This is a genomic window from Pseudomonas sp. BC42 (assembly GCF_021560055.1).
Classification (GTDB): Bacteria; Pseudomonadota; Gammaproteobacteria; order Pseudomonadales; family Pseudomonadaceae; genus Aquipseudomonas.
On record NZ_CP091067.1, the window covers coordinates 112,962 to 170,410 of the forward strand.

Below are 57,449 nucleotides of genomic sequence, written 5' to 3' on the forward strand. Positions count from 1 at the left end.
TCGATCGCGCGACCTTCGAGCGGTTCGAGCAGGACCTGCCCGCCGCGCTGGCATTTGTCACCCGCGCCAGACGGCGCGAGCTGGATCAGCTGCTGATCATCCAGCCGGGCAAGAATCGCGGCACGGCCTGATCTGCCCCGGCACTCCGGCAATTGCTCAGCTCAGCGCTGCCAGGAGTTGCTTGTTGAACGACGCTTTCAGTTCCTGGTTGTTGGTGTAGCCCAGGGTCTGCTCGCTCAGAATCTTCGCCAGCGTTGCGTCGTCCGGTTGGATTGCGTTGGTTTTCAAGGCGATAACAATCAGCGGGACTGGATAGGCGTAATACTTTGGCCTCTCGATGACATCGCTCACCAGTGCGGGGCTGACATTGAGGAGGTTGTACAGGATAGGCAGGTGAACATCCTGGAGCCGGCGCAGCATCACCTGGCAGGTATTTTCAATGCCTTGTTCGGTCACGGGCAGCAGTGGACAGCCGTCTTTTTCGCTGACCGTCGACATGCAGTAGAGCAATTTCGGATTGGCCAGGTTGGACCGGTAGGGCGGGCTTATCCGCTCGATCTCCGCCTGCAGGGCCGGGTGTTCGACGAAGATGATGATTTCGTAGGCGCGGGTGTTAGCCAGGTACTCGAAATGCAAGGTCGCCACGGCGCCCGATTCTTTATGTGCAATCACCACTTTGTTCCTGGTGACTTTGACTCCGGGATAAGCCGAGAGCTCGCTCTTCAAGAAAAGCTGGAGTGCCTTTTCGAAGTGGCTGCGCAATTGATGGGTGCCTGCTTTCATTTCTTAATGGGTCCTTCAATCATGAAACGGCGGTACGACGATCCGCCACGACCGTCGTTGAGCCCGATGTACAGGCCTCTGCTCACTTGCCGAACGCGGCATTGATCTCCTTGAGGCTATGGCTGTAGTGCTTTTTCTTCGGATGGAAGTAGACCTCTTTCAGGCTCTTGGAGGTCAGCAGCGGGCTCATGTCGCCGTCTTTCAGGTCCCAGAATTGCAGTGAGCTCAGGCGCTCCATTGCCGGGGCGAACGACACCGAGTCGAGCTCGGAAATGAACACCTCCTCAACGGTCTTGTTTTCCGACAGGAATCCGTAGTCCCGTAACTGGCTGCATTTTTCGATGTGCAGGGTCTTCAGGTTCTTGAGCGCGTTGATGGCGCTGATATCGAGCATCTTCGGGCTGTGCTGGATCTGAATCGATGCCAGCTCGTCCAGCGTCTCGATGCCGGCCAGTCGCTCGATGTTGCCGCCGCTGATTCGCAGCTCCTGCAGTGCGTTGAGCTTCGAGAGAAACCCGCAATCCTGATTCTTCACCGCCACCAGCAGCAGGTGCTTGAGCCGTGGCAGCTCCAGGGGTTCCAGCGCCTCATCGGCGCCGGTTATGTAGAGCGTCTCCAGGCTGGGCAGTCGCGAGAAGTCGATACGTTCCTTGAGGTAGGGGATCGACAGCAGCTTCAGCTGCGGCAACGCGTACAGCGGGCTCAAATCCACCTGCTTCAGGTCGAGGTCGTCCGACAGGTCCAGCGCTTGCACGCCGCTGTGCCCATTCAGCGCACTCAGGTCCAGCGGCGCACCCTTGGCCGCTTTGGCAGAGCCCATGACCCGGAGGTTGGCGTAGCCCTTCTTGCTGGCGTATTCGATACCTGCGGCGAACTGCTGGGCCGGTATTTCCAGGGCGTTTATGTCCTCGTTGTAGCTGAATTGCTTCATGACTTGCTCCCACATGATCCGGATTTCTTGAAGTGGTTGCCCAACTTCGAGCGGTTCAAGCAGGACCTGCCCGCCGCGCTGGCATTGGTCACCCGCGCCAGAAGGCGCGATCTGGATCGGTTGCTGATCATCCAGCCGGGCAAGAATCGCGGCTCGGCGATCTGATCGGATGCCCCCAGGCGCTCAGGCATTGTTCCGATAAGGCACGAAACGCCGTTCGGCGCTGTACAGCCCCAGTCCCTTGTCACCCTTGAAGCCAGTGTCGATCAAGCGGTCGGCCAGGGTTGCGCTGATCAACAAGTCGCCGGACTCCGGCTCCCGGGCGATCTGGCCCATGCCTGGGGCGCTTTCGAGAAACCAGGTCTTGTTGAAGTAGAGCAGGGTGCCGTCATCGTCGCGCTCCGCTTCGGAGCGCGCGTGGTCGATGGCCTTGACGGCCTGGATGGCGTTGACGATGTAGTACGGCTGGCTGACCTCCTGGTGGTCGGCCACCAGGCGCAAGGGCTGGATCAGCTCGACATCGGCCGGCGCCTGCTGGCGGAGAAAGTCCGCCAGGCGCGCCGACACCAGGGGAATGCCCCCCAGCAGCCACAGGCAATCATGCTCCAGCAGCTTCTTGGCCTTGCACTGGAAAAACACCGGCGGCGTGTCCATTGCCTTTGGATACGGCTGCCCGGCGAGCAGGGCCAGGTAATCGAAACTGGAGCCCGGGGTTTGATAGGCACCGCTCTCGACGTCGTAGGAGCCGATCAACTTCGGGTTGTATTGGATCGGAGGTTTCCAGCTCAAGATCATCATCTGTTCCTACTGGTAATAGACTCCCGGCCAGCCTTGAACCCTGTCAGCTGCCGCGCTGCCAATGCAGGTGCTCACCGATCATGACCGTCGACAGGTTCTGATCCGGGTCATAGCCGAGGTCATAGTCGAGCTGCTTGAACCAACTGGTGGCGAAGGTCGAGGCCCTGGCGACACGCCCGGCTTGCAACTGGTCGACGCGGACGTACCAGTTGTTGGGTGGCGTGACGGACAGGTAGTGGTTCAGGTTGTCGGCGCTAAAGGTCCAGCACAGGGACAGCAGGCGCGACTCCGCCGGTCGTGCTTCATAAATGTGCGCGCTGACGATCAGGGCCTTGCCATCGAACAGATGGCGATAGCGGACGTTTTCACCGTAGGTGGTCACGTCCTTGTCAAAGCGGCTGATGCTCAGGATCAGTTGTCCGTCGGCATCGAAACCATAGGCCTGCAGATTCTTCGATTCACGGCTGGCCTTGCTCAGCGACGCCAGGGGTTTTCCCTCCTTGCTGACGCTGGGTATCAAGCGTTCAAAGGGGATGAGCTCCAGGGTCGGGCCTAGGGAATACTCCCAGCGGACCACGGCTTGCCTGATCGCCTGATAGTGCTGGTGAACTTGCGGCTCATAACGCTTGAACAGCTCGCCGAGGGTGTTGCGCCGGCTTTCAAGCTCCGGGTTGTGCATGACATTCATTGGGTTATTTCCCCCCGCAGGCGTTGAAGGATTTTTTCCACGAGCCGTTTTCCATTCTTCCCGTGATGTTGGCAAGCACGTTTCTCATGTTCAGATTCTTGCGCTTGGCGGATTTGAGGATCTTGTACAGCAGCTTGTCGTTTTCCTTGCCGTGAATATGGGTTCCACCGTGATAGTTGCCTGCCGCCTTCGCCGCGTCCTTGCCTGGGTGCCCAGGCTGGGCCAGTTGGTTGGGGTGCGTGCCCCAGAGCCTTGCACCGTTCTCTGGGATATCCGGGTGCAGCTTGGCGTCTTCGAGGATCTTGCGTGAGTTCTTGGCGTAGATATTGGTCGCATTCTCCTTGATCGCATGGTGCGGGGTTTGTCCCGGTGCCAGCGGTCGCCCGGCATTGGCCATGTTCTTGCCGAGTTCCTCGGCGGTCAGGCCCAGGGGATCAATCCAGATGGCCGTGTTAGGCCCATAGAGATAGAGGTTGAACCCACCTTCCAGGCCAATCGGGTCAGGTGTGGTAAAGCGACCAATATCCGGGTCATAGAAACGCAAGGTGTTGTAGTGCAACCCGGTTTCCCGATCCAGGTACTGTCCCTGGAATCTCAGGTTCTGCTCTTCGAGGAAATGGGCTTCGCGCTGTTCTTCGAGACAGTTGCCCCAGACCTGATAGCGAGCCTGCCACAGCACCTGCCCATCGACTTCCGTCAACTGCTCGGGTAGGCCGTTGAGGTCATTGTGGTAATAGCGGACCTTTTGTTGTGCGCCGACACCATCGACTCGCGCCAGCACTTCATAGCCCTCGTCGGCATACAGATAGAGGCTGCTCAGGCCGTTTTTCTGCTCCTGCAGCAGGCGTAATCCGTTCCAGGTGAAACGGGTTTCGTTCAGTACCTGACCCTGAGGGTCGAGTTCGATCTTTTCGGTCCGCCGCCCCAGTGGGTCATAGCCCATGCGCACCAGGGTTTCCCGGGCGCCATCCTGGGTACGTACTTCCACCAGTCGATGTTCCGCGTCATAGCGCAGGTGCTGGATGCGTCGGCTGCCGCTGCGCTTTTCCACTACCCGGCCAAAGGCGTCGTAGCGATAGCGTTTGTCCTGGTAGGTCAGCAGCTTGTTGTGGACCACCAGCCCGGCCCCGGCTTGCGGTCCGTCCAGCAGGTTGGCCGCGGCATCGTAGGCAAAAGTTTCGCTGGTGCCTTGTGGGCTGTCTTGGCTGGCCATGATGCGGCCAGTGGCATCGTAGTGCAGCAACTGCCGGTGCTCGCCCTGGGGGAGGCGATCGACGCGCCCCACCAGCTGATTGGCGGGATCGTAAGCGAACTGCCGTTCCCGGGAGGCCGACAATAGTTGCTGCTGGCCCGTGGGGCGCCGCATGCGCGAGCGCAAGCGGCCGGTGCGGTCGTATTCGCTGTGGGTGCTGATCCGCCCCTGGGTGCGCAGGACTTCGCGGTGCAAGCGATCACGCTCGAAGTCGCTGATGAGCTGGCCGTCGAGGTTGATCTGATGCAGATGACCGCTGCCGTAATACAGCCGGTTGATCCAGCGCCCATCGGCCAGTTGGGTCTGGGTCAAGTTGCCCAGTTCGTCGTAATGGTGGCGCAACTCACCCGCTGCGCTTTGCTCCGTCAGAAGCTGGCCCAGGGCATCGTAGGTAAAGCCCAATGAGCGGCTCTGGCCATGCTGGTCGGTGAAGGTGGCGCCGAGTAGTTGATTCAGCGGGTCGTAGAGGTACTCGCTGCGGCCATCGTCGGTGACCTTGGCGACCATGCGCCCAACCGCATCGCGTTCGAACAGGTGGACGATAGGGGGGCTGGGGGGTGAGGCTGAATCACCGTCCTGGGGCGCTGGGGCGAACTCCATCCTGACGGCGTTATCCAGGGGGTCGTAGGCAAAACGCCGAGCACTGCCGTCGAGGTCGCGCTGCTCCAGCAGTCGATCGGCGGCGTCCCAGGTGAAGCGGTAGCTCTCGGCGTTCTCGTTGGTCAGCGTCTGCAGGCGCCCGTAAGTGTCGTAGGTGAAGTGGACGCGCCGGCCATGGGCATCGATGCGCACCTGGAGCTTGCCGCGCCGATCGTATTCGTAGCGGCTGCTGTGTCCCGCCGGATCGGTGTAGCAAAGCAATTGACCGGCGGTGTTGCGCTGGTACTGCTCGATGCGGCCGTCGGCCAGTTGAATGCTTAGCAGGCGCCCCTGTGGGTCGTGTTCGAAGGTCTGGCGCTCACCGAGGGCATCGGTCGCCACCTGAAGATAGCCGTGGCGGTCATAACTGAAACGTGTGGGGTAGCCCGAGCAGTCGACGTATTTGAGTAACTGGCCCAGGTCATTCCAGGTCAGTTGCTTGCGCTTGCCACTGGCATCGATGATTTCCACCACCCGCCCATGATGGTCGTAGCGATAGCGGGTGCTATTGCCCAGCGGGTCGGTTTCGCCAATGCAATTGCCACGCTTGTCGTACTGGTAGCTCCAGCTGTTGCCGGCGGCATCGGTTTCTGTCAGCGGCAGCGACCAATGCTCAAGCCACAGGGTCGATTCGTTGCGGCCCAGGGGATCGATATGGCTACACAGGTTGCCGGTTTCGTCGTAGCCGTATTGGTACTGGCCGCCTTGCGGGTCCGTGGCGCCGAGTAACTGGCGCTCTTCGTTCCACTGGAACCGCCAGACCTGGCCAAGCTTGTCCTGGTATTCGGTGATCTGGTGCTGAGGGTTCCATTTGCGCAGGCTCTGACGCTGCAGACCATCGGTGATGCGGGTAATACCGGCTTGCAGGTCGTAGTCGAAATGGTACTCGTCACCGGCGTCGGTCCAGTGCCGGACTACGCGCCATTCGCGCTCATCGACCCGGGCCCAGGCATAAAAACAACGCAAGCCGGTGGGCAGTTGATGCTCCACCATGCGCCGCTGCGGGTCATAGGCAAAGCGTCGGCTGACTTGGCCACTGGTATCGCGCACCTGGACGAGATTGCCCTGGGTATCGTAGTCATAACTGGCCAGGACCTCGCGCTGCTGGTCGGCGTGCAGCCGCTCGATCCGCGCCAGCCGTCCTGGCCATTGGTTGCTGGGAATCAGCTCCACCTGGAGCAGGTCGAAACTGTCCCGCAGGCGGGTGATGCGTCCACTCGGGTCGTATTCGAGATGGATCCGGTTGTCGTTGCGATCCCCCAGCAGGCTCAGGCGCAGTCGCAACGGGTTGCCGGGGCTGGGCTCGAACAGCCGATACACGCCATCGCTGCTTTCGATCAGCAAGCGGCCATCGGTATTGCGCCTTACGCTCAGGCCGGTTCCGGGGCTGAACATGGCGCCACCCGGAGCAATCGAGCCCATGTCGATCTGGCGTCCCTGCTCATCGGTGTAAAGCAGCCGTTCGCCTCCCTCGGGATGCGTCTCGATCTGTACGCTGACTTCGAAGGGCACGCTCCAGCCGGTCCCGAACAGGCCGTCCTGGCGTTCATCGCGACTGTTGTAGAAGCGCTGCCAGGTGATCGGCAGCATGCCGGGGAGGACGAAGTCCAGGTCATCCTCGCCACCCAGCACCTTGGCCCCGGTCGCGGCATGCACCGGATTCGGCGAGCCGGCGATAGCCTGGGTCAGCGCATTGGTCGCCTGGCTGACGACAAACGAATTGACCCCGGCCATCAGCATGCACGGCAGGTTGCTGAGGAACTTGCCCTTGCCGCCCTTGAGCATCATCAGCGCGCTCACCGCCAGGCCAACCCCCGGGGTCTTGCCGCTGCGGATCTCGCGCACCACCACCGAGCCGCCACCGATGGTCACGTCGGGGGAGATCGGTCCGGCGGATACCACCTTGGCGTCGCAGGTGCTGCGGTCACCGCTGCGCACCGCCGGCTGGCCGTCGATGCTGACCTTTTCCGAGCCTTCGGCCAGGTACTGCAGGGGCATCGGCGGGTGCTTGGTGCAGGTCACCAGGTCCAGTTCCTTGGTCTGCGAGCCGGGCGCCGGGGAGGCCACGGTGGGCCGCCACATCTGCGAGAAGAATTCCTTGGCCATGTCGAGAAAGCCCGGGCCTTCCTCCGGGGTGGCCGAAGGGGTGTCGGTGGCTTCGCCTTCTTCGGCGCCGTCGCCGTTGATATGCGACGGCGGGGCGATACCGGCTGCGCGGGCCGCCGGTTTGTTGTTGGTCAGGACCTTTTTCGAACCGCTGGCGATGGTGGCCTGGATCGAGGGCGGGAACAGGGCATTGGCGATGCCCTCGCATAAATTGCTCAGGCCCTTGTCGGCGCCGGTCTTGCTCATGACCACGCCGACCACCACGCCCACCACCAGCCCCAGTACGCAGGCACCGAGGCCGCCGGTGGCCACGGTGATGCCCGCCGCCGCGGCCACCGCCATGGTCGCCAGGGCGCCGATGGCGACGTTGGCCGCCACCTCCAGCACACCGCCGAGGATGTCGGCCATCATCGAGGTGTGTTCCAGCCCGTCGCCCAGTCGGGCGGCCCACAGCGCGTCAGACATGCCCCGGTCTCAGCCCAGCACCAGGCTGTGCTTGATCTGCGCCCAATGCGCGGCTTCGGCGTCGCCGAGTTTCTGCGCCTTGACGTAGCTCATGGCGAGCATCTGCCGGGTGCCCGGCAGCACCAGGGCCAGCTGGAACTGGAACACCTTTTCGCTGCCCTTGCTGAACTGGCTGCGCAGCTCCAGGCCCGGAATGTCCTGGGCCGGGCCCAGCAGCACCGGTTGCGGACCCTTGACCCGCAGTTCCTGCACTTGCTGTTCCAGCCGCTGCAGCTGGCTGGCCAGGCTGCTCTCCAGGGTTTCGCCGTCGCCCAGCAGGCTGCGGCTGACGATCAGCGAAGTGCCCAGGGCCGGGAACTTGAGGATGTTGATCGAGGCGTCCTGCAGTTCGCCGGCAGGGGGCTGGAACTGCAATTCATTGAGGCGATAGGTCATGGCATGGGCATCCGTTCGTTAGCCTTTGGGGGCGGAAAAGGGGGCTTTGGCCTTGGCGCTGATGGCGCCCTGCACACCCTGGCCCTCGGTGGTGGTGCCCGGGCCGCCGCCGTTGTTCAGGTGCAGCACGCCACCGGTATTGATCTCGGCATCGGCCGAGGCATGCACGCTGATGTTGACCCCGCACAGGTTGATCTGGCCGCTGGCATTGAGCTCCAGGATGCTGGCCCCGCACACCAGGCGCAGGCGTTCGCCGACCTCGATCACGTAGCTCTGGCCGATGCTGTCGAGCTTCTTCTCGCCCACCGTCAGCTCATCCACGTGCTGGACGATGCGCGTGCGCTTGTTGCCGATGGTCACGTACTCGTCGTGGCCGATGCTCTTGTTGCGGTTGTTGCCCACCGAGTGGCTTTCGTTGACCTCGACCACGATGTCCTGGTTGCGCTCGGCGTGGATGTACAGCTGCTCGGCGCCCTTTTTGTCTTCCATGCGGATTTCGTTGAAGTTGGCCGGGCTGCCGCCCTTGCTCGACCGGCTCTTCATGCCGCTCTGGGTGGCGTTGGCCGGCAGGTCGTAGGGCACGGTCTGCTCGGCGTTGTACACCCGGCCGGTGATGATCGGGCGGTCGGGGTCGCCTTCGAGGAAGCTGACGATCACTTCCTGGCCGATGCGCGGGATCTGCATCGAGCCCCAGTTCTTCCCGGCCCAGGCCTGGGACACGCGAATCCAGCACGAGCTGTTTTCGTTGGACTGGTCGTGGCGGTCCCAGTGGAAGTGCACCTTGACCCGGCCGTACTGGTCGGTCCAGATCTCCTCCCCGGCCGGGCCCACCACCCGCGCGGTCTGCGGGCCCTGGACCATCGGCTTGTGGGTGCTGGCCAGGGGCCGGAAGCTCTGCTGGGCATCGATGCAGGTCAGGTGGCTTTCGAACTGCGCCGAGCCGCCGCCACCGCCGGTTTCCAGGCTCTCCTGGACCACGTAGTAGCGGATGCCGACGATCAGGTATTCGCGGTTCTGGTCCTGGCGGCTGAAACCGCTGAGGGTGAACAGGTTGCCCACGCCCAGGCCCCGCGCGTTGCCGCTGAGCTCGATGCGCTCGTGCAGGCTCTGCAGGGCTTCGATGCGGGTCTGCGCGTAGTGCTCGCCGTCGCTGCTTTGCACGTAGGTGCCCGGGTAGTCATACAGCGGGTAGTCGCCGGCGGCGTGGGGCCGGGGCATGGCCGAGCGCACGTCGATGCGCGCGCTGGGGCGCTGGAAATCGTAGTCGTTGAGTTCCAGCGAGCCCGGCTGCACCTCCTGGGCCAGGTGCCAGTCGAACATGTGGTCGCGCTCGCGCTGCTGCTCGTCCCGTGGGTAGTAGGGCACGGTGGCATAGCCGGGCACGCTGCTATGGGCGCCATAGGCGTCGGCCAGCACCAGCACGTGGCGGTCCTTCTCGTGGCGGAAGAAGTAGTAGATGCCTTCCTGCTCCATCAGCCGGCTGACGAAATCGAAGCTGGTTTCGCGGTACTGCACGCAGTACTCCCACTCCCGGTAGGGGCGGCTGAGGGCGTCTTCGAAATCGGAAAAGCCCAGGTCGCGGAACACCTGCTTGATGATCTGCGGGATGCTCAGGTGCTGGAAAATCCGGCAATCGGAGGTGCGGCTGAGCAGCCACAGCCAGGGCCGCAGGGTGACCTGGTAGCTGGCGAACTGGCCGCTGTCGATGTTCTGGCTGCAGCGCGCGACGATGCCGTGGAAGTGCCGCTGGCCACCGCCGTCCAGCTGCACGCTGAGGCCCATGGGCTTGCCCAGCAACTGGTTGAGGTCGATGTTGGCGTCACTGGAGGTCAGTTGCAGCTGGTAGTCGAACAGCCGCCCCAGCTCCTCGCCGCCGCCCATGCTCTTGAGCAGCAGGACGTCCGGTCCCAGGGGGCAGTTGACCTGTGCCAGTCGTGTGGATTGCTGAAATAACATCGTCAGTCTCGGTGGAGGATAAAAGCAGCTGCAAGCTGCAAGTGGCTAGCTACAAGCTTGGAGCTTGGAGCTTGGAGCTTGCAGCTGACCCCTAGTTTGTTTCGCTGAAGTCGTAGTGCAGTTCGTTGTCGCGCTGGCTGATGCGCACCCCGGCCAGTGCCTTGCCTTCGAGCATGCGGGTGAGGAACTCGCGGCTCATGTCCGGCAACAGGCTGTTGGTCAGGATGGCGTCGATCATCCGCCCGCCGCTTTCGGTCTCGGTGCAACGGGAGACGATCAGGTCGATGACCGCGTCGTCGAAGTCGAAATCCACCTTGTGGGTGCTTTCCACGCGCTTCTTGATCCGCCCCAGTTGCAGGCGGGTGATCGCCTTGAGCATCTCGTCGCTGAGCGGGTAGTAGGGGATGGTCACCAGGCGTCCCAGCAGCGCCGGCGGGAAGATCTCCAGCAACGGCTGGCGCAGGGCCTTGGCGATTTCCTCGGGCTCGGGCACCGCCTGCGGGTTCTTGCAGACGTTGGCGATCAGCTCGGTGCCGGCGTTGGTGGTGAGCAGGATCAGGGTGTTCTTGAAGTCGATCATGCGGCCTTCGCCGTCTTCCATGACGCCCTTGTCGAACACCTGGAAGAAGATCTCGTGCACGTCCGGGTGGGCCTTTTCCACCTCGTCCAGCAGCACCACGCTGTAGGGCTTGCGTCGCACCGCTTCGGTGAGCACGCCGCCTTCGCCGTAGCCGACGTAGCCTGGCGGGGCGCCCTTGAGGGTGGACACGGTGTGGGCTTCCTGGAACTCGCTCATGTTGATGGTGATGACGTTCTGCTCGCCGCCGTACATGGCTTCGGCCAGGGCCAGGGCGGTTTCGGTCTTGCCCACCCCGGAGGTGCCCGCCAGCATGAACACGCCAATCGGCTTGTTCGGGTTGTCGAGGCCGGCGCGGGAGGTCTGGATGCGCTTGGCGATCATCTGCAGGGCGTGGTCCTGGCCGATGATGCGCTTCTTCAGGTGCTGGTCGAGGTTGAGCACGGTTTCCAGCTCGTTGCGGGCCATGCGCCCCACCGGAATCCCGGTCCAGTCGGCGACCACCGAGGCCACCGCCTGATAATCCACGGTCGGCAGGATCAACGGGGTTTCGCCCTGCAGGGCGCTCAGGCGCTGCTGCAGGTCCACCAGCTTCTCGCGCAGGCCGTGGCTGTCGTCGCCGACGTCGCTGTCCACCAGGCCGACGTTCTCGCGCAGTTGGGCGCGGGTCGCCAGCAGTTCGTCGACCAGGGTCTTCTCTTGCGCCCAGCGGCTTTCCAGCTCGGCCAGGCGCTCGCGCTCGGCGGCCAGGAGGTTCTCGCTGTTGACCTGACGGTTGCCGATGGCCACGCCGATCGCCTGTTCCCGGGCGATGATCTGCAGCTCGGTTTCCAGGGCCTCGATGCGCCGGCGGCTGTCGTCCACTTCGGCCGGCACCGCGTGCAGGCTGATGGCGACGCGGGCGCAGGCGGTGTCCAGCAGGCTCACGGATTTGTCCGGCAGCTGGCGCGCCGGAATGTAGCGGTGGGACAGCTTGACCGAGGCTTCCAGGGCTTCGTCGAGGATCTGCACCTGATGGTGCTGTTCCATGGTCGAGGCCACGCCGCGCATCATCAGCAGCGCCTTGTCTTCCGAAGGCTCGGCCACTTGCACCACCTGGAAGCGCCGGGTCAGGGCCGGGTCTTTCTCGATGTGCTTCTTGTACTCGGCCCAGGTGGTGGCGGCCACGGTGCGCAGGGTGCCGCGGGCCAGGGCGGGTTTGAGCAGGTTGGCCGCGTCGCCGGTGCCGGCGGCGCCACCGGCGCCCACCAGGGTGTGGGCTTCGTCGATGAACAGGATGATCGGCTTGGGCGAGGCCTGGACGTCTTCGATGACCTGGCGCAGGCGCTGTTCGAACTCGCCCTTCATGCTGGCGCCGGCCTGCAGCAGGCCGACGTCGAGGCTGCGCAGCTCGACATCCTTGAGCGCGGGCGGCACGTCGCCGGCGACGATGCGCAGGGCGAAGCCTTCCACCACCGCGGTCTTGCCGACCCCGGCCTCGCCGGTGAGGATCGGGTTGTTCTGCCGGCGGCGCATGAGGATGTCCACCAGTTGGCGGATCTCTTCGTCACGGCCGACGATCGGGTCGAGCTTGCCGCTGCGGGCCTGCTCGGTGAGGTCGACGGTGAAGCGCTTCAAGGCTTCCTGCTTGCCCAGGGCGCTGGGGGCCATGGCGCCGCTGGCTTCGCCGGGCACCGCCCCGGCATTGAAGCCGTCGCTGGCGCCGAGGGCGTTTTCCGGCGAGTCGCCGATGTATTCGTCAAAGCGCTCGCACAGGGTTTCGACCTTGATCTTGTCGAACTCCCGGGACAGCCCCAGCAGCGCGTGGCGCAGGCTCGGGGTCTTGAGGATGCCGATCACCAGATAGCCGGTGCGCACCTGGCTTTCGCCGAACATCAGGCTGCCGTAGACCCAGCCGCGCTCCACGGCTTCCTCGACGTGGGACGACAGGTCGGTGATCGAGGTCGAGCCCCGTGGCAGGCGGTCCAGGGCTTCGGTCAGGTCCTTGGCCAGGCGCGCCGGCTCCAGGTTGAACTGGCGGATGATGCGGTGCAGGTCCGAGTCCGCAAGTTGCAGCAACTGGTGCAGCCAGTGGGCCAGTTCCACATAGGGGTTGCCCCGCAGTTTGCAGAAGACCGTGGCGGCTTCGATGGCTTTGTAGGCAACGCTGTTGAGTTTGCCGAACAGCGCCGCGCGACTGATTTCACCCATGCTCTGTGCTCCTTGGTGTACGTGAGGTAGTGGCCTGATCGGCGTAGTGCCGGGCCAGAATGAGGTCCTTGGCATCACTGCCGGGTTGACCGAGCCAGGTGTTGAAACCCAGGCGCTGGCGGCCGTTGAGTTGCAGCTTGGGCACTTCGTCCTTGAGCAGGACCAGGTTCAGGTCCCAGTCCAGTTCATGCCCCAGGTATTCGGCGACCCAGGCCACCAGTTCCTTGAACTGCTGGCCGTCGGGCAGCATCCCCAGGTACTCGTCGAGCTTGAGCGGACCCAGGCGGATGCGGAATTTGTGCTGGCGGTCCCAGACGTGGCTGCCCAGGCAGAAGTCCACCCCCAGCTGGTGGGACTGCACCCCGAGTCGGCTGCGCTCGGGCAGCTCCAGCCACTGGCCGACGTATTCCTCGATCGCCACCGGCAGGCCGAAGTACTCGCCGATGATCGCCCGCAGGCCGTCGGGGTAGCGGGTCTGGGCCGCCAGGTGGCCGCTGTAGTGCAGCTTGGCGGTGTCGGGGATCAACCCCTGCTTGAGCAGGCTGGGCATGCCCCGGCCACTCAGGGCGGCGAGGCGCGCGGACCAGTAGTCGTCGTCCGGGCGGTCATGGCTCACCGTTGGCCGGGCTTCGGCCCAGGCCCGGTAGAACAGGCTCAGCAGGCGATGGTGGAACACATCGAGAAAGCGCTTGCTGGTGCTGTCGGCGTTGTTGCGCTGGCGCTCGCGCACGTACTCGGTGATGTGCAGCGGCAAGGGGCCGTTGGGCCCGCCGAGGCCGAAGAAGAACTGCTCCAGGCGCGTGGTCGCGCCGTCGCTGCCGGGGGTCACCGAAGCCAGGGTCGAGGGGGCGAAGGTGCAGTCGGCCTGCTGGCCCAGGCGCAGAGGATCGTCCGCCAGGCGCAGGGAGTGACCGAAGCGCGGCAGTTGCGGCGACAGGCATTCGATACGCCGCAGGGCCTGGAAGAAGTCGTACTCCCAGGGCTCGGCGTGCATCGCCGTCAGCGTATTCAAAGAGTCGGACGCCGTCCGGGCTTGGCTTTCCATCGCATGATCTCGCCGCGTTCGGTGGTACGGATCACCGTCTCGGTAAAACTGTTGATCGACACGTAACGTGCCAGGAAGCGCTCGAAGACCGCACCGAGCAGGAACACCCCGGTGCCGCGAAACGCGTTTTCATCGAATTCCAGGGTGATCTCCAGGCCCCGGCCAAAGACGATCGGCCCGGGCATCGGCAGGCGCCGGGTCACCGCCTTGCTGCTGACGTCCCGCAGGCCCTCGATCTGCAGTTGCAGGGCCGCGTCGTTGCTGTCGCCGTACAAGCGCAGCAGCTCGCGCAGGGCGGCCGCGCCCTGGCCCTGTTCGCTCAGGGACAGGTAGTTCAGCGACAGCTGGCTGATCAGGCGCCAGGCCTTGCCGTCGTGGGCGTGGCTGGGCCGGGGCCGGCTCGGTCCCGCCAGGCAGCGGATGGCCTGCACCGGGGCGCTGTCGGCCAGGGTGAAATCGGTCTTGCCACTGCCCACGTTCATGAACAGCGGCAGATCGCGGTTGGTGCACAGGGCACTGACCCCGAGCTGGCGCAGGTCGTGGCGGTAGGGCGCCTGCCGGCTGTCCACCAGGCTGACGAACGACTCGCTGCCGATGTAGGTCGAGCGTGGACCGTTGCGGCGCTGGTCGCTGGACAGCACCCGCGGCTCGCGGCGGACGATGTAGTAGGCCTGGTCGCGGCCGTAGCGGGACGGGTCGCGCACCGCGTAGAACGGCAGGAACGGCTGTTCCGGCCCGGTGCCGTGGCCGCTGATGGCGCTCAGCGAGTGCACTTCGAAATCCATCGGCCGGGTCCGGTCGGCGATCACATGGTGCTCGTTGACCCGATCGGACAGGTGGATGCGGTCCAGGCGCTTGGGAAACAGGTTGATCGCCGGGGTGCAGAAGGGCACGAACTGGGCGGCGCCGACGCTGCCTTCCAGGCTCTGCTCGAAGCGCTCGAAGAGCACGATCAGCTCCAGTTCCTGGCCGGCGCAACGTTGCACCGCGCGGCCCAGTTGGGCGAACTCGACGAACAGGAAGCGGTTGGGCAGGGCGAAGTATTCCTGCAGCAGGCGGTAGCCCTGGAACGCCTGGGGCACCACCGGCAGCGCCGCGTCGCGGTCATCGAACCCCCGTGAGCGCAGGGCGTCCTGGGGCAGGCGCTCGACCCAGTCGCCACCCGGAGCCCGGGCGAACACCGCGCAGGCGTTGCCCAGGAGTTGCTCGTAGAGACGGAACGGCAATTCGTCGCTGCCGTTGAGGTACAGCGGCAACTGTTCCAGGGCCAGGCTGTTGAACGGCAGTTCGGCGCCGGTGCGCAGGGTCAGGCGCAGCCCGGCCTTGGCCTTGGGCTCGCTGGCGGCCAGGCGTCCGAGCACCGCCACCGGGTTGCCGAAGTACTCGGCCTGGGTGACTTGCAGCGGCCACAGGGTCACCGGGTGCGCGGTGCGGTATTCGCAGCAGGTCTGGGTGTCGCGACCCAGGGCGGCGCGCAGGCTGGTGTTGCGCTCCAGGGTGAAGCCGCTGCTCAGGGAGCCTTCGTCGGGATCGGCCTGCAATTGCACCACGGTCATCGACGGGGTCGGTGCCAGGTAGTGCGGGTAGGCGATCTCCAGCAGGTTGTGGGTGAAGGTCGGGTACTCGGCATCGAGTTTGAGCTGCACCCGTGCCGTCAGATAGGCGAAGCCCTCCAGCAGGCGCTCGACATAAGGGTCGGCGCAGTCCATGCCCGACAGGGTCAGGCGGCTGGCGATCTTCGGGTATTCCTTGGCGAACTCCGCGGCGCTTTCGCGCACGTGGTGCAGTTCCTGGTTGTACAGCTCCAACAGGCGCGGATTCATGGGCGCCTCCGGGAATCGGCATGCACCACCCGTACATGGCCGGATTCCAGGTCCATGTCGGTTTGCAGCAGCAGGCGCAGGGGCATCGGCTGGGCCCACAGATCGCCCTCGATCTCGAAGCTCAGGGCGTTGTGGTTCATCTCGCCAGGGGCGGTGCGCGCGCGTACCCGCAGGGTGCTGCGCAGGATGCGTGGTTCGAAGGTGGCGATGGCCTGGTGGATCAGGGTCTCCAGGGCCGGGATATCGATGCTCGACGCGCTGTACCCGGCCAGGGCCGGCAGGCCGTAGTTGACCACCGACGTACCGGCGGGGGTGTGCAGGGTGGCGTCGGCTTCCAGCAGCGACGTGGTATTGAGCAGCCATGCCAGATCGCGCAGTACCGAGGCCTTGAGTTGGCTCAGGGACAGCACGCGTTTGTCCGGGCTTTCTTTCAGGTTGCCGGGTTCATCGTCGGTCAGACGATCCAGCAAAGAGGGTTGCAAGCGATCGCGGGCGGCGATGTCGGTTACCAAAGGGTTCGCTCCAGGATCGGATGGCGCAGGCATGACGTCACGAAAAGGGGCATAACCAAAGACTCACGAGGACCTGGTCCTCGCCAGCCGTCCCCGCCTCGTGCCGGGCACGAAGGGCGGGGCGGGTCGGTCGCGGCCCGCAGGCCGCGACCGCAGCGGATCAGCGCTTGGTGTTCGAGCGGATGTTCCAGCCGTACTTGATCGGGCCGCCGTCCTTGGTGCCGTCGGCTTTCTGTGGCTGGTACTCGACCATCACCTGAGCGAAGTTCAGGGTGATGTTTTCGGTCAGGCGATCATCGCTGCCCGAACCGCCGGTGCTCAGCGAGGTGATCAGCACTTCTTCCAGGTCGATGATCATGTACTCGACCTGGCTTTCGCCGCCGGCCTTGCGCACGGTCAGGCGCACCTTGTCGATGTGCTTGCCGCTGGAGCAATGCATCATCAGGTTCGGCGATGCCTTGTCGACGTACTTGGTCAGCGACAGGTCCTGGATGTTCACCTTGCCCGCGCCACCGCCACCGCCGACGTGCATGTTGCCGGACTGGGACATGCCCCAGCTCCAGTTCAGCACGTCGATCTCGTCCTTGTGGGCTTTGTCCATGGACTCGCCCTTGATGTCACCGATCTTGATGAAAATATCAACAGCCATGTTTTCTCCCTGTGTGGCACTTGCCACGATGTTGATTCAGCTTCTGTCGCCGCAGCGCAGGGCCCTTTGGGCCTTGCGCGCCCTGGGGCCGCGACGCCAGGTTTGAGTCGGTTATGGGTCAGGCGCCCTTGGCGGACGGCAGTTTGGATACCAGGCGCAACGACACGGTCAGCCCTTCGAGCTGGTAGTGCGGGCGCAGGAAGAACTTGGAGTTGTAGTAGCCCGGGTTGCCTTCGACTTCCTCGACCACCACTTCCGCCGCGGCCAGCGGGTGCTGGGCCTTGGTGGTTTCGGTGGAGTGCGCCGGGTCACCGTCGACGTAGTTGAGGATCCAGTCCTGCAGCCAGCGCTGCATCTCGTCCTTCTCTTTGAACGAGCCGATCTTGTCGCGCACGATGCACTTCAGGTAATGGGCGAAGCGGCAGGTGGCGAACAGGTACGGCAGGCGCGCGGCCAGGTTGGCGTTGGCGGTGGCGTCCGGGTCGTCGTACTCGGCGGGCTTCTGCAGCGACTGGGCGCCGATGAAGGCAGCGAAGTCGGTGTTCTTCTTGTGCAGCAGCGGCATGAAACCGTTCTTCGCCAGTTCCGCTTCACGGCGGTCGGAGATGGCGATCTCGGTCGGGCACTTCATGTCCACGCCACCGTCGTCGGTGGGGAAGGTGTGGGCCGGGAGGTTTTCCACCTCGCCACCGGATTCCACGCCGCGGATCCGCGAGCACCAGCCGAAATGCTTGAACGAACGGTTGATGTTCACCGCCATGGCGTAGGCGGCGTTGGCCCAGGTGTACTTGGAGCTGTCGGCGCCGTCGGTGTTCTCTTCGAAGGCGAAGGCTTCCACCGGGTCGGTCTTGGCGCCATACGGCAGGCGCGCCAGGAAGCGCGGCATGGTCAGGCCGATGTAGCGCGAGTCTTCCGATTCACGCAGCGAGCGCCAGCCGGCGTATTCCGGGGTGGTGAAGATCTTGGTCAGGTCGCGTGGGTTGGACAGTTCCTGCCACGAACCCATGCCCATCACGGTCGGCGAAGCCGCTGCGATGAACGGTGCGTGCATGGCCGCGCAGACCTTGGACAGCTCGCCCAGCAGTTCCACGTCCGGTGGCGACTGGTCGAAGTAGTAGTCGCCCACCAGGCAGCCGTAAGGCTCGCCGCCGAACTGGCCGTATTCCTCTTCGTACATCTTCTTGAAGATCGGGCTCTGGTCCCAGGCCGTGCCCTTGAACTTCTTCAGGGTCTTGTGCAGCTCCGGCTTGGAAATGTTGAGCACGCGGATCTTCAGCTGCTCGTCGGTCTCGGTGTTGTTGACCAGGTAATGCAGGCCACGCCAGGCGCTTTCCAGTTTCTGGAATTCCGGGTGATGGATCACCTGGTTGACCTGGGCGGTGAGCTTGGCGTCGATGGCGGCGATGATCGATTCGATCGACTTGATGGCGTCGTTGGACACCAGGTCGGTCTGCGCCAGGGCCTGCTCGGCCAGGGTCCGCACGGCGGTTTCCACGGCTTCGCGAGCGCGCTCGGTCTTGGGCTTGAATTCCTGCAGCAGCAGCGAAGCGAATTCGCTGGCCTGCTCGGTGGCGCCGGGTTGGGCCTGATTGTCACGCATCAATTCGGTCATGATCGTTGGTCCTGAGTTACGCGTTCGGCTCGGAGTCAGCAGGCTTTGGCGCACTGGCCAGGGCCTGGAGCAACGCCGGATCCTTGATGGCTTTCATGATGATTTCTTCGGCGCCGGTCTTGCCGTCCATGTAGGTCAGCAGGTTGGCCAGCTGAGTGCGGGCCTCCAGCAGCTGGTTCAGCGAGTCGACCTTGCGCGCCACCGCGGCAGGGCTGAAGTCGTCCATGCTCTCGAAGGTGATGTCCAGGCTCAGGTTGCCTTCGCCGGTCAGCTCGTTGGGCACGTGGAAGGCCACCCGGGGCTGCATCGCCTTGAGGCGCGAGTCGAAGTTGTCGACGTCGATTTCCAGGAACTTGCGATCGGCCACGGCCGCCAGGGGTTCGGCGGGCTTGCCGGCCAGGTCAGCCATCACGCCCATGACGAAGGGCAGCTGGACCTTTTTCTCGGCGCCGTAGAGTTCGACGTCGTACTCGATCTGCACCCGGGGCGCGCGGTTGCGCGCGATGAACTTTTGAGAACTTTGCTTCGCCACGTTGTGCTCCTGGTCGCTGCTGCGACGGTGTTGGCGTCGGTCGGTGGTTGCCGCTGACGATACTGTTCGGCCGCTTCGGGGTTAGTCGGATTCGGGGCCGCGCAGGTTTTCAAATTGGGACATGCCATCGGGAATCAGGTTGCGCACGATGGCCGCGAAATCGGCGTTGACCAGGTTTTTGGCCCGGTTGAGCAACACCGGCAACGGGCTCGATGGCTCATGCCGGCTGTAGTAGGCCAGCAGCCGGTCGAGGCTGCGCAGCACGTCGTCGCGGCTGTTGATCTCGCCGGACATTCGCGTTGCGGCCGGCGCCGCGGGCGCGTTGCCGGCTTCGCTGGCAGGGGCGTCGGCGGGTTCATCGGCCGGGCTGTCGCTGGTTTGCGGGGCATGCAGGCTTAGCACCTGCAGCGCCAGGCGCAGCGGTTGCTTGAGGGCGCTGAGGTCCACGCCACTGGCGGAACCCACTTGTTCGCTGACCTGCTTTTCGATGGCTTCGACGGCCGAGCGAGCGTTGCTCAAGGCGGTGCGAATGGCCTCCAGGTGTTCGGGGTCGCTGTCTTGCAGGGCGCCGGCCAGGTGGTCGGAACCCAGGCTTTCACCGGAGAAATGCTGCAGGCCGGCGGCGTTCAGCGCGGCGCGCACGGTCACCGGGCCGAAGGTCCGGGAACGGGTCAGCTGGGCTTCGCGCAGCAGGCCGATGGTGGTGTCGCCGGCCAGGCCGGCCAGGGCGTTGATGCGCACCGTGGGGTCGTTGTCGTCATCGGCGTCCAGGCGCGGGTGCAGGTCCGCCCAGTAATCGCGGAGCAGGCCGTTGATCAGTTCGAGGCAGGTGGCCAGGCCCGGCAGGCCTTCGAGGGCCAGGGTGCTCTGCACGAGAAAATGGGTGATGCGCAGGTCTTTGCTGCGGGCCAGCAAGTCCAGGCTCTGCTGCTGGATGCTGCGCCAGTCCGGCGGCTCGGCCGGGAGGATCGAGTCGCCCATGCTGCGCTCGGGCTGACCTTGTGCGGCCCGCTCCAAGTGCAAGAAATCCGCGTCATATTCCAGGTCTTCGCCACAAGGCGAAGTTGCTGAAATCGCGGCGAGCAACATCGGTACATCCACCTGGTTCGATCTCCCTATCAGCCTGCAGGACAGTCAGGCAATTAATGCACTAGTTGTTTGTGAACTCGCGCACATTTCTTGGTAAACATGGACTCATTGATATTAGTGAGCCATCATCCGTGTTCAAGAAGTTGTGCATTTTTGGTGTAGTAGTTGTGGCTTGTCAAGGTAAGCTATTCGCCCCGCGTGACACTGTTATGTCGACTTACTTAGTTCCCTGACCGGCGAGTCAGATTGAGGCGGGGCGCAGGGCTTTTGTCATCTGTGCGGTTTAAGTTAAGCGATCATGCTGTGAACGGTGCTGTTTAAAGGATTTTTTGCGGACTTTTCATTTTTTTACGGAACTTTTTTCCCGGCACCGGTTCGCACGCGGAAGTACAGCAAGGAGGCGAGATGTCGCTGTGTTTGACTATCACTAGTTATCACAAGATCACCCCTGGTCAATGCCCTGAGAAACTAATGGATCAGGGAGTGATGGCAATTGGCCGCAGTTCCGATAATGACTGGGTACTTCCCGATCCCGAGCGCTTAGTTTCGGCGCGACATTGTGTCATCCAATACAAGGATGGCCGTTATTACTTGACCGATAACAGTACTAACGGTGTGGAGTTAGTCCGTGCCGGTATTCGCATGCGCCGGGGTAACAGCGAGCCGCTGGAAGATGGCGAGGTTATTCGCATTGGCGATTATGAGATCAGCGCGCGGATCGATTTCAGTCTCAATCGCGCTCAGGCTGAAGCCTTTTCCGGGGACAGCTCCAACAGTTTCGAAGCGCTGATGGGCCGACAAGCGGTAGCCCCGACACCCATCGAGCCGATCGCCATGGCGCCGGTGGCGCATTTTCAGGGCGCATCGGCCCAGGACACCTTCCCCGACCTGTTCGATTTCCTGGCCCCGAGCGCCACGCCTCCGGCCACCCAGCCGGATCATGTGCCCGCCGAGCAGCACGATTTCCGCCCGCCAACGCCCACCGCCGTGCCCCAGCCCGTGCAACCGCCCCAGCCCCTAGCGCCCCAGGGCGGGGCGCTGATTCCGGAAGATTGGGACCTGTTCGGCGACACGCCGGCGCGCCCGATTCCGCCCCCGGCCCCGCTGTCCGTGCCAGAGGTGGCGCCGCTGGCCGCGCCTGTCGCGCCGGACCCGTTTGCCGGCATCGGCCTGTTCGCTGCAGAACCGCCACAGCCACAGCCACAGCCACAGCCACAGCCACAGCCGCAACCGGTCGAGGTCGCGGCGCCGCCGGTTCCTCCTGCTCCGGTCGCTCCGCCGCCCACGGCACAGGCACCGCAGCCGCCGGTCGCGGCACCCGCCCCGGCACCGGTCGCGCCGCAGTCCGACCTGCTGCAAGCCTTCCTGCGCGGCGCCGGGCTGGATCAGCTGCGCATCGATCCGCAGCAGGCCCAGGCGCAGATGGAAAGCCTCGGGCGCAGCTACCGGCTGATGGTCGAGGGCCTGATCGACGTGTTGCGGGCCCGCAGCAGCCTCAAGGGCGAGTTCCGCATGCAGCAGACCATGATCCGCCCGGTGGAGAACAACCCGCTGAAATTCGCCCCCAACGTCGACGAGGCCATGCTCCTGCTGCTGCGCCACAGCAACCAGGCGTTCATGGCCCCGGACCAGGCGGTGCAGGACAGCTTCGATGACCTGCGGGCCCACCAGCTGGCGGTCATGGCCGGCGTGGAAGCGGCCATCAAGCACTTGCTGGGGCGTTTCGAACCCGCCGAGCTGGAAGCGCGCATGGCCCGTCCCGGTGGCCTGGGCAACCTGTTCAGCGGTTCGCGTCAGGCGCAGAACTGGCAGCAGTTCACCGCGCTCTACAAGCAGATTTCCCAAGAGGCCCAGGACGATTTCCAGGACCTCTTCGGTCGCGAGTTCAGTCGCGCCTACGAAGAACACACCCAGCGCCTGCGCCGTTCCTGAGCGCACCTGGAACCCCCGAACCCACGGATACACGGACAGCTGATACGTCATTGAGGACGCAGGATGATTCAACGATTGCTGACATTGGTCGCCATGCTGGTACTGGCGGCCTGTGCCAAGGACGCCCCGGCACCTGCCGAGCCGACCCAGGAAACCCAGCCGGGCGCCACCACCGTGGAGCTGCATTTCCAGGCCGTGGCCGGCCTCAACCCCGGCCCTGACGGCCAGGGCACGCCGGTGCGGGTGCGGATCTTCGAACTGAAGAACCCGGCGACCTTCATGCGCGCCGACTACTTCGCCCTGGCGGAGCGGGCCCCGGCCACCCTCGGCCCGGACCTGATCGACCAGGACGAAGTGCTGGTCAAGCCCGGCGACCAGTTCAGCCTCAAGCGCACCCTGGATCCAGCCACCCGTCAGGTCGGCCTGCTGGTGGGCTATCGCGAAGTGGATCAGGCCCTGTGGCGGGTCAGCGTCAATACCGCCGCGCACCTGAACAACAGCTATCAGATCGGCCTCGATGTCCGCGCAGTCAGCGCCGAGCTCGCGGCGTCCCCATCCAGCCCTGCCCAATAGGCAATCGGAGCAACCATGTCCTGGAACAATCGCGTGGTCTGGTCGGAAGGCATGTTCATTGGAACCCAGCACTTCCAGCAGCATGACCGTTACCTGGAAAACCTCATCGACGCCCGCAGCCGTCCGTTGTCGGCGGGGGCCTGGGGCTTTTCCGAACTGCGGATCGATCAGGGGCTGCTGGCCCAGGGCAAGCTGGCCATCGTCAGCGCCCGCGGCCTGCTGCCCGACGGTACGCCGTTCAACATTCCCCATGACGATCTGGCGCCCAGCCCGCTGAGCATCGACGACAACCTGCGCGACGGCCTGGTGTACCTGGCGCTGCCGCTCAAGCGCGCCGGTGCCCGGGATACCGTGGACGAAGGCGAGGAACTGGGCGGCGCCCGCTACCTGAGCCAGGTGCGCGAAGTGCGCGACGACAACGCCCCCTTCGAAAACCGTGCACCGGTGGCCGTGGGCTCCCGCGCCTTGCGCCTGCTCACGGCCGCGGACGGCCTGAGCGACTACGCCGCCATCGGCGTGGTGCTGATCAAGGAAAAGCGCGCCGACCGCGCCCTGGTGCTGGATGACAGCTACATCCCGCCGCTGCTGGATGTGGCCGCGTCCAAGCCCTTGAGTGCCTTTCGCAGCGAACTGCTGGGCCTGCTGCACCAGCGCGGCGAGGCCCTGGCCGGCCGGGTGGTGGCATCGGGGGCCGGTGGCGCCTCGGAAATCGCCGACTTCATGCTGCTGCAACTGGTCAACCGCGCCCAGCCGCTGATCAGCCATCTGAACCAGATCAGTCCGTTGCACCCCGAGCGGCTGTACAGCGAGCTGGTGAGCCTGGCCGGTGAGTTCTCGACCTTCTCCAGCAGCGCCCGGCGTCCGGCGCAATACCCGCAGTACCAGCATGACGAGCTGGCCCTGAGCTTCGCCCCGGTGATGCAGGCCCTGCGCGAAGCGCTGTCGATGCTGATCGACAGCAAGGCGACGCCGATCCCGATCGTCGAGAAAGCCTACGGCGTGCACGTGGCGATGCTGGCCGACCGCACCCTGCTGGAGAGCGCCAGCTTCATCCTGGTGGTGCGCGCCGACGTGCCCGGGGAAACCCTGCGCGGGCGTTTTGCCCAGCAGAGCAAGGTCGGTTCGGTGGAGCACATCCGCGACCTGGTCAACCTGCAACTGCCGGGCATCGGCCTGTTGCCGCTGCCGGTGGCGCCACGGCAGTTGCCGTATCACGCCGGCTCGACCTACTACGAGCTCGACCGTGGCAGCGAGCACTGGAAACAACTGGTTCATTCCGGCGGCTTCGCGTTCCACGTCGCCGGGGAATTCCCGGGCTTGAACCTGGCCTTCTGGGCCATTCGAGGATAAGTCGCGATGCATCCTTTCGACGATTCGGCAGGGCAGCCGTCCCCGGCCAATGACCGCACCCAATTCATGCCGCGCCCCGGTGGCCGCGCGCCCGAGCCCGGCCGCCCGGCGGCCGCAGCGTCGCCGTCATTGGCGATGCCGGCAGCGCCATTGCCGGCCGGCCAGGCCCGGGGCCTGAACCCCCTGGAAAGCGCCGCCGGCCCGTTGCTGGCCTTGCTCACGAGGCTGCGCAGCACCCTGGCGCACCCGGCGCCGGCCAGCCTGCGGGCGCAGTTGCTGGCCTACCTGCGCCAGTTCGAAGAGCGTGCGGAAGCCGCCGGCGTGCCGCGCAACGACGTGCTGCTGGCGCGCTATGCGCTGTGTACCGCCCTGGATGAAGCGGTGCTCAGCACCCCCTGGGGCAGCACCAGCGACTGGGGCAAGCAGAGCCTGCTGATCACCGTGCACAACGAAGCCTGGGGCGGCGAGAAGGTCTTCCAGTTGCTGGAGCACTGCCTGCAGAGCCCCCGCGAGCGCCTGTACCTGCTGGAGCTGTTGTACCTGTGCATGTGCCTGGGTTTCGAGGGCCGCTACCGGGTGATGATCGATGGCCGCAGCCAGCTCGAAGCCTTGCGCGAGCGCACCGCGGCGACCATCCGCAGCGCCCGTGGCGAGCACGAGCGCGAGCTGTCGCCGCATTGGCGCGGGGTCAGCGTGGCCCGTGACCGGCTGGCCCAGTTCATGCCGCCCTGGGTCGGCATCGCGATTGGCGTGGCGCTGCTCCTGGCGCTGCTGTTCGGCCTGCGCCTGAAGCTGGCGGCGGACGCCGAGCCGGTGTTCAAGAACATCCATGCCCTGGGCGAGATCCCGGTGCAGACCCTGGATCGCCCGGTGATCCAGCCGAAGATCGTCGAGCGTCCGCGCCTGGCGGGCTTCCTCGCCGAGGACATCAAGGCCGGGCGGGTGGCGGTGGAAGACGCCGTCGACCGTTCGGTGGTGACCATCCGTGGCGACGAGCTGTTTGCCTCGGCCAGCGCCAGCATCCTCGACGACTACCAGCCGCTGATGCTGCGCATCGCCGACGCGGTGCGCAAGGTCAAGGGCCAGGTGCGGATCACCGGCCACAGCGACAACCGCCCGATCGCCACCTTGCGCTTCCCGTCCAACTGGAAGCTGTCCCAGGCCCGCGCCGAATCGGTGCTGCAGATCCTCGCGGCGAAGACCGGCCAGCCGGAGCGCTTCAGCGCCGAAGGCCGCAGCGACACCGAGCCGCTGGCAAGCAACGCCACCGCCGAAGGGCGGGCGCGTAATCGTCGGGTCGAAATCAGCGTATTGGCGGAGGGGGTCGAGTGAAGGCGTTTTTCAGTTTTGTGATTCGCTGGGTGATCCCGCTGCTGGGGCTGATCGCCCTGAGCCTGATCATCTGGTTCATTGGCCCGCTGCTGGAGTTCCTGGTGCCGGAAGGCCGGCGCTGGGCGCTGATCATCTGCATCTTCGCGCTGTGGATCGGCTACCGGGTGTGGCGCATCATCCAGGCCCGCCGGCACGCAGCCAAGGTGCTGCAGAGCCTGGCCGCCGATACCCCGCCGGACCCGGACAGCGTGGCCACCGCCGAAGAACTGGCGGCCCTGCGCCAGCGCATGGACGAAGCCCTGGCGCTGCTGAAGAAGGCCAAGCTGGGCGGTGACGAGCGGCGCAACCTCTATGAGTTGCCGTGGTACGTGATCATCGGCCCGCCGGGCTCGGGCAAGACCACCGCGCTGGTCAATTCCGGCCTGCATTTCCCCCTGGCCGCGCAGCTGGGCGCCGGCGCCGTGCGCGGCGTGGGCGGCACCCGCAACTGCGACTGGTGGTTCACCGACCAGGCGGTATTGCTGGACACCGCCGGGCGCTACACCACCCAGGACAGCCACGCCACGGTGGACAAGGCGGCCTGGCTGGGTTTTCTCGACCTGCTGAAAACCCAGCGTTCGCGGCGGCCGATCGATGGCGCCTTCGTCGCCATCAGCCTCTCCGACCTGCTGCTCGGCAGTGACGCCGAGCGCGCGGCCCACGCGGCGGCGATCCGCCTGCGTATCCAGGAGCTGTACACCCAGCTGGGAGTGCGCTTCCCGATCTACCTGATGCTCACCAAGCTCGATCTGGTGCCGGGTTTCATGGAGTTCTTCGACTCCCTGAGCAAGGAAGAGCGGGCCCAGGTCTGGGGCATGACCTTCGCCCTGGACGACGGCAAGAGCGGCGACAGCCCCCTGGCCCAGTTGCCGGCGGAGTTGGCGGCCCTGGAGCAGCGCCTCAACGAGCGTCTGGTGGAGCGCCTGCAACAGGAACGCGACCCGGCCCGGCGCGACCTGATCTACGGCTTCCCGCAGCAATTCGCGGCGCTCAAGGAGTCCTTGCAGGGCTTCCTCGAAGGCGTGTTCAAACCCAACGCCTTCGAAGAGCGGGTGCTGCTGCGCGGCGTGTACTTCACCAGCGGCACCCAGGAAGGCAGCCCGATCGATCGCCTGATCGGCGCCATGGCCCAGAGCATGAATCTGGACCGCCAGCACCTGGCGCGGCAGACCGGCACCGGGCGCAGCTACTTCATCGAGAAGCTGTTCAGCGCGGTGGCCTTTGCCGAGCGCGGGCTGGTGGGGGTCAACCCCAAGGTCGAGCGCCGGCGCAAATGGATCGCCCGCGGCGCCCTGGCGGCCACCGTGGCGCTGGTGCTGGTGGTCAGCACCCTGTGGATCATCAGCTACCGGGCCAACCAGAGCTACATCGCCCAGGTCGACCAGCGTGTCGCGCCGGTGCGCCAGGACGTGCAAAGCCTCAGCTCGGCCCAGCGCGATGTGCTGGCGGTGCTGCCGCTGCTCAACGCCACCCGCCATCTGGCCGGCGATGCGCCGGGCTGGGCCGAGGGCCTGGGCCTGTATCAGGGCGACATGCTCGAAGCCGAGGCCGCCAGCGTCTATCGCAAGCTGCTGGTGGCGGTGTTCGCCCCACGGCTGATGACCCGCATCGAGGAGCAGCTGCACAGCGGCGGCAACTCGGACTTCCTCTACGAGGGGCTCAAGGCCTACCTGATGCTGGCGGACAGCGAGCATTACGACCCGGACTTCATCAAGGCCTGGATCACCCTGGACTGGGACCGCACCCTGGCCCGCGATTTGCCGCCGGACCAGCGTCAGGCCCTGACCGGGCACCTGCAGGCGCTGTTCGAAAAACATCCACCGAATGCGCGGCTGGACCAGCGCCTGATCGACGACCTGCGCCGCCAGTTGCAACAGCTGCCGGTGGCCCAGCGGGTGTATGACCGGGTCAAGCGCGCCAAGCTGCCGGACGGCGTTCCGGACTTCCGCCTCAGCGAAGCCGGTGGCCGCGACGCGGCGCTGGTGTTCACCCGCAAGAGCGGCAAGCCGTTGAGCGAACCCCTGAGCGGCCTGTTCACCGCCAAGGGCTATCGCCAGGCCTTCCTCCTGGCCAGCCTCAACCAGGCCGGCACCCTGGCGGAAGAACAGTGGGTCCTGGGCCGCGATCAGGCCGACCAGCAGAACGTCGCCAGCCTCGCCGCCGACGTGCGTCGCCTGTACTTCCAGGACTACCTGCGCCAGTGGGATGCCTTGCTGGCGGACATCGACTTCGTGCCGATCACCAGCGTGGCCCAGGCCGCCGACGTGCTGCGGATTCTCTCCGGGCCCACTTCGCCGCTGAAGAAACTGCTGGTGGCGGTGGCCAAGGAAACCGATCTGCAACAGGAAGAACGCCTCTTGGCGGCCCAGGGCCAGAAGGTCGAGGGCGGTGTCGATCAGCTCAAGCAGCGCCTGGGTTCGCTGCTGGGTCAGGAGCAGGCGGCCAACCCTGCCGCCGTGGCCAGCAGCGAAGACCCGGTGAGTGCGCACTTTGCCGACCTCAACAGCCTGGTAAGCAAGGGCGAGGGCGAGCCGGCGGCTATCGACGGCCTGCTCTCGGACATGAACGCCCTGTACGTGCAGGTCAGCGCCATGGTCGGGGCCAGCGGCGACGCGCTGCTGGGCGAGGCCAAGAACCAGGCCAGCGCCGCGGCCGCCCGGGTCAGCCTGACCGCCGAGCGTCAGCCGCCGCTGGTCCAGGGGCTGGTCAAGTCGGTGGTCGGTTCCACCACCAACACCATGATGGGCGGGGTGCGCAATCAACTGAACGCGGCCTGGGTCAGCGAAGTGGTAAATGTCTATCGCCAGTCCCTGAGCGGGCGTTATCCGATGTCGCCGGGCAGTTCGCGGGACGCGACCCTGGAAGACTTCGGCCAGTTCTTCGGCACCGGCGGGGTGATGGACAACTACTTCCGCAAGTACCTGCAGCCTTACGTCAACACCTCGACCACCACCTGGAGCTGGCAGCCGGGCGCGGCGCAGAAACTGGGGATTTCTCCCGGCGTGCTGCAAACCTTCCAGCGCGCGGCGAATATCCGCGATGCGTTCTTCCGCTCCAGCGGCGGCACCCAGCCGGCGGTGCGCTTCGAGCTCAAGCCGGTGGCCATGGACGCCAACATCAGCCAGTTCCTGCTCGACCTGGACGGCCAGCAACTGAGCTACGACCACGGTCCGAGCCGGCCGGTGGCCATGCAGTGGCCGAACCCGGGAAGCATCGGCGTGGTGCGCCTGTCGATCATGCCGCCGTCGGCCACCGGGCGTTCCGGGGTGACCCTGGACGGCCCCTGGGCCTGGTTCCGCCTGCTGGAGCAATCGGACCTGACCGCCACCAACTCGCCGGACCGCTTCAACCTGCGGCTGCGGGTGGATGGCGCGAGCATCTCCTACGAGCTGCGCGCCAGCAGCGCCTTCAACCCGTTCAAGAGCCGGGTGCTCAGCGGCTTCAGCCTGCCGGAGCGGCTATGACCGCGCCCGGCCTGTACGGCAAGTTGGCCAGCCGCGGCGATTTTGTCAGCCGTGGCCTGCCGCAGAGCTTTATCGGTCCCTGGGACAGCTGGCTGGCGGCGGGGCTGCTGGCCAGCCAGAACGCCCTGGGCGAGCAGTGGCTCAACGCCTACCTGATCAGCCCGTTGTGGCGCTTCGCCCTGGCCCCGGGAGTCTGCGGGCCCCAGGCGGTGGTGGGGGTGGTGATGCCGAGCATCGACCGGGTCGGGCGCTATTTCCCCCTGACCGTGGCCGCGCTGCTGGAGCCCGAGACGGAGTTGACGTCCCTGGTCACCGGCTCGGAGCAGTGGTTCGAACAGGTGGAGGCGTTGCTGCTGGCGACCCTGGATGAAGGTGCCCGTTTCGAGGCCCTGGAGCAGGGCCTGCAGGCCTTGGGCGCGCCGAACCCGGCGCGGCGGGTCGAGGTCAGCCACTACGCCGGCCTGCAACGGTTCTACGTCAATGATCCTCAGTCCCGGGGCGCGGTGCTCGCGGCCCAGGCCGGCGAGGGGACGAGTCTGTGGTGGGGCCGGGGGTCGCAGTACATCAGCCCGATGCTGTTGCGCTGCCAGGGCCTGCCGCCAGCCAGTGAATTTGCGCAATTTTTGCTCGGACAAGAGGGTGCCGTCTAAATGGGTTCAGCGCCGCAACTGTCCTACCAGTCCGCCAGCTACAGCCATGTCGGCATGGTGCGGAAAATCAACGAAGACGCCTGGCTCGAAGCCCCGGAGACCGGCCTGTGGCTGGTGGCCGACGGCATGGGTGGGCACGCCGCCGGGGACTATGTCAGCAGCCTGATCGTCGACAGCCTGCGGGCGGTGCCGGCGGCCGAGAGCCTGGAGCAGTACGTCGCCGCGCTGCGCAACGGCCTGGCCGCGGTCAACGCCGCGGTGCGCGAGGAAACTGCCAATCGCGGGGTGACCATGATGGGCAGCACCGTGGTCCTGCTGGCGGTGCGTGGCGCTCGGGGCGTGTGCCTGTGGGCCGGCGACAGTCGCCTGTACCGGCTGCGGGACGAGCAGCTGGAAAGCATTTCCCGGGATCACAGCTACGTCCAGGACCTGCAGGACAGCGGCCTGCTCAGCGAGGCCGAGGCGCGGGTGCATCCGCGGGCCAATATCGTCACCCGGGCGATTGGCGTCGAGGCCCAGTTGCAGCTGTCCCAGGTCGATCTGCAGGTGCAGGACGGCGATACCTTCCTGCTGTGCAGCGACGGTCTGAACAAGACCGCCGAAGACTTCGAACTGCGCGATGTGCTGAGCCACAGCGAGCCCAACGATGTGGTGCGCAGCCTGATCCACCTGGGCCTGACCCGGGGTGCGCCGGACAACATCACCGCCATCGTGATCAAGGCCGCAGGTTACTGACCATGGACATTCTGATTCCCGGTTTTGACATTCAGGGCGAGATTGGCGAAGGCGCCATGGCCACCGTGTACCTGGCGACCCAGCGTTCCCTGGAACGCAAGGTGGCGCTCAAGGTGATGGCCGCGGCGCTGGCCGCCGACCCGAGCTTCTGCGAGCGCTTCTTGCGCGAGGGCAAGACCCTGGCGCGGCTGTCGCACCCGCACACCGTGACCATCCACGACATCGGCAATGTCGGCGAGCTGTACTACATGGCCATGGAGTACCTGCCCAACGGCACCCTCAAAGAGCGCATCGCCGCCGGGCTGACCCCGGAGCAGGGCCTGGCCTACATCCGCCAGATCGCCTCGGCCCTGGGCTATGCCCATGCCCAGGGGCTGGTGCACCGCGACGTCAAGCCGGCCAACATCCTGTTCCGTGCCGATGGCACGGCGGTGCTCTCGGACTTCGGCATCGCCAAGTCCCTGGACGACCGCACCCAGTTCACCCAGGCCGGTTTCGCCGTGGGCACGCCGAGCTACATGAGTCCGGAACAGGCCCGTGGCCAGGACATCGACGGTCGCGCCGACCTGTATGCCCTGGGGGTGGTGCTGTATGAAATCCTGGTCGGCGAGTTGCCATACAACGGCACCGACGCGCTGTCCACGGCCCTGGCCCACCTCACCGAGCCCTTGCCGGAGCTGCCGCTGCACCATGGGCGCTACCAGCACATCCTGCGCAAGCTGCTGGCCAAGGACCCGGCGGAACGTTACCCGGACGCGGCGGCCTTGCTGGCGGCCCTGGACAACCTGCCGCCGGAGACGGCCGAGGTCGAGGCGACGCTGATCCAGCCGTTGCCGCTGCCCCCTCAGGCTGCCCCCCAGCCTGTACCTCAGCCTGTAACTCAGCCTGTAACTCAGAGCCACGACCTGGCCGGGCTGACCCCGGTGTCGATCGAGATTCCGCAACAGGCGCCGGCGCCCCAACCGGCGCCGCGCCGCGAGCCGCCCCAGGAACCGCCAGTACCGCCGCGCGCGTCCAACCTGCCGCCAGCCGGCAGCGGGACGTCCGAACAGCGCCGCGGCCCGCTGCTGGCCCTGGCTGGGGTTGCCGTGGCGGTGGCCCTGGCCGTGGCGGGGGGCGGTTACTGGTGGTTGTCCGGCGACAGCCCGGCGCCGCAACCCAAGAGCCCGGCGACGGTCGGCACCCCGCCTGCCGTGGTGGCGCCGCCGGTGGAGCAGGCGCTGGCCGCGGATGTCGATGGCGGCCAGCGGCCGCTGTTGATGCCGGGCAAGAAGACCCTGTTCCAGCGGGTGCTGAGCAAGCCGGGGGCGAGTTTCTCCAGCGCGCCGGGGGCCACGCCGGACAAGCCGGTGCCGGCGTTCTCGGTGCTTTACGTGTACCAGCGCAAGAACCTCGACGGCCGCTCCTGGCTGCGCCTGGGCGCCGCCAGCGATGGACGCAGCGCCGGTTGGCTGCCGGCCGAGCAGGTCAGCGACTGGAAGCAGAGCCTGGTGCTGAAATTCACCGAACGTTCCGGCCGCGCGCCGGTGATGTTCGTGCGCCAGGCCAGCGAGCTGGAGCGCCTGCTGGCGGACCCTGCGGCGGCCAAGAACCTGCTGCTCAGGGCGCAGAAGAATCCCCAGGACGAGCAGCAGGTGCTGGCCCTGGAACCCAATGCCAGCGCGGTGCCCCAGGACCAGTTCTACCTGCTGCCGATCTTCGATTCCAAGGAAAGCTTCGACGAGAACGGCCAGCCGGTGCAGTTGCTCAACGTCGCCTCGATCGATCCGGGCAACAGCCCGCAGAGCATCAGCGACAGCAGCGGCAAGCCGCTGCCGGCGAACAGCCCGCCGGCGGCCGCCGATGCCTTCCGCACGGCGGTGGTGCTGGTGGTGGACACCTCGGTGTCGATGCAGCCGTACATCGATCAGGTGCGCGACGTGGTGCACGAGCTGCAGAGCAAGATCGCCGAGCGCGGCGAGCTGGACAGTGTCAGCTTCGGCCTGGTGGGCTTTCGCAACAACACCAGCAAGACCCCGGGCCTGGAGTACGTGACCAAGACCCTGGTGACCCTGGATCAGGGGCGTGACCCGCAGCGTTTCCAGGAACTGGTGAGCCAGGTCAAGGCCACCAGCGTCTCCAGCCACTCGTTCAACGAAGACGCCTTTGCCGGGGTCATGCAGGCCGTGGAAGGCATGGACTGGAAGGGCTACGGCGGTCGCCTGATCCTGCTGGTCAGCGATGCCGGGGCCCTGCGCAAGAACGATCCCTACAGCCGCACCCAGATGAACGAGGCGGAAGTGCGCCAGGCGGCCTTGGGCAAGCAGATCAAGATCTACGCCCTGCACCTGCGCACCGATGCCGGCAAGAAGAACCACGCCCAGGCGGAAACCCAGTACCGGGTGCTGACCGCCGACGCCAACCCGAAGATCGGCGACCTGTACATTCCGGTGCCCGGTGGCGATGTGCGCAAGTTCGGCGAGCGGGTCGACGAGATCGGCACGGTGTTCGCCGATCTGGTGCATCAGGTGCGCAGCAACCAGCACCAGGAAGTCCCGCTGCTGGCGGCGGCACCGAGCATCGCGCAGAAATCGGCAGCCATCGGCTACGCCATGCACATGGACTTTCTCGGACGCAAGGCCGCCAGCCAGGCGCCGCAGCTGGTCAGCGCCTGGACCGCCGACCGCGACCTGACCAACCCGGCGCTGCCGGCGTTCCAGGTCTGCGTGATGCTGACCAAGCTGCAGCTCAACGACCTGCAGCAGTCGCTGAAACTGATCGTCGACGCGGCGCGCAAGACCCAGACCTCGCCCAAGGACTTCTTCCAGGAAATCGCCAGTGCCAGTGCCTACATGAGCCGCGACCCGTCGGCCCTGCGCAAGGGCGGCAACCTGGCCGACGGCGGTGTGCTCGGCGAATACCTGGAAGGCCTGCCGTACCGCAGCAAGTCGCTGAACATGACCCAGGACCTGTGGCTGTCGTTGAGCGTGGCCGAGCAGGAGGATTTCATCGACGAGCTGGATTCGAAGATCCGCCTCTACGAAACCTTCCACAACGACCTGGCCAACTGGGTGCGCTTCGGCGATGCCGAGCCGGGCGATGCCCTGTACCGCGTTCCGTTGTCGACGCTGCCGTGATGCTCGATCTGGCGCAGGTACGCAAGAGCCGCGGCGAGGGTCGCCAACGCTACAGCCTGGAGATCCCAAGGCTGCAACTGCGCGCGGGCGACCAGTTGGCGGTGGTCGGCCCCAGTGGTTGCGGCAAGAGCACCCTGCTCGATCTGCTGGCGCTGGTGCTGGCTCCGGATTCGGCGGCGCGCTTCGAATTTGCCCCGGCCAGAGACGCCATCGACATCCTCGGGATCTGGCGCGGCGCGGGCCACAGTGCCCTGGCGCAATTGCGCAGCCGGCACCTGGGCTATGTGCTGCAGACCGGCGGCCTGCTGGGCTTTCTCGATGTGCGGGGGAATATCGGCCTGCCGCGCAAACTGCTGGGGCTGCCCGACGATGGCATTCCCCGGCGGCTGGCCGAGCGCCTGGAAATCGCCGATCAACTGCACAAGAAGCCCGCTGCCCTGTCGGTGGGCCAGCGCCAGCGGGTCAGTTGCGCCCGGGCCCTGGCCCACGGCCCGCAGGTGCTGCTGGCGGATGAGCCGACCGCGGCCCTGGACCCGTTGAACGCGCAAAGGGTGATGCAACTGCTGGTGCAGCAATCCCGGGATCAGGGGGTGTGCTGCGTGATCGCCACCCACGATGAGGTGCTGGCCCGGGCCAACGGCTTGCAGGTCCGGCGCATTGCCTGCCGGCGCGATGCCGACGGCGGGGTCACCGCGACCCTGGGGGAGGCCTGCTGATGCGTGCGTCCATGACGGCTGCGCTGGCCTGGCAGGACTACCGCGCCGATTCCTGGCTGTCGGCCTGTTCGGTGCTGGCCCTGGTGGCGGTGATCGCGCCGTTGCTGGTGCTGTTCGGGCTCAAGTTCGGGCTGGTCAGCAGCCTCACCGAGCGCCTGGAAAAGGACCCGGCGGTGCGCGAGATCATTCCCCTGGGCGGCGGACGCTTCAGCGCCGCGTTCATTGCCGAGCTGGGGCAGCGCCCGGACGTGGCCTTTGCCTTGCCGCGCACCCGGCAGATCGCCGCGACGGCGGACCTGTCCCGGGGCACGGCGGATATCGGCCTGACCGTGGAGATGCTGCCGACCGCGGTGGGCGACCCGTTGCTCGGGCGTTTGTCGTCACCCCGGAGCATCAGCGGCGTGCTGCTCAGCCGCACCGCCGCCGAGAAGCTCGGGGCGCAGCCGGGGGACTGGTTGCAGGCGAGCTTTGGCCGGCAGGTGGCGGGGCGCAGCGAGGTGCAGCGGACACGGGTCCAGGTGGAGGGCATCCTGCCCCTGGAAGCCTTTGCCCGTGACGCGCTGTTCGCTCCGCTGGCACTGCTGGAGGCCGCCGAGGATTACCGCGACGGTCGCGCCGTGGCGGCCCTGGGCTGGCTCGGCGAGGTCCAGGCGGCATCCGCGCAGCGGGTCTACCCGGCGTTTCGCCTGTATGCCCGGGATCTGGATGACGTCGAGCCACTGCGGCTGTATTTCGCCGAGCGCGGCCTGCTGGTGGCGACCCAGGCGCAGACCATCGCCCAGGTGCAGTCCTTGAGCCGCAACCTGTCCATCGTCTTCTGGGTGATCGCCGGGCTGGCCCTGGCCGGTGCCTTCGCGGCGATCTTCGCCGGGGCCCTGGCGGCGGTGGAGCGCAAGCGTCGGGAGTTGTCGGTGCTGCGCCTGCTGGGGTTTTCCACCGGCGCGCTGCTGCTGTTCGTGGTGGCCCAGGCGCTGTACAGCGCCGGGATTGCCGCGCTGTTGAGTGGCGCCCTGTATGGCCTGGCCCAGGCCGGGCTGAATCATTTGTTCATGCAGGTGCCCGGCGAGTACGCCAGTCATTTGCTGCCGGCCCATTACGGGCTGGCCCTGTTGGCGACACTGGGCGTCAGTACCCTGGCCGCGGCGCTGGGCGGCTGGCGGGTGTCGCGCATTGAAGCCTGTGAAGGAATTCGCGATGTATAAGTTGATCGGCACCGTGCTGGCCATGACCCTGGCCGGCGCCGTGTGGGCCGAAGAGCCCGGCAACAAGATGGACAATCCCAAGCCCCTGGCGGACGACGTCAGCCTGCCGTTGCCCTGTGACGGCGAGATGGTGTTCCGCTACGTCTACGTGCTGGCCCAGGGCACCCTGGACGACCGCGAGGTCAACCTCGGCTACCCCTTCAGCGAAGGCGAGAGCGGCTATCAGCAGTCGTTCATTTCCGGCTATCGCCGGGACTACATCAACGGTCAGTTCACCCTCAAGGACCTGCCTGCGGCCTGGGGCAAGACCATCGGCCCGGCCTTGCCGAAAACCGGCAGCGGGGTGCCCCTCAAGCCGATGCTGTATTTCATCGGCAAGTACGAAGTCACCGCCCGCCAGTACGCCCAGGTCATGGCTCAGGCCCAGTCCCTGGCCAGCGGCGAGCCGGCCCCGGCCTGCGAGGCGCCGGACGGCCTGCAGGGGCGCCTGCCCAAGGTCAAGCTGTCGCGTTTCGAGGCCGAGCGTTTTGCCGCGGTGTACAGCGCCTGGCTGATGAAGCATCACCGTGACCTGCTGCCGGTCAGCGGCCGTGGCAGTTCCTCGGAAGACGGTGGCCTGGGGTTCGTGCGCCTGCCCACCGAAGTCGAATGGGAGTACGCCGCTCGCGGCGGCCAGGCCGTCAGTCGCCAGGAGCTGGAGGGCCGGCTGTTCCCGCGTCGCGTGGAGGGCAGCGAGGAAGACGGCCCGCTGGCGGACTGGGCGGTGTTCAACCAGGTGGCCGGCGGCACCGGTCAGGCGGCGCGCCTGATGCCGATCGGCACCAAGCTGCCCAACCCCATCGGTATGTTCGACGTGATCGGCAACGCCGCCGAGATGGTCCAGGAGTCCTTCCAGCTGGTGCGTGCCGGGCGCCGCCAGGGCACCTACGGCGGCTTCGTGGTCAAGGGCGGCAACTACCTGGAAGGCGAGGGCACGCTGTTCACCGGGATGCGCCGCGAGTACCCGCTGTTCGGTGCCGACGGCACTGAGCAGAGCAACGAAACCACGGGCTTCCGGGTGGCCATCGGCGCCTTGTCGGCCCCGCGTTCGCGCTACAAGGAACTGTTCGCCCAGTGGCAGAAGGAGGGTCGCCTGGCGTCCCTGACCGATGCCATCGACGAAGCCCAGGACCCCACCAAGCGCCTGGACAGCATCATTGCCACCAGTGTCGACCCGCGCCTGCAGGCGGAGCTGGGGCTGGTCAACGAAGAGCTCAAGCGCAACGTTTCGCTGATCGCCCAGCAGCGCGAGGAGGCGGCCGGCAACCTGATCCAGTCCGCGGCGCTGGTGGCTGAAACCGTCAACAACTACAACATCCGCCTGACCAACCTGAAGAAGAGCCAGCAGCAGGCCATCGATGCCAAGGACGAACCCAGCGCCAAGCTGTTCGCCGAAGCCATCGACAACGGCCGCAGCGCGCTGGACGGGGCGGTGGCGATCTACATCGACAACCTGGCCACGGGCACCCGTTACACCGACGCGGTGATCCAGGCGCAATTTCAACGGATCAAGGAAGAGCTCAATCGCAAGCCGGTGCTCGGCAAGAGCCTGGTGACGCGCGCTACGTTATTCGTCCGCCATGTCGGGGATTATCGCCAGAAACGGCGAGCCGACCCGGCGACGATTTTGAAGGAACTGCTCGCATCGACCGGTCAGAAGTCATGACCGGCCGCTGTCTGTCGAGCCTGGAGGAGCTCGGGCGACCTGGTGTCGTGCCGAGTAGGTCAACACTAATCGAGATCATCAACATGCTTTTTTCCCGCAAGCCATTTGCTTCAACATCCAAGCGTCACCTGCTGTTGGTTGCCGCCGGGTTCAGCACCGTATTGACCGGTTGCGCGACCTCTCCGGTGTCCAAGGTCGCCTCGACCACCAAGGTCGAGTACTACCCGAGCTGCTACGAACCGGTACAGCACCTGCGTGCCACCGATTCGGACATGACCAAGTCGGTGGTGACCGGCGCCGCCCTGGGCGCCGCCGGTGGCGCCCTGCTCGGTGCCCTGACCGGTGACGGCGACCACCGTGGCCGCAACGCCGCCATCGGTGCCGCAGGCGGTGCCCTGGCCGGTGGCGCCGCCGGTTACTACACCGAGCGTCAGAAACAGATCGCCGACGACAATCAGCGCATCGCTTCCTACGCCACCGACGTCAACAAGAGCGCGGCCGACATCGACCGCAGCACGGCCTACGCCCGTGCCTCGCAAACCTGCTACCAGCGTGCCTTCGACAGCCTGATCAGCGCGCGCAAGGCCAACAGCATCAATGACGTGGAAGGGCGCAAGCGCCTGGCGGAAATCGTCAGCGGCCTGAAAGAGTCCAACGACCTGATCGCTGCGGTGAACGGCCGGGCCAGCGAAGACCTGAACAAGTACAACCAGGCCTACGAGCAGGATCTGCAGCAGGTGGGCGTGCAGCGTACCGACGTGGTCAAGGTGGCCACCGCCGATACCACCCCGGTGACCACCACCAGCGGTGGCAAGAAGAAGCAGCCGGCGCAGAAGGTCAAGCAACCCAAGCTGCCGAGCGTGCCGGCCGAAGCGGTGAGCACCGAGAAGTCGATCCAGCAGGCCAAGACCAAGCAGGCCGAGAGCAACAAGGTCGCTACCACCGGCCAGACCCAGGTCAACAGCATGTGCAAGAACCCGGACCTGGGTGACTGGGCACCGGTGCCTTGCCCTAACGTCTGAGTTAGTGATTGTCTGACAAGATGTCGCGATAAGCGTTGAACGCCAGTCGATCTCCGAGTAATTGGCCAGATCGACTGGCGCTCTTCACGTTACAGGTTAAACTGCGCCGGCCACCCAATAATTCCACTGAGGCGCCGTGCATGAAATTTCGTTTTCTTCTCTGGATGCTTGGCCTGTTGATGGGCAAGGCCAGCCGCAACAATCCCGCTTTCCAGCAACAGTTGGGCGACAAGGAGCTGGTGTTCCAGCTGCAGACCCTTGACGGCAAGGTTGCTCGGCATTTCTTCGTCAAGGACCAGCGTATTACCAGCCGCTCGGGGTTCTACCCGGAGCCTGCGTTCGCCATTGCCTTCAAGGATGCCGCCTACGGCTTTGCCACGATGCAGGCGAAGAACAAGCAGTTGGCGTTCATGACCGGGATTCAGGACAAGTCGATTCAGATCAAGGGCAATCCGGCGCTGGTGATCTGGTTCCAGGGCCTGACCAAGTATTTGAAACCGAAGAAGGCCAAGCCCAAGGCTTGACTGGGGACCTGGGTCGGCCAGCCGGCTCCTCGGTGCTGCGCAGGAGCCGACTGACCGCCGAAGGGGCTCAGGCCTGGCTGAATTGCGACGCCAGTTCCCGCAGCAGTACTTCCGCTTCCAGCACTTTGCTCACCACGTCTTCGGCCTTGTCACGGCTCAGGCCCAGGCGCTCGAACAGGGCGTCGGGGATCTCTTCGTGGGGGCCGGAACCGATGCCCCGGCTGCGCAGCAGGCGCACCGCCAGGCACACCAGGTTGGGGTATTCGGCGAAGGCGCCGTCGTAGCTCGGGTCGTGCTGGAAGCGCAGGGCGGTGGACAGCTCGTCCGGCATGTCCCAGTAGCGCATCAGCCAGGAGCCGATCTGTTCGCGACTGATGCCCAGCAGGTGCTGCTCGACATAGCTGTGGCACAGGTGCGGGTTGACCTCCAGGTGCCGGCAGATCAGCGAGAAGTGCGGTGGGAACACGTGGGCCAGCAGCAGGTAGCCAAAGTTGTGCAGCAGGCCGGCGAGGTAGGTCAGGCCGGCCTCCGGGCGCTGGGCGCGGGGCATGGCGCGGGTCAGGCCCTCGATCACCGCGGCGGTGTAGATCGATTGCTGCCAGTAGGGCGTGGCGTGTTGCGGCTGGTCCTTGGGCAGGCTCAGGGTCTTGCCCAGGGCCAGCCCCAGCGCCAGGTTGATCACCAGATCGAAGCCCAGCACACGGACGATGGCGTCTTCCACCGAGCGGATCTTGCCCGGCGAGGCGTAGTAGGGCGAGGCCGCCCAGCTCACGACCTGCGCGGCCAGGGCCGGGTCGGTTTCCACCACGCCGGTGATGTCGTCGATGGTGGCATTGGGATCGACCCGCAGCTTGATGATCTTCTGCGCGGTTTCCGCCAGCGGCGGGATCTCGATGGTGGCTTCCAGGCGCTGCTGGATGCGCCGCGCGGTGAACGCCTGCATGGCCTGGGTGATTTCCTCGCGGTCGTCGTCCGGGCGGTCGAGGTTGGGGCGGATGCTGCTCAGGGGCTCGCCGAAATGCCCGGCACTGGCTTTGTTGAGCATGCTCTTGAAGGCTTCGCTGGTGATCTCCAGCAGCACGCCGGGCTCGCCGGAATTGATCAGCAGGCTGGGTTCGCGCAGCAGGCTTTCTTCATACAGGCACGGCGAGCTGGTCAGCGCCGGCAGGCCGGGCAACAGGCTCAGGCTGTGCTTGCCGAGCATGCGCTCCAGGCGCTCGGTGGACACGGCGGTGAGGCGGCGGCCGGTGAGTTCGGCGAGGCGGTTGAGGTCCAGTAGCTGGCTCTGCGGGAACAGCACCATCAGCGCGCCGACGGCGTCGTCCAGCAGCACCGCCTGGACCTTGCGCGCAGCCGGCAGGCCCGGCTGGTCGAGCACTTCGTTGTAGCTGATGGCCAGCTTGCCGAGCAGCAACCGGATAACAGACGGAGCGTGTGGGGTTGCAATGTCGAGGGCAACTTCTGTCATGGTCTGGTATCCGTTTTTCTACAATTTGACGAGTATAACCAGCTTGGTTATGGCGAGGGTTCACTAACTGAGTGGTGGTTCACACTTGGCCGTATTGCTGGCCATGGCGCAGCCAGCGTTCCAGCAACGGGCTGACGTGGTCCGGCCAGCGCTCCAGCAGAGCCTGCGCGGCATCGCGTACCGCAGGCAGCAGGTCGGCGTCGCGCATCAGGTCGGCGACCTTGAACTGCAAGAGACCGGTCTGGCGGGTGCCGAGCATTTCCCCGGGGCCGCGCAGTTCCAGGTCCTTTTCGGCGATGACGAAACCGTCGTTGGTCTCACGCATGATGCCCAGGCGCTGGCGACCGATTTGTGAAAGCGGTGGATGGTAGAGCAGCACGCAGTGGCTGGCGGCGCTGCCGCGCCCGACCCGGCCGCGCAGCTGGTGCAGCTGTGCCAGGCCCAGGCGTTCCGGGTTCTCAATGATCATCAGGCTGGCATTGGGCACGTCGACCCCGACTTCGATCACCGTGGTGGCCACCAGCAGTTGCAGGTTGCCGGCCTTGAACTCGGCCATCACCGCGGCTTTCTCCGCCGGTTTCATGCGGCCGTGGATCAGCCCCACCCGTAGTTCGCCCAGGGCGCTGGAGAGGTCTTCGAAGGTGGTTTCGGCGGCCTGGCAGGTGAGCTCCTCGGATTCTTCGATCAGGGTGCAGACCCAGTAGGCCTGGCGCCCTTCGGCGCAGGCGGCGCGCACCCGTTCGATCACCTCGACGCGGCGGCTGTCGGTGACCAGCACGGTATTGACCGGCGTGCGACCCGGGGGCAGTTCGTCGAGGATCGAGGTGTCCAGGTCGGCGTAGGCGCTCATCGCCAGGGTTCGCGGAATCGGAGTGGCGGTCATGATCAGCTGGTGCGGGCACAGGCGGCCGCCGACGCCTTTCTGGCGCAGGGCCAGGCGCTGCTGGACGCCGAAGCGGTGCTGTTCGTCGATGATTACCAGGGCCAGGTTCTTGAACTGCACCTCGTCCTGGAACAGGGCGTGGGTGCCCACCACCATGGGCGCGCCGCCGGCGATCTGTTCCAGGGCTGCCGCGCGGTTCTTGCCCTTGAGCTTGCCCGCCAGCCAGGCGACTTCCAGGCCCAGGGGTTCGAGCCAGCGCTTGAAGGTAATGAAGTGCTGCTCGGCGAGGATCTCGGTGGGCGCCATCAGCGCCACCTGGTAACCGGCTTCCAGGGCCTGCAGGGCGGCGAGGGCGGCGACCACGGTCTTGCCGGCGCCGACGTCGCCCTGGATCAGGCGCAGCATGGGTTCCGGCTGGCTCAGGTCGTAGGCGATTTCGTTGCCGACCCGTTGTTGCGCGCCCGTGGGAGCGAAGCCGAGGTTCTTCAGGTACTTGGCCGGCAGGTTCCGGGCCAGCGGCAGCACTGGGGCGCGCTGGGAGCGCAGGCTGTCGCGCAGGCGTTGCTGGGACAGCTGGTGGGTCAGCAGTTCCTCGAACGCCAGGCGGTGCTGGGCCCAGTGGTGCCCGAGGGCCAGCTCATCGACATCGGCGTCTGCCGGCGGGTGATGCAGGTAGCGGATCGCATCGTCCAGGGGCGCCAGTTGATAGTCCCGGGCCAGTTCCTCCGGCAGCCAGTCCGGCAGGCTGCGGGGGCCGAGCAGGGCCAGGCTCTGCTGGCAGAGCAGGCGCAGGCGCTGCTGGGTCAGGCCCTCGGTCAGCGGGTAGATGGGGGTCAGGGTCTGGTCCACCGGCGGCGGTTCGTCGCCACTGATGGCGCGGTATTCCGGGTGGTAGATCTCCAGGCCCGAGGCCCCGGGCCGGGCTTCGCCGTAGCAGCGCACGCGAGTGCCGCGCTTCAGGCCGTCTTTCTGGGCATTGCTGAAATGGTAGAAGCGCAGGCTCAGGCCGCCGGTGCCATCCTGCAGGCGCACCAGCAGGCTGCGGCGCTTGCCCATGACCACGTCGGCACCGCTGACGGTGCCTTCGATCACGGCATCCTGGCCCGGGCGCAGGGCGCCGATCGGCACCACGCGGGTACGGTCCTGGTAACGCAGGGGCAGGTGGAACAGCACGTCCTGAAGGTTTTCCAGGCCGACCTTGGCCAGCTTCTCGGCCATGGTTTCGCCGACGCCCTTGAGTGCCGTGACCGGCACTTTCGACAGCTCAGTCATTGCGCTTGCTTAGCTCGCGGCGGGCGGCTTGGCCACCGAGCACAGGCGGATCGAGTCGGCGAGGATCTCGATCGCCTTGGGCCGCGGGAAGCTGGCGCGCCAGGCGATGGCTACGGTGCGAAACGGTACCGGCGGGGTCAGTGGGCGCACTTCGATCACGCCGGGGGCGTAGTGATGGCTGTCCACTGCCGACAGCGGCAGGATCGAGATGCCCAGGCCGGAGGCGACCATGTGGCGGATGGTCTCCAGGGAGCTGGATTCCACGGTGGTGTGCTTGGCGCCGTCGTTGCCCTTGGTCAGGGTCGGGCAGGCCTCCAGCACCTGGTCGCGGAAGCAGTGGCCCTCGCCCAGCAGCAACAGGCTCTTGTCGTTGAGCAGGTTGGCGTCGATGGTTTCCTTCTTGGTCCAGGAGTGGCCGCTGGGCATCAGCACGTAGAAGGGCTCGTCGTACAGCGGCAGGGTCAGGACATCGGCTTCATTGAACGGCAGGGCGATGATGATCGCGTCCAGCTCGCCATTGCGCAGCTTGTCCCGCAGTACGTGGGTGAAGTTCTCTTCGATATACAGCGGCATCTGCGGCGCGACCCGGTGCAGCTGGGGAATCAGGTGCGGGAACAGGTAGGGACCGACGGTATAGATGGCGCCCACCTTGAGCGGCGCGGTCAGCTGGTTCTTGCCGGCCTGGGCCAGTTCACGGATGCCCTGGGCCTGTTCCAGGACCTTCTGTGCCTGGGCGACGATGGTTTCGCCGACCGGGGTCAGGCGCACCGCGCTCTTGCTGCGCTCGAAAATCAGCACACCGAGTTCGTCTTCAAGCTTTTTCACGCCCACCGAGAGGGTCGGCTGGCTGACATGGCAACGCTCGGCGGCGTGGCCGAAGTGCTGCTCTTGGGCGAGGGTGACGATGTAGCGTAATTCTGTGAGGGTCATAGCGGGCGTCCATGAGGATGCGGCCAAGCATAACGGCTGCAATCGATAGACGCACGTTATCAGACGGAGGGTGGAATGCGACACCCGCCAATGCCTGCTTCGGGCTGCACAAACGCCAAGGGCACCTTTGCAGGTGCCCTGGCGGGGTATCAGCGGCGGCCGCGGCTTCTGTCGATTTCGTAGTTGAAGGGCGCGGTGACTTCCACGGTGCCATTGGTGAGCATGTCGGCCGGCGGCTTGGGCAGAGTCTGTGCGCGACGGATCATGTCCAGGGTGGCCCGGTCCAGATCCGCATTGCCCGAACGGCTGATCAGCTCGTAGGACAGCACCTTGCCTTCGGCATCAACCACGAAGCGCAGGGAGTTGGTGCCTTCCTTGCCTCGACGTTGAGCCTCGCTCGGGTAGCGCTTGTGCTTGGCCAGATGCGCCTGCACCAGTCCCTGCCAGTTGGCCTTGGCGGCCGCCTGGGCCGGTGACGGGCCTGCAGTCGCGGGGGCGGGCTGCTGGGACGGGGCGGGGGTGACCGGGGCGTCGCTGGGCTTTTCCTCGGAAGGCTTTTCCTTGGGCGGCTCGGGCTTGACCACCGGTTTTGGCGGTTGTGACTTGGGCTTCGGCTTGGCCGGCTTGGGCACCGAAATAGTCGGTTTCGGCGCTTCGGCGAGCTTGGGCAGCGGCAGTTCTTCCACCGGCGCAGGCGGTTGCGGCGGGGTCACCACTTTCGGTGGTGCCGGCGGAGGCGGCACAGGGGCAGGCGCCAGTTCCACCACCATGGCCTGGGGCGGAATGGGTATTGGTTGTGGTTTGGACCAGTTGAGGGCGAGGAGGATCGCCAGCGCATGGACACCCAGCACCACCGCCAGGCTACCGCTGTAACGCGTCAGTCTTTGGCGCGTCGTGATCATTTCTTGGCTGCCGTCTCAAGTCCGACCAGGCCGACTTTCAGGTAGCCGGCGGCCCGCAGGTTGTCCATGACGCTCATCAGATCGCCGTAGTTCACGCCCTTGTCGGCCTGGAAGAAGATGGTCGTGTCCTTCTTGCCTTGGGTGCGGGCGTCGAGAATGGCGCCCAGGGTCTCGGCCTCGACTTCCTCTTCGCCGATGAACAGGCGCTGGTCGGCCTTGACGCTGAGGAATACCGGTTTTTCCGGACGCGGCGCCGGTTTGGCACTGGAGGCGGGAAGGTCGACCTTGATGTCCACGGTGGCCAGCGGAGCGGCCACCATGAAGATGATCAGCAATACCAGCATCACGTCGATGAACGGCGTGACGTTGATTTCGTGGTTTTCGGCCAGGTCGTCGCCTGCGCCTTCTTTCAAATGCAAGCCCATGGCTGATTACCCCACTTTCACCATGTGCGGTTGTGCGGAGCGCTCGGCTGGCTGGTGGTCCAGGTCGCGGCTGACCAGCAGCAGGACTTCTGCCGAGGCATCGGCCACCTGGGCGCGGTAGCCGGTGATGGAGCGAGCAAAGACGTTGTAGATCACGACCGCCGGGATCGCTGCAACCAGACCCAGGGCGGTGGCCAGCAGGGCTTCGGCGATGCCCGGGGCTACCACGGCGAGGTTGGTGGTCTGGGTCTTGGCGATGCCGATGAAGCTGTTCATGATGCCCCACACGGTGCCGAACAGACCGACGAATGGCGCGGTGGAACCGATGGTGGCGAGCACGCCGGTGCCGCTGCTCATGTTGCGACCGCAGGCAGCCACCAGGCGCTCAAGGCGGAAGCTGACCCGCTCCTTGATGCCTTCTTTCTCACGGCTGTTTGCCGACAGGCGCATTTCTTCCAGGGCGTCGTGGACCAGCAGGTGGGCGAGGGTGCCCTCCTTGGCGGCCGTGGCGCTGGCCTCTTTGAGAGTGGTGGCCTTTTTCAGGGCAGCGATTTCACCGCGCAGGCGACGCTTGGCGCCCAGCAGTTCGAAGCCTTTGGCGATCCAGATGGTCCAGGTGATGATCGAGGCGATGGCCAGGCCAATCATCACCAGTTTCACGATGATGTCGGCGTTCTGGTACATGCCCCAGGGCGACAGGTCATGGGCCATGCCCAGGCTGTTGTCGGCTTCGAGGACTTCGGGGGTGTCCTGGCCCGCTACCGGAAGGCCTTCGGCCTGGGCCGGATCGGTGGCTGGCGCAGTGGCCAGGGGGGCTGCCGGGTCAGTCTGAGGGTGTTCGGCGGCTGGAGCGCTGGCGGCCGGCGCGGTGGCCGGGGCGTGCTGGTCGGCGAAGGCTGCGGTCGGAGCCAGCAGCAGGCTGCACAGCAGCGCAGCAACCGCGCTTGCGGCGCGCAGTGGGCTTGGGCGTTTGGTTGGCGAGGCGGAGAGTGGATTGCTTGTCATGCTGGCCGGACCTGAGAGGAGGAAAGGGTTGAATGTCCTTCTAGGCCTCGCTGGGCCGAGAACAATTGGGCGGTTATTATTGCAATTAATTCTTGTTAACAAAAGTAATACAGTAACTATTTTTCCTCGATTTCTAGCCGTTCATCCAAAGCCGAGGCTAGTCTTGGCCTTTCTGAAAGGAGTTTTCTGATGTCCTCCCCCTCTGTTTTGATCGCCGGTTGCGGTGATGTCGGGAGTCGCCTGGCGACTCAACTGCTGGCTGAGCAATGGCGGGTTTATGGCTTGCGCCGCACGGTATCGCGCCTGCCTCAGGGAGTGATTGGCGTCGCCGGTGACCTGTTCAGTGAGCAATGCCCGATGGACTGGCCACAGGCGCCCCTGGATTATCTGGTGTACTGCGCGGCGGCCACCGAGCATGACGAAGCTGGGTATCGCGCGGCCTATGTCGAGGGCCTGCAGCATGTGCTGAGCTGGCTCAAGCAGCATGGCCAGCAGCCCAAGCGCCTGTTGTTCGTCTCCAGCAGCAGTGTCTACGAGCAGAAGGGCGGTGAATGGGTCGATGAGAATTCGCCGGCCCTGGCGAGCGGCTACTCGGGCCGTTTGATGCTGGAAGCCGAGCAGGTGGCCTTGAACAGTGGGCTGCCTGCAACGCGGGTGCGCCTGACCGGCATCTACGGGCCGGGCCGTGAATGGCTGCTGACCCAGGTGCGGCGCGGGTATCGGGTGGCGATTGATCCGCCGTTGTATGGCAATCGCATTCATGCCGACGATGCGGCGGGCCTGCTGGCGTTCCTGCTTGAGGCGGACCGTCGCGGCACCGCGCTGGATGATTGCTATATCGGGGTCGATGACGCGCCCGCGCCGCTGGCGGAAGTGGTCGGCTGGCTGCGTGAATACCTGGGTGTGACCGAGTGGGCGGATGATGCCAGCGTGCGCCGCACCGGTAGCAAGCGCTGCAGCAATGCCCGGGCCCGGGCGTTGGGCTGGGTGCCGCGTTATCTGAGTTATCGACAGGGCTATGCGGCGATTCTTCAGGGGCAAGGCTGAATCGGACCGCAGCCGCTGCGGTTGGCAGCGGCTACCTCCGGGTCATTGCTTTTGCAGCAGCCATTGCTGGTTGCCTGGCATCAGCGACGGCACTTCATCCGCCAGTGCGCTGTTCACCGCCTGGAAGATCTCCAGCTGCTGGTCCTTGCGCACGAAGATCCAGGAATTGCCCTGGCCATTGAGCTGCAACCAGATGCTGTCGTTGCCGCCGCTCATGGAAGCGCAGTCGCCCGCCAGGCACAGGGCGTAGCGATCGGCTCCCGGCAGGCCTTGCACGGCGCCGTTGGCCTGGAACTGGACCTCGTTGCCCAGTCCTGGACCGCTGACGATTTTCCATGTGCCGCCCAGGTAGGCCGAGTACAGCGCGCGCTCGAAGTTGGCGCCCAGTGGCGCGCCTTCAGGTGCCGGGTCCTTGGGCGGGACGAATACCTGTTCGGGTTCGTTGTCGTTGGCCACTTGCAGCAATTGCTTGCCGTTGCGTTTCAGCTCCGTGGCGGCGCTGCCATAGAACTCGACCTTTGCAGTATTTGAACCGTCGTTGACGATCTTGCCTTCGATGGTCTCGAAACCATTGGTGTAGCGGGCCTGGCCTGCCTTGGTGTTGAGTTCCCATTCCAGGTTCGGGCCGTAAGCCTGGAGGGCTTCACGCAAAGGGCCGCCCTTGGAGGCTGCGTCGATCGCTACCTGATTGATCCAGATGCCGCCGACATCGTTTTTGGCGGGGTCGCTGGCACAACCGCCGAGCAATACGGCGAGCAGCGAAACAGCTAGCGCTTGGCGCATGACGAAATCCTTTCAGAACGAAAACGGCGCAGCCTGAAGAGCTGCGCCGCGGGTGTTACTCGATGACCAGAATGGCATCCATTTCAACCTGTGCGCCCTTGGGCAGGGCTGCCACGCCAATGGCGGCGCGGGCTGGGTAAGGCTGCTGGAAGTACTTGCCCATGATCTCGTTGACCTTGGCGAAGTGGCTCAGGTCGGTGAGGAAGATGTTCAGCTTGACGATGTCCTTGAACGAACCGCCAGCGGCCTCGGCTACCGACTTGAGGTTCTCGAAGACCTGGACGGTCTGGGCTTCGAAGCCTTCCACCAGTTCCATGGTTTTTGGATCGAGGGGAATCTGGCCCGACATGTAGACGGTGTTGCCCGCCTTGATGGCCTGGGAGTAGGTGCCGATGGCGGCCGGGGCCTTTTCGCTGGTGATAACGGTCTTGGTCATGAATGACTCCTTGTAATGGACGGGCTACGCGCGCATGCGGGTGATGCGGATGACCCCGGTCAGGGCGCGCAGTTTCTTGATCACGCGGGCCAGGTGCACGCGGTCGTGCACGCTGACCACCAGTTGGACCACGCTGATGCGACCATCGCGTTCGTCCATGCTGATTTTCTCGATGTTGCCGTCGGCGGCGTTGACGCTGCTGGCCAGCAGCGCGATCAGGCCGCGCTGGTGTTCCAGCTCGACGCGCAGTTCGACGTTGAACTCGCCAGTGACATCCTTGGCCCAGGACAGCTGGATGCATTTTTCCGGGTTGTGGCGGATTTCGCTGATATTGCGGCAGTTGTCCAGGTGCACCACCATCCCTTTGCCAGCGGACAGGTGGCCGACGATCGGGTCGCCAGGGATCGGCGTGCAGCATTTGGCGTAGCTCAGCACCAGGCCTTCGGTGCCGCGGATCGCCAGCGGGCCTTCCGGGCTTGGCAGCTGTTCGCCTTCACCCAGCAGGCGTCGGGCCACGACGTAGGCCATGCGATTGCCCAGGCCGATGTCTTCCAGCAGGTCTTCGATCAGTTCCAGGCGGTATTCCTGGAGGATGGCCTGGATACGTTCGGTCGGGATTTTTTCCAGCGAGCTGTCGAAACCGTTGAGCACCTTGTTCAGCAGGCGTTCGCCGAGGCTGATGGATTCGGAGCGGCGCTGCAGCTTGAGGGCGTGACGAATGTGGGTGCGGGCCTTGCCGGTGACCACGAAATTCAGCCAGGCCGGATTGGGGCGTGCCCCCGGGGCGCTGACGATTTCCACGGTGGAGCCGCTTTGCAGGGGTTCCGACAGCGGTGCCAGGCGGCGGTTGATCCGGCAGGCGATGCAGCTGTTGCCGACGTCAGTGTGCACCGCGTAGGCGAAGTCCACGGCGGTGGAGCCTTTTGGCAGCTCCATGATCCGGCCTTTGGGCGTGAACACGTAGACCTCGTCCGGGAACAGGTCGATCTTCACGCTCTCGATGAATTCCAGGGAGTTGCCGGCGCGCTGTTGCATTTCCAGGACGCCCTTGACCCATTGGCGGGCGCGGGCGTGGGTGCCTTTGGGCTGTTCGTCGCCACTGGATTTGTACAGCCAGTGGGCGGCGATGCCGTTATTGGCCATTTCTTCCATTTCCCGGGTACGGATCTGGATCTCGATCGGTACTCCGTGCATGCCGAACAGCGTGGTATGCAGCGACTGATAGCCGTTGGCCTTGGGAATGGCGATGTAGTCCTTGAAGCGTCCCGGCAGCGGCTTGTACAGATTGTGCACAGCGCCAAGTACCCGGTAGCAGGTGTCTACCTTGTCGACGATGATGCGGAACGCATAGACGTCCATGATCTCGTTGAAGGCCCGGCGTTTGCCGCGCATTTTCTTGTAGATGCCGTACAGGTGCTTCTGGCGACCGCTGACCTCGCCCTGGATGCCGTCGATGGCCAGGCAGTGGCTGAGGGATTCTTCGATCTTGTTGACGATTTCCTTGCGATTGCCCCGGGCGCGCTTGACCGCCTGGTAGATCCGCGCGGAACGCATCGGGTGCATCGCCTTGAAGCCCAGGTCTTCGAATTCGATGCGGATGCTGTGCATGCCCAGGCGATTGGCGATGGGGGCGTAGATCTCCAGGGTTTCCTTGGCGATCCGCCGGCGTTTCTCGCCGGAGAGCACTTCCAGGGTGCGCATGTTGTGCAGGCGGTCGGCCAGCTTGACCAGGATCACGCGAATATCGCGAGCCATGGCCATGGCCATTTTCTGGAAGTTTTCCGCTTGGGCTTCGGCCTTGGTCTCGAAGTTCATCTGGGTCAGTTTGCTGACCCCGTCCACGAGTTCGGCCACGGTTTCACCAAACTGCGCGCTGAGCGCTTCCTTGGCGATGCCGGTGTCTTCGATCACGTCATGCAGCATCGCGGCCATCAGGCTCTGATGGTCCATGTGCATGTCGGCAAGAATGTTCGCTACCGCGAGTGGGTGCGTGACGTACGCCTCGCCGCTGCGACGGCGCTGACCGTCATGGGCTTGTTCGGCGTAGAAATACGCTCGGCGGACCAGATTGACCTGGTCCGTGCCGAGATAGGTCGATAAGCGATCGGCGAGGGCGTCTATGCTCGGCATGATGTCTCCTGCCGTAAGCTGTGATCCCGCGCCGTGCTACGTCGACCAGGCATAGGCTCAGACGGCCTCGTTGGACTCGTCCTCGAAAGCAGCAAAAAGCGGCTCGTCTTCAACGATTTCGGCTTCGGCGATGGCTGCATAGTCGATCAGGCCTTCAGCGATTTCGCGCAGGGCGACAACGGTAGGCTTGTCGTTTTCCCATGCTACTTTCGGCTCTTTGCCGCCGGTTGCCAGTTGACGGGCACGCTTGGTAGAGAGCATGACCAGCTCAAAGCGGTTATCCACGTGTTCTAGACAGTCTTCAACGGTTACGCGGGCCATGGTCTTCCTCGTAGCAAATGCAATATGCGCGCTGCCCGGATGGGCGAGCGGACTCAACAGTTTAAAAAATCACCAGCGTTTAGGGAAGCGCTGATTTTTTGACCAAGCTCTTCAACGCGCTGCAAGTGCCAATGTAAAGCGCTTGCAGCGGTTTTGGGAAGTGCTGTTTTAGCCCAGCAGTTCAGCCAGCAACTTGCCGAAACGCTGCTGCTGACGTTTCTGCTGCAGTTGATTGGAGCGGAAAATGGCCTTCAGGTCGTCCAGCGCGTGGGCGAAATCGTCGTTGATGATCAGGTAGTCGTAGTCGACGTAGTGGCTCATTTCGCTGACGGCTTCGCGCATCCGTCCTTCGATGATCTCGTCGCTGTCTTGCCCGCGGTTGGTCAGGCGCTGGTGCAAGGCCTGCAAGGATGGCGGCAGGATGAAGATCGAACGCGCCTGTGGCATCAGCTTGCGCACCTGCTCGGCGCCTTGCCAGTCGATTTCCAGGATCAGGTCGTGACCTTCGTCCAGGGTCTGCTGCAGGTGGCTTTGCGAGGTGCCATAGAGGTTGCCGAAGACTTCGGCGCGCTCCAGAAAGTCGCCATGCTCGATCATCTTCACGAACTCGCTGCGTTCGACGAAGTGATAGTTCACGCCATTCACTTCGCCCGGGCGCATGGCGCGGGTGGTGTGGGAGATCGAGACGCGGATCTCCGGGTTGGCGTCGGTCAGAGCCTTGACCAGGCTGCTTTTGCCTGCGCCCGATGGGGCGGAAATGATGTACAGGGTGCCGGTGCTGTGGGTCATGTCAGTTGCCTTACTCAATGTTCTGCACTTGTTCGCGCATCTGCTCGATCAACACCTTGAGGTTGACCGCAGCCTGAGTGCTGCGTGGGTCGAAGGCCTTGGAGCCCAGGGTATTGGCTTCGCGGTTGAGCTCTTGCATCAGGAAGTCCAGGCGCCGACCGGCAGCGCCGCCGGACTTGAGCACGCGACGTACTTCGATGATGTGGGTGCTCAGGCGATCCAGTTCTTCGGCGACGTCGCTTTTCTGTGCCAGCAGGACCATCTCCTGCTCGAGACGGGTCGGGTCCAGCTCGACCTGCATGTCGGCGAAACGGTCGAGGACTTTCTGGCGCTGGGTCGCGAGCATCTGCGGAACCAGCTCGCGCAGTGTCGCCACGTCTTCCTCCATGGCGGACAGGCGCTCGTTGATCAGTCGGGCCAGTTCGGCGCCCTCGCGTTCGCGACCGCTCTTCAATTCCTTCAGGCCCTGGTTGAACAGGGCCAAGGCATCGCTGTTCAAGGCTTGCGGGTCACTGGCGTCGGCCACCAGTACACCGGGCCAGGCCAGGACTTCCAGTGGGTTCAGGGCTGCCGGCTGCTTGATCAGGCTGGCAACCGTCTCGGCCGCCGCGACCAGCTGTGCTGCGCGCTCACGGTCGACCTGCAATGGCTTGCCGGTGGTTTCCTCGGTGAAGCGCAGGGTGCATTCGACTTTGCCCCGGGACAAGCCCTGGCGCAGTGCTTCGCGGACTGCGCCTTCAAGGTCGCGGAAGGCTTCCGGCAACCGCAGGTGCGGCTCAAGGTAACGGCTGTTGACCGAGCGCAACTCCCAGCTCAGCGTGCCCCGGGTTCCGGCCTGTTCGACCCGTGCGAAGGCGGTCATGCTATGCACCATGGAGGTACCTCCGATTCAGTGCCGACGCCAACCGCAAGCGGGCTGAGCAGGCCTGATAGATGAATTAAAGCCGGTAGGCGGCGAAGGCGCAGGATTGTAGCGCAGTGCGGCAGGCGTCCCCAAACCCTGCTGCAGACAATGGGGCGCAGGTCGTCGCAACAGGATCAATCTGAGGCACAAATGCGCCTTTGGCCTTTTTAGGCGTGCCCTGGCGCGGTTGCGGGCTTTATAATGCCCGGCAGTTTTCCGTCCTCGTACAGGTATTTCCCTATGAAACGTCCAAGTGGTCGCGCTGCCGATCAGCTCCGCTCGATCCGCATTACCCGCAACTACACCAAACACGCCGAGGGATCTGTACTGGTCGAGTTCGGTGATACCAAAGTGATCTGCACGGTCAGCGTCGAGAATGGCGTACCACGCTTCCTCAAGGGCCAGGGTCAAGGCTGGTTGACGGCCGAATACGGCATGCTGCCGCGGTCCACCGGCGAACGTAACCAGCGTGAAGCCAGCCGTGGCAAGCAAGGCGGCCGCACCCTGGAGATCCAGCGCCTGATCGGTCGCTCCCTGCGCGCCGCGCTGGACATGTCCAAGCTGGGCGACATCACCCTGTATGTCGATTGCGATGTGATCCAGGCTGATGGCGGCACCCGTACCGCGTCGATCACTGGCGCGATGGTGGCGCTGGTCGACGCCTTGAAAGTGATCAAGAAGCGCGGCGGCCTGAAAGGCGGCGACCCATTGAAGCAGATGATTGCTGCAGTATCGGTGGGCATGTACCAGGGTGAGCCGGTCCTGGACCTGGATTATCTGGAAGACTCGGCCGCTGAAACCGACCTCAATGTCGTCATGACCAGCACTGGCGGTTTCATCGAAGTGCAGGGTACTGCCGAGGGCGCGCCGTTCCAGCCGGCCGAACTGAATGCGATGCTGGCCCTGGCCCAGCAAGGCATGAACGAGATTTTCCAACTGCAGCAGGCGGCACTCGCCGATTGATGGGCGCCGGTCTTCAGCAAGGAGAGCACCATGAGTGATGAGCAACTGCCACAACCTGCGCCGAGCCATGAAGTCCGGCAATGGGCGATGTTCTGTCACCTGTCCGCCTTGCTGGGGATCTGGGTTCCCTTCGGTACGCTGATCGGGCCGCTGATTCTTTGGCAGATGAAGCGCGAGACGGATCCCTTTATCGATGCCCAGGGCAAGGAGGCGCTGAACTTCCAGCTGACGGTCGCCATTGCGTCAGCGGTCTGCTTCCTGCTGATGATCGTGGTCATCGGTTTCTTTATGTTCGGCCTGCTGGCGATTGGCGCCCTGGTGCTGACCATCATCGGTGGGGTCAAGGCGGGTGAGGGTGTGCCGTATCGGTATCCCTTTACCTGGCGCCTGATCAAGTAGGGTGGGCAGCCACAAAAAAAGCCGACATCGCTGTCGGCTTTTTTGTGGCTCTGAAAAGACGCTTAGATGGTCAGCGTCCAGTCATAGTCCACGATCAGCGGTGCGTGCTGCGAGAAGCGTGGCTGACGCGGCAAGCGAGCGCTACGGACAAAGCGGCGCAGGCCAGGAGTCAGCAGCTGGTAGTCAAAGCGCCAGCCCAGGTTGAGCATCTCAGCCTGTTCGTTGTCCGGCCACCAGCTGTACTGATCGCCTTCGCGGCTGACTTCGCGCAGCGCGTCGACATAGCCCATGTTGCCAATGATCTCGTCCATCCAGGCACGCTCGGGTGCCAGGAAGCCTGGAGATTGCTGGCTGTCACGCCAGTTCTTGATATCCAGCTTCTGTTGCGCCACGTACAGCGAGCCACAATAGATGTACTCGCGACGTTTGCGCCGCTGTTTATCCAGATAACGGGCGAAGTCGTCCATTAGCTTGAACTTCTGGTTCAAGTCTTCATCGCCGTTCTGCCCTGATGGAAGCAGCAAGGTCGCGATGCTGACCTTGTCGAAATCGGCTTGCAGGTAGCGCCCGTAACGATCGGCTGTCTCGAAGCCGAGGCCGCTGATGACCGCCTTCGGCTGCAACCGCGAATACAAAGCCACGCCGCCTTGGGCAGGGACTTCAGCATCGCAGGCATAAAGGAAGTAGCCATCCAGTTGGAAGGCTGGGTCGTCCAGTTCAAAGGCAGAGGCGCGGGTGTCCTGCAGGCAGATGACGTCGGCATTCTGTGCCTGCAGCCAACTGAGCAAACCACGCTCCACTGCAGCCTGAATACCATTGACGTTCACACTGATGATCCGCATAAATGGCCCCAAAAATCACGTGCGTGTATGATACCCGAGCTCTACCTAATTAGCTAAATCCGTGGTATCTGGGGTTTTTTCATGCAGGCGTATCAGCGCGATTTCATTCGTTTTGCCATCGATCGCGGGGTTTTGCGCTTCGGTGAGTTCACCCTGAAGTCCGGGCGTACCAGCCCTTACTTCTTCAATGCCGGCCTGTTCAACAGCGGTTCGGCCCTGGCCCAGCTGGGGCGTTTCTATGCCGCGGCGATCGTCGAAAGCGGCATTCCCTTCGATGTGCTGTTTGGCCCGGCTTATAAAGGCATTCCTCTGGCGGCGGCTACGGCCGTTGCTCTGGCTGAGCATCATCAACGCGATCTGCCTTGGTGCTTCAACCGCAAGGAAGCCAAGGCGCATGGCGAAGGTGGCAGCCTGGTAGGCGCGCCATTGACCGGCGATGTGCTGATCATTGATGACGTGATCACCGCAGGCACTGCTATTCGCGAGGTGATGCAGATCATCGAGTCCCAGGAAGGCGCCAAGGCGGCGGGCGTGTTGATTGCCCTGAACCGCCAGGAGCGCGGCAACGGCGAGCTGTCGGCGATCCAGGAAGTCGAGCGTGACTTCGGTATTCCCGTGGTGAGCATCGTTTCCCTGGCCCAGGTCCTGCAGTTCCTGGCAGACGATCCGGCGCTCAAGCAACATCTTCCCGCCGTGGAAGCCTACCGCGCGCAATACGGCATCTGACCTGTAGGAGCCGGCTCCTGCAAAGATTGCGTCGATAAAAAAGCCCCCGCCCGGGATACCGGGCGGGGGCTTTTTTGTTCCTGGCGCTTAGGGGCGTTTGCGATTGCTGATCAGGGTGCCGACGCCGGTATCGGTGAAGATCTCCAGCAGAATCGCGTTAGGCACGCGGCCGTCGATGATCAGCGAGCTGCCGACGCCGCCCTGCACCGCTTCCAGGGCGCAGCGGATTTTCGGCAACATGCCGCCGTAGATGGTGCCGTCGGCGATCAACTCGTCGACTTGCTGGGTGCTCAGGCCAGTCAAGACCTTGCCCGACTTGTCCATCAGGCCGGCGATGTTGGTCAGCAGCATCAGCTTCTCGGCTTTCAGCGCTTCGGCCACCTTGCCGGCCACCAGGTCGGCGTTGATGTTGTAGGACTCGCCATTGGCGCCAACGCCAATCGGCGCGATCACCGGGATGAAGTCACCCTTGACCAGCAGGTTCAGCAGGTCGGTGTTGATCCCGACCACTTCGCCCACATGGCCGATATCGATGATTTCCGGAGTGGTCATCTCTGGGGTCTGGCGGGTCACGGTGAGCTTTTTCGCACGAATCAGCTCGGCATCTTTGCCGGTCAGGCCGATGGCGCTGCCGCCATGACGGTTGATCAGGTTGACGATGTCCTTGTTGACCTGGCCGCCCAGGACCATCTCCACCACGTCCATGGTCTGGGCGTCAGTCACGCGCATGCCATCGACGAAGTGGCTTTCAATCGACAGCCGCTTGAGCAGGTCGCCGATCTGCGGGCCACCGCCGTGCACCACCACCGGATTGATCCCGACAGCCTTCATCAACACGATGTCGCGGGCGAAGCCGGTTTTCAGCTCCTCGCTCTCCATAGCGTTGCCGCCGTACTTGATCACCAGGGTCTTGCCGACATAGCGGCGGATGTAGGGCAGCGCTTCGGATAGGACCTTGGCGGTGTTGGCGGCGGCATCGCGTTCGATGGTCATTCAGGGCTCCGGTGCTTCAAACAGTCAAAACGGTAGTTGGAGATCAGGTGCAACACGTTTCAGCTGGACGTGGAACACGTCCTTAATCCGCTGCAGCTCGGCTTCGTCATCAGCCTCGAAGCGCAGCACCAGCACAGGGGTGGTGTTGGAGGCGCGAACCAGGCCCCAGCCCTTGGCATAGTCGACTCGCACGCCGTCAATGGTGGTCAGGTCGGCGCCTGCGCCCCACTGCGCGTCGTGCAGGGCATCAATGATGCTGAATTTGCTCTCTTCGGTCACATGGATATTGATTTCCGGCGTAGAAATATCGTTCGGGAAGGTCGCGAACAACTCTTCTGCGGTGGATTTTTCCTTGCTGAGGATCTCCAGCAACCGGGCGGCGCTATAAATGCCGTCGTCGAAACCGAACCAGCGCTCCTTGAAGAACACATGGCCGCTCATTTCGCCAGCCAGCAGTGCGCCGGTCTGTTTCATTTTCTTTTTGATCAACGAGTGACCGGTCTTCCACATTAGCGGGCGACCGCCGTATTCCTTGATCAGCGGAATCAGGCGCCGAGTGCATTTGACGTCGAAGATGATCTCCGCGTCCGGGTTGCGCGCCACCACGTCCTTGGCGAACAGCATCAGCAGGCGATCGGGGTAGACGATGCTGCCGGTGTTGGTGACCACGCCGACGCGATCGCCGTCGCCGTCGAAGGCCAGGCCCAGGTCGGCCCCGGTTTCCTTGACCTTGGCGATCAGGTCTTCGAGGTTTTCAGGCTTGCCCGGATCCGGGTGGTGATTGGGGAAGTTGCCGTCCACCTCGCAAAACAGCGGGATGACTTCGCAGTTCAGGGCTTCGATCAGCTGCGGAGCGATGACCCCGGCGGCGCCGTTGCCGCAGTCCACCACGACCTTCAGGCGTCGGGCCAGCTTGATGTCACGGGTGATCTCCTCGGCGTAGCGCGGCAGGATGTCGACCCGGGTGATGCTGCCCTGGGCGCTGCTCAGGTTGTTGCTCTTGAGGCGCTCGTGCAGGGCCTGGATCTGTTCGTTGGCCAGGGTGTCGCCGGCGATGACGATCTTGAAGCCGTTGTAGTTCGACGGGTTGTGGCTGCCGGTGAGCATCACCCCGGACTTGCCGGCCAGGACATTGGCGGCGTAGTACAGGGCTGGAGTCGGCACCAGGCCAACATCGGAAACGTGGCAGCCGCTGTCGTGCAGGCCCTGAATCAGTTGCTCCACCAGCTCCGGGCCGGACAGGCGGCCATCCCGGCCTACACAGACGTTGGGTTCGTCCTGAGCCAGGCTCTGGGAGCCGACGGCGCGGCCGATCCAGTACGCGGTTTCGGCGGTCAGGGATTGCGGTACAACGCCGCGGATGTCGTAGGCACGGAAGATGCTGTCAGGAAATGTCGGGGCGACGTTAGCTGCGTTGCTCATCACTGAGGGTGCTCCATCTGAAGGGGGGCAGTACGGCCGGTAAGTGGCGGGCCGGCAGGCTCAAACTCAAGTGTATGACGGCGGTTTCAGCATAGAGTTCGTAGTGTGAAAGTGCTATCTGCCCCGGGCCGGCCGGGCCTTGGCGGCTCAAAGGCCCGGCCTGGCGGGCCCGAAGCGTGATGCAGACAGCAGCGGTCATTGGCCCTTAAATGCCCCGGCAGTGGTTGTCGGGCCGGGCGAGGGGCCCGACCCGAGGCGGAGTCGTCAGTGGCTGCCGGAGTGACCGAAACCGCCGGCGCCGCGCTGGCTTTCGTCAAAGGCTTCGACCACCTCGAAATGCGCCTGGACCACCGGCACCAGCACCAGT

The 57,449-nt window shown here is 64.7% G+C and carries 49 protein-coding genes and 1 pseudogene (2 of these 50 cut by a window edge); 19 read left to right on the top strand and 31 right to left on the bottom strand.

Annotated features, from left to right (window positions below):
• Positions 1 to 131 carry the 3' portion of a hypothetical protein gene (locus L1O02_RS00540; RefSeq protein WP_060841751.1) on the top strand. 130 nt of this gene lie to the left of the window's left edge, so the window shows 131 of its 261 coding nt (coding positions 131-261); the start codon falls outside the window, past its left edge; its stop codon occupies positions 129 to 131.
• 25 nt (positions 132 to 156) lie between these two features.
• Here L1O02_RS00540 and L1O02_RS00545 read toward each other — a convergent pair whose 3' ends face one another.
• Both L1O02_RS00545 and L1O02_RS00550 read right to left on the bottom strand, forming a co-directional pair.
• Positions 157 to 783: a hypothetical protein gene (locus L1O02_RS00545; RefSeq protein ID WP_235759406.1), complete on the bottom strand. Its 627-nt coding sequence runs from the start codon at positions 781 to 783 to the stop codon at positions 157 to 159.
• Between the two features lie 82 nt (positions 784 to 865).
• Positions 866 to 1,714, bottom strand: coding sequence for a hypothetical protein (locus tag L1O02_RS00550; RefSeq protein ID WP_235759408.1), 849 nt, complete (start codon positions 1,712 to 1,714; stop codon positions 866 to 868).
• A 27-nt stretch (positions 1,715 to 1,741) separates the two neighbouring features.
• Between L1O02_RS00550 and L1O02_RS00555 the strand changes: the two genes are divergently transcribed.
• Complete coding sequence (locus L1O02_RS00555; RefSeq protein ID WP_162492864.1) at positions 1,742 to 1,879, top strand: hypothetical protein; 138 nt, start codon at positions 1,742 to 1,744, stop codon at positions 1,877 to 1,879.
• Between the two features lie 18 nt (positions 1,880 to 1,897).
• Here the strand turns inward: L1O02_RS00555 and L1O02_RS00560 are convergent, their stop codons facing one another.
• The 13 genes from L1O02_RS00560 to tssA all read right to left on the bottom strand — a co-directional run bounded on the left by L1O02_RS00560 (position 1,898) and on the right by tssA (position 20,094).
• On the bottom strand, positions 1,898 to 2,503 hold the full coding sequence (locus L1O02_RS00560; RefSeq protein ID WP_129405884.1) for a DUF1629 domain-containing protein: 606 nt from the start codon (positions 2,501 to 2,503) through the stop codon (positions 1,898 to 1,900).
• 52 nt (positions 2,504 to 2,555) lie between these two features.
• Complete coding sequence (locus tag L1O02_RS00565) at positions 2,556 to 3,200, bottom strand: hypothetical protein (protein ID WP_146189190.1); 645 nt, start codon at positions 3,198 to 3,200, stop codon at positions 2,556 to 2,558.
• Between the two features lie 4 nt (positions 3,201 to 3,204).
• Positions 3,205 to 7,662 carry an RHS repeat-associated core domain-containing protein gene (locus tag L1O02_RS00570; RefSeq protein WP_235759410.1) on the bottom strand — a complete coding sequence of 1,486 codons (4,458 nt, stop codon included), beginning with the start codon at positions 7,660 to 7,662 and terminating at the stop codon, positions 3,205 to 3,207.
• Between the two features lie 9 nt (positions 7,663 to 7,671).
• Positions 7,672 to 8,097, bottom strand: a complete 426-nt coding sequence (locus L1O02_RS00575; protein ID WP_060844974.1) for a DcrB-related protein — start codon at positions 8,095 to 8,097, stop codon at positions 7,672 to 7,674.
• 18 nt (positions 8,098 to 8,115) lie between these two features.
• On the bottom strand, positions 8,116 to 10,053 hold the full coding sequence (locus tag L1O02_RS00580; RefSeq protein WP_060841745.1) for a type VI secretion system tip protein VgrG: 1,938 nt from the start codon (positions 10,051 to 10,053) through the stop codon (positions 8,116 to 8,118).
• 91 nt (positions 10,054 to 10,144) lie between these two features.
• A complete protein-coding gene (gene tssH / locus L1O02_RS00585; RefSeq protein WP_060841744.1) occupies positions 10,145 to 12,820 on the bottom strand; it encodes a type VI secretion system ATPase TssH in 2,676 nt (891 codons plus the stop codon).
• Positions 12,813 to 13,865 carry a type VI secretion system baseplate subunit TssG gene (gene tssG / locus L1O02_RS00590; RefSeq protein ID WP_060844972.1) on the bottom strand — a complete coding sequence of 351 codons (1,053 nt, stop codon included), beginning with the start codon at positions 13,863 to 13,865 and terminating at the stop codon, positions 12,813 to 12,815. Before tssG ends, tssH begins: the two co-directional genes overlap by 8 nt.
• Positions 13,829 to 15,688 carry a type VI secretion system baseplate subunit TssF gene (gene tssF, locus L1O02_RS00595; protein WP_060841742.1) on the bottom strand — a complete coding sequence of 620 codons (1,860 nt, stop codon included), beginning with the start codon at positions 15,686 to 15,688 and terminating at the stop codon, positions 13,829 to 13,831. Before tssF ends, tssG begins: the two co-directional genes overlap by 37 nt.
• Positions 15,685 to 16,200 carry a type VI secretion system baseplate subunit TssE gene (gene tssE, locus L1O02_RS00600; protein WP_060841741.1) on the bottom strand — a complete coding sequence of 172 codons (516 nt, stop codon included), beginning with the start codon at positions 16,198 to 16,200 and terminating at the stop codon, positions 15,685 to 15,687. Before tssE ends, tssF begins: the two co-directional genes overlap by 4 nt.
• Before the next feature lie 160 nt (positions 16,201 to 16,360).
• A complete protein-coding gene (locus tag L1O02_RS00605; protein ID WP_011064257.1) occupies positions 16,361 to 16,849 on the bottom strand; it encodes a type VI secretion system tube protein Hcp in 489 nt (162 codons plus the stop codon).
• Between the two features lie 118 nt (positions 16,850 to 16,967).
• Positions 16,968 to 18,461 (bottom strand): type VI secretion system contractile sheath large subunit, encoded by a 1,494-nt coding sequence (gene tssC / locus L1O02_RS00610; protein ID WP_016963864.1) that lies wholly within the window; start codon positions 18,459 to 18,461, stop codon positions 16,968 to 16,970.
• A gap of 16 nt (positions 18,462 to 18,477) precedes the next feature.
• A complete protein-coding gene (gene tssB, locus L1O02_RS00615; protein ID WP_047289994.1) occupies positions 18,478 to 18,993 on the bottom strand; it encodes a type VI secretion system contractile sheath small subunit in 516 nt (171 codons plus the stop codon).
• Between the two features lie 81 nt (positions 18,994 to 19,074).
• Positions 19,075 to 20,094, bottom strand: coding sequence for a type VI secretion system protein TssA (gene tssA, locus L1O02_RS00620; RefSeq protein ID WP_235759412.1), 1,020 nt, complete (start codon positions 20,092 to 20,094; stop codon positions 19,075 to 19,077).
• A gap of 393 nt (positions 20,095 to 20,487) precedes the next feature.
• Between tssA and tagH the strand changes: the two genes are divergently transcribed.
• The 13 genes from tagH to L1O02_RS00685 all read left to right on the top strand — a co-directional run bounded on the left by tagH (position 20,488) and on the right by L1O02_RS00685 (position 38,442).
• Positions 20,488 to 22,014, top strand: a complete 1,527-nt coding sequence (gene tagH, locus L1O02_RS00625) for a type VI secretion system-associated FHA domain protein TagH (RefSeq protein WP_235759414.1) — start codon at positions 20,488 to 20,490, stop codon at positions 22,012 to 22,014.
• 63 nt (positions 22,015 to 22,077) lie between these two features.
• Positions 22,078 to 22,587 carry a type VI secretion system lipoprotein TssJ gene (gene tssJ / locus L1O02_RS00630; protein ID WP_060841738.1) on the top strand — a complete coding sequence of 170 codons (510 nt, stop codon included), beginning with the start codon at positions 22,078 to 22,080 and terminating at the stop codon, positions 22,585 to 22,587.
• Between the two features lie 15 nt (positions 22,588 to 22,602).
• Positions 22,603 to 23,937, top strand: coding sequence for a type VI secretion system baseplate subunit TssK (tssK, locus tag L1O02_RS00635; RefSeq protein ID WP_060841737.1), 1,335 nt, complete (start codon positions 22,603 to 22,605; stop codon positions 23,935 to 23,937).
• 6 nt (positions 23,938 to 23,943) lie between these two features.
• Positions 23,944 to 25,269, top strand: coding sequence for a DotU family type VI secretion system protein (locus L1O02_RS00640; protein ID WP_060841736.1), 1,326 nt, complete (start codon positions 23,944 to 23,946; stop codon positions 25,267 to 25,269).
• Positions 25,266 to 28,772 (top strand): type VI secretion system membrane subunit TssM, encoded by a 3,507-nt coding sequence (gene tssM / locus L1O02_RS00645; RefSeq protein WP_060841735.1) that lies wholly within the window; start codon positions 25,266 to 25,268, stop codon positions 28,770 to 28,772. Before L1O02_RS00640 ends, tssM begins: the two co-directional genes overlap by 4 nt.
• On the top strand, positions 28,769 to 29,422 hold the full coding sequence (gene tagF / locus L1O02_RS00650; protein WP_060841734.1) for a type VI secretion system-associated protein TagF: 654 nt from the start codon (positions 28,769 to 28,771) through the stop codon (positions 29,420 to 29,422). Before tssM ends, tagF begins: the two co-directional genes overlap by 4 nt.
• A complete protein-coding gene (locus L1O02_RS00655) occupies positions 29,423 to 30,157 on the top strand; it encodes a protein phosphatase 2C domain-containing protein (protein ID WP_060841733.1) in 735 nt (244 codons plus the stop codon).
• Positions 30,158 to 30,159: 2 nt separating this feature from the next.
• Positions 30,160 to 33,273, top strand: a complete 3,114-nt coding sequence (locus L1O02_RS00660) for a serine/threonine-protein kinase (protein ID WP_235759416.1) — start codon at positions 30,160 to 30,162, stop codon at positions 33,271 to 33,273.
• Positions 33,273 to 33,989 carry an ABC transporter ATP-binding protein gene (locus tag L1O02_RS00665; RefSeq protein WP_060841731.1) on the top strand — a complete coding sequence of 239 codons (717 nt, stop codon included), beginning with the start codon at positions 33,273 to 33,275 and terminating at the stop codon, positions 33,987 to 33,989. Before L1O02_RS00660 ends, L1O02_RS00665 begins: the two co-directional genes overlap by 1 nt.
• On the top strand, positions 33,989 to 35,191 hold the full coding sequence (locus tag L1O02_RS00670) for an ABC transporter permease (protein WP_235759418.1): 1,203 nt from the start codon (positions 33,989 to 33,991) through the stop codon (positions 35,189 to 35,191). The genes L1O02_RS00665 and L1O02_RS00670 overlap by 1 nt, the downstream gene beginning before the upstream one ends.
• On the top strand, positions 35,169 to 36,896 hold the full coding sequence (locus tag L1O02_RS00675) for an SUMF1/EgtB/PvdO family nonheme iron enzyme (protein WP_164990728.1): 1,728 nt from the start codon (positions 35,169 to 35,171) through the stop codon (positions 36,894 to 36,896). Before L1O02_RS00670 ends, L1O02_RS00675 begins: the two co-directional genes overlap by 23 nt.
• An 83-nt stretch (positions 36,897 to 36,979) precedes the next feature.
• Entirely contained in the window at positions 36,980 to 37,918 is a 939-nt protein-coding gene (gene tagQ, locus L1O02_RS00680) for a type VI secretion system-associated lipoprotein TagQ (protein ID WP_060841728.1), read from the top strand.
• Between the two features lie 140 nt (positions 37,919 to 38,058).
• Positions 38,059 to 38,442, top strand: coding sequence for a hypothetical protein (locus L1O02_RS00685; protein WP_042940722.1), 384 nt, complete (start codon positions 38,059 to 38,061; stop codon positions 38,440 to 38,442).
• Between the two features lie 67 nt (positions 38,443 to 38,509).
• Here the strand turns inward: L1O02_RS00685 and L1O02_RS00690 are convergent, their stop codons facing one another.
• The 6 genes from L1O02_RS00690 to exbB form a co-directional block, all read right to left on the bottom strand.
• Entirely contained in the window at positions 38,510 to 39,910 is a 1,401-nt protein-coding gene (locus L1O02_RS00690; protein ID WP_060841727.1) for an aminoacyl-tRNA deacylase and HDOD domain-containing protein, read from the bottom strand.
• Between the two features lie 79 nt (positions 39,911 to 39,989).
• Positions 39,990 to 42,065, bottom strand: a complete 2,076-nt coding sequence (recG, locus tag L1O02_RS00695) for an ATP-dependent DNA helicase RecG (protein WP_235759420.1) — start codon at positions 42,063 to 42,065, stop codon at positions 39,990 to 39,992.
• Positions 42,066 to 42,074: 9 nt separating this feature from the next.
• A complete protein-coding gene (locus tag L1O02_RS00700) occupies positions 42,075 to 42,995 on the bottom strand; it encodes a hydrogen peroxide-inducible genes activator (protein ID WP_016963703.1) in 921 nt (306 codons plus the stop codon).
• A gap of 149 nt (positions 42,996 to 43,144) precedes the next feature.
• Positions 43,145 to 43,897: an energy transducer TonB gene (locus L1O02_RS00705; protein ID WP_235759422.1), complete on the bottom strand. Its 753-nt coding sequence runs from the start codon at positions 43,895 to 43,897 to the stop codon at positions 43,145 to 43,147.
• A complete protein-coding gene (gene exbD, locus L1O02_RS00710) occupies positions 43,894 to 44,322 on the bottom strand; it encodes a TonB system transport protein ExbD (protein WP_235759424.1) in 429 nt (142 codons plus the stop codon). The genes L1O02_RS00705 and exbD overlap by 4 nt, the downstream gene beginning before the upstream one ends.
• Positions 44,323 to 44,328: 6 nt before the next feature.
• Positions 44,329 to 45,327, bottom strand: coding sequence for a tonB-system energizer ExbB (gene exbB / locus L1O02_RS00715; protein ID WP_060841724.1), 999 nt, complete (start codon positions 45,325 to 45,327; stop codon positions 44,329 to 44,331).
• Between the two features lie 189 nt (positions 45,328 to 45,516).
• Here exbB and L1O02_RS00720 point away from each other — a divergent pair, with 189 nt between their 5' ends.
• On the top strand, positions 45,517 to 46,374 hold the full coding sequence (locus tag L1O02_RS00720; RefSeq protein ID WP_060841723.1) for an NAD-dependent epimerase/dehydratase family protein: 858 nt from the start codon (positions 45,517 to 45,519) through the stop codon (positions 46,372 to 46,374).
• A gap of 42 nt (positions 46,375 to 46,416) precedes the next feature.
• Here the strand turns inward: L1O02_RS00720 and L1O02_RS00725 are convergent, their stop codons facing one another.
• From L1O02_RS00725 to L1O02_RS00750, 6 genes are all read right to left on the bottom strand, one after another.
• Entirely contained in the window at positions 46,417 to 47,157 is a 741-nt protein-coding gene (locus L1O02_RS00725; protein WP_060841722.1) for a hypothetical protein, read from the bottom strand.
• A 55-nt stretch (positions 47,158 to 47,212) separates the two neighbouring features.
• Positions 47,213 to 47,593 (bottom strand): RidA family protein, encoded by a 381-nt coding sequence (locus L1O02_RS00730; protein ID WP_047306620.1) that lies wholly within the window; start codon positions 47,591 to 47,593, stop codon positions 47,213 to 47,215.
• Between the two features lie 24 nt (positions 47,594 to 47,617).
• Entirely contained in the window at positions 47,618 to 49,723 is a 2,106-nt protein-coding gene (gene spoT / locus L1O02_RS00735; RefSeq protein WP_060841721.1) for a bifunctional GTP diphosphokinase/guanosine-3',5'-bis pyrophosphate 3'-pyrophosphohydrolase, read from the bottom strand.
• A 57-nt stretch (positions 49,724 to 49,780) separates the two neighbouring features.
• On the bottom strand, positions 49,781 to 50,044 hold the full coding sequence (gene rpoZ, locus L1O02_RS00740; RefSeq protein WP_007921129.1) for a DNA-directed RNA polymerase subunit omega: 264 nt from the start codon (positions 50,042 to 50,044) through the stop codon (positions 49,781 to 49,783).
• A 168-nt stretch (positions 50,045 to 50,212) separates the two neighbouring features.
• Complete coding sequence (gmk, locus tag L1O02_RS00745; RefSeq protein WP_016964147.1) at positions 50,213 to 50,833, bottom strand: guanylate kinase; 621 nt, start codon at positions 50,831 to 50,833, stop codon at positions 50,213 to 50,215.
• Positions 50,834 to 50,843: 10 nt separating this feature from the next.
• Complete coding sequence (locus tag L1O02_RS00750; RefSeq protein WP_108545008.1) at positions 50,844 to 51,707, bottom strand: YicC/YloC family endoribonuclease; 864 nt, start codon at positions 51,705 to 51,707, stop codon at positions 50,844 to 50,846.
• A gap of 270 nt (positions 51,708 to 51,977) precedes the next feature.
• On the opposite strand from L1O02_RS00750, the gene rph reads away from it, so the two are divergent.
• The gene (rph, locus tag L1O02_RS00755) at positions 51,978 to 52,700 is read left to right on the top strand and encodes a ribonuclease PH (RefSeq protein ID WP_016964145.1); all 723 of its coding nucleotides are present in this window, start codon (positions 51,978 to 51,980) and stop codon (positions 52,698 to 52,700) included.
• Between the two features lie 30 nt (positions 52,701 to 52,730).
• The gene (locus tag L1O02_RS00760) at positions 52,731 to 53,099 is read left to right on the top strand and encodes a DUF4870 domain-containing protein (RefSeq protein WP_016964144.1); all 369 of its coding nucleotides are present in this window, start codon (positions 52,731 to 52,733) and stop codon (positions 53,097 to 53,099) included.
• A 62-nt stretch (positions 53,100 to 53,161) separates the two neighbouring features.
• Here L1O02_RS00760 and L1O02_RS00765 read toward each other — a convergent pair whose 3' ends face one another.
• A complete protein-coding gene (locus L1O02_RS00765) occupies positions 53,162 to 53,941 on the bottom strand; it encodes an exodeoxyribonuclease III (RefSeq protein ID WP_011064227.1) in 780 nt (259 codons plus the stop codon).
• Between the two features lie 81 nt (positions 53,942 to 54,022).
• Here L1O02_RS00765 and pyrE point away from each other — a divergent pair, with 81 nt between their 5' ends.
• The gene (gene pyrE / locus L1O02_RS00770) at positions 54,023 to 54,667 is read left to right on the top strand and encodes an orotate phosphoribosyltransferase (protein ID WP_108545009.1); all 645 of its coding nucleotides are present in this window, start codon (positions 54,023 to 54,025) and stop codon (positions 54,665 to 54,667) included.
• A gap of 87 nt (positions 54,668 to 54,754) precedes the next feature.
• Here the strand turns inward: pyrE and argB are convergent, their stop codons facing one another.
• From argB to dut, 3 genes and pseudogenes are all read right to left on the bottom strand, one after another.
• Complete coding sequence (gene argB / locus L1O02_RS00775) at positions 54,755 to 55,660, bottom strand: acetylglutamate kinase (protein ID WP_011064225.1); 906 nt, start codon at positions 55,658 to 55,660, stop codon at positions 54,755 to 54,757.
• 24 nt (positions 55,661 to 55,684) lie between these two features.
• Positions 55,685 to 57,085: pseudogene (locus L1O02_RS00780) on the bottom strand (phosphomannomutase/phosphoglucomutase); the annotation flags it as partial.
• 261 nt (positions 57,086 to 57,346) lie between these two features.
• Positions 57,347 to 57,449, bottom strand: partial view of a dUTP diphosphatase gene (gene dut, locus L1O02_RS00785; protein ID WP_060841716.1) — the 3' portion only. Its footprint extends 353 nt past the window's final position; 103 of the gene's 456 nt are visible here — the last part of the coding sequence; its start codon lies off the right edge, out of view; it ends in the stop codon at positions 57,347 to 57,349.

Coding starts and splice junctions, on each gene's coding strand:
- L1O02_RS00605 (WP_011064257.1), bottom strand. CDS start 16,849: ATGGCTGTTGATATTTTCATCAAGATCGGTGACATCAAGGGCGAGTCC.
- rph (WP_016964145.1), top strand. CDS start 51,978: ATGAAACGTCCAAGTGGTCGCGCTGCCGATCAGCTCCGCTCGATCCGC.
- L1O02_RS00670 (WP_235759418.1), top strand. CDS start 33,989: ATGCGTGCGTCCATGACGGCTGCGCTGGCCTGGCAGGACTACCGCGCC.
- argB (WP_011064225.1), bottom strand. CDS start 55,660: ATGACCATCGAACGCGATGCCGCCGCCAACACCGCCAAGGTCCTATCC.
- L1O02_RS00705 (WP_235759422.1), bottom strand. CDS start 43,897: ATGATCACGACGCGCCAAAGACTGACGCGTTACAGCGGTAGCCTGGCG.
- exbB (WP_060841724.1), bottom strand. CDS start 45,327: ATGACAAGCAATCCACTCTCCGCCTCGCCAACCAAACGCCCAAGCCCA.
- tagQ (WP_060841728.1), top strand. CDS start 36,980: ATGCTTTTTTCCCGCAAGCCATTTGCTTCAACATCCAAGCGTCACCTG.
- tssC (WP_016963864.1), bottom strand. CDS start 18,461: ATGACCGAATTGATGCGTGACAATCAGGCCCAACCCGGCGCCACCGAG.
- L1O02_RS00545 (WP_235759406.1), bottom strand. CDS start 783: ATGAAAGCAGGCACCCATCAATTGCGCAGCCACTTCGAAAAGGCACTC.
- spoT (WP_060841721.1), bottom strand. CDS start 49,723: ATGCCGAGCATAGACGCCCTCGCCGATCGCTTATCGACCTATCTCGGC.
- pyrE (WP_108545009.1), top strand. CDS start 54,023: ATGCAGGCGTATCAGCGCGATTTCATTCGTTTTGCCATCGATCGCGGG.
- L1O02_RS00700 (WP_016963703.1), bottom strand. CDS start 42,995: ATGACCCTCACAGAATTACGCTACATCGTCACCCTCGCCCAAGAGCAG.
- tssJ (WP_060841738.1), top strand. CDS start 22,078: ATGATTCAACGATTGCTGACATTGGTCGCCATGCTGGTACTGGCGGCC.
- L1O02_RS00580 (WP_060841745.1), bottom strand. CDS start 10,053: ATGTTATTTCAGCAATCCACACGACTGGCACAGGTCAACTGCCCCCTG.
- L1O02_RS00730 (WP_047306620.1), bottom strand. CDS start 47,593: ATGACCAAGACCGTTATCACCAGCGAAAAGGCCCCGGCCGCCATCGGC.
- L1O02_RS00685 (WP_042940722.1), top strand. CDS start 38,059: ATGAAATTTCGTTTTCTTCTCTGGATGCTTGGCCTGTTGATGGGCAAG.
- L1O02_RS00765 (WP_011064227.1), bottom strand. CDS start 53,941: ATGCGGATCATCAGTGTGAACGTCAATGGTATTCAGGCTGCAGTGGAG.
- tssH (WP_060841744.1), bottom strand. CDS start 12,820: ATGGGTGAAATCAGTCGCGCGGCGCTGTTCGGCAAACTCAACAGCGTT.
- tagF (WP_060841734.1), top strand. CDS start 28,769: ATGACCGCGCCCGGCCTGTACGGCAAGTTGGCCAGCCGCGGCGATTTT.
- L1O02_RS00760 (WP_016964144.1), top strand. CDS start 52,731: ATGAGTGATGAGCAACTGCCACAACCTGCGCCGAGCCATGAAGTCCGG.
- L1O02_RS00690 (WP_060841727.1), bottom strand. CDS start 39,910: ATGACAGAAGTTGCCCTCGACATTGCAACCCCACACGCTCCGTCTGTT.
- tssK (WP_060841737.1), top strand. CDS start 22,603: ATGTCCTGGAACAATCGCGTGGTCTGGTCGGAAGGCATGTTCATTGGA.
- exbD (WP_235759424.1), bottom strand. CDS start 44,322: ATGGGCTTGCATTTGAAAGAAGGCGCAGGCGACGACCTGGCCGAAAAC.
- L1O02_RS00575 (WP_060844974.1), bottom strand. CDS start 8,097: ATGACCTATCGCCTCAATGAATTGCAGTTCCAGCCCCCTGCCGGCGAA.
- L1O02_RS00565 (WP_146189190.1), bottom strand. CDS start 3,200: ATGAATGTCATGCACAACCCGGAGCTTGAAAGCCGGCGCAACACCCTC.
- L1O02_RS00665 (WP_060841731.1), top strand. CDS start 33,273: ATGCTCGATCTGGCGCAGGTACGCAAGAGCCGCGGCGAGGGTCGCCAA.
- L1O02_RS00655 (WP_060841733.1), top strand. CDS start 29,423: ATGGGTTCAGCGCCGCAACTGTCCTACCAGTCCGCCAGCTACAGCCAT.
- gmk (WP_016964147.1), bottom strand. CDS start 50,833: ATGACCCACAGCACCGGCACCCTGTACATCATTTCCGCCCCATCGGGC.
- L1O02_RS00720 (WP_060841723.1), top strand. CDS start 45,517: ATGTCCTCCCCCTCTGTTTTGATCGCCGGTTGCGGTGATGTCGGGAGT.
- L1O02_RS00660 (WP_235759416.1), top strand. CDS start 30,160: ATGGACATTCTGATTCCCGGTTTTGACATTCAGGGCGAGATTGGCGAA.
- L1O02_RS00570 (WP_235759410.1), bottom strand. CDS start 7,662: ATGTCTGACGCGCTGTGGGCCGCCCGACTGGGCGACGGGCTGGAACAC.
- L1O02_RS00640 (WP_060841736.1), top strand. CDS start 23,944: ATGCATCCTTTCGACGATTCGGCAGGGCAGCCGTCCCCGGCCAATGAC.
- L1O02_RS00550 (WP_235759408.1), bottom strand. CDS start 1,714: ATGAAGCAATTCAGCTACAACGAGGACATAAACGCCCTGGAAATACCG.
- tssF (WP_060841742.1), bottom strand. CDS start 15,688: ATGAATCCGCGCCTGTTGGAGCTGTACAACCAGGAACTGCACCACGTG.
- recG (WP_235759420.1), bottom strand. CDS start 42,065: ATGACTGAGCTGTCGAAAGTGCCGGTCACGGCACTCAAGGGCGTCGGC.
- tagH (WP_235759414.1), top strand. CDS start 20,488: ATGTCGCTGTGTTTGACTATCACTAGTTATCACAAGATCACCCCTGGT.
- L1O02_RS00725 (WP_060841722.1), bottom strand. CDS start 47,157: ATGCGCCAAGCGCTAGCTGTTTCGCTGCTCGCCGTATTGCTCGGCGGT.
- rpoZ (WP_007921129.1), bottom strand. CDS start 50,044: ATGGCCCGCGTAACCGTTGAAGACTGTCTAGAACACGTGGATAACCGC.
- tssG (WP_060844972.1), bottom strand. CDS start 13,865: ATGGAAAGCCAAGCCCGGACGGCGTCCGACTCTTTGAATACGCTGACG.
- L1O02_RS00750 (WP_108545008.1), bottom strand. CDS start 51,707: ATGGTGCATAGCATGACCGCCTTCGCACGGGTCGAACAGGCCGGAACC.